The sequence below is a fragment of the Faecalibacterium sp. I3-3-33 genome (assembly GCF_023347295.1).
Taxonomy (GTDB): Bacteria; Bacillota; Clostridia; order Oscillospirales; family Ruminococcaceae; genus Faecalibacterium.
Genome location: NZ_CP094469.1, coordinates 2,919,399 through 2,977,069, shown reverse-complemented (window position 1 = coordinate 2,977,069; position 57,671 = coordinate 2,919,399). Strand labels below are relative to the sequence as shown.

Here is a 57,671-nt window from a genome sequence, read left to right as displayed (position 1 = left end):
TCGTCGGTGTTGGTCACCGCCACAAAGGCGTCGCAGCTGGCCACATCGGCGGTGCGCAGGGTGTCAAAGCTCAGGGAGTCGCCGCAGATGACCGGGATATCCAGCGTATCCGCAAGGGTACGGCACAGCGCCTCCTGCGGCTCGATGATGGTCACCTTATGGTGGTGGGACAGCAGGCTTTGGGCAAGATACATGCCCACCCGGCCGCCGCCGGCAATACAAACTTTCATATCGTTACCTCATTCTACGGTCTGTAAAGCGAAAACAGGCTGTTTTACTTGGAAAGTGCCCGGAACACCGCCTGCTCGGTCAGCACGGTGGGGCAGATGGTCTCCAGCTCGTAGGCCTTGTGGTACAAAATTTGCAGATGCGGGTCGGACACCCGGCAGATGACCTTATCCCGGCGGAAGATGTTCTTTGCCAGCTGTGCCGCCATCAGGTTCACCGAGTCCTCCTCGGTCACCGCCGCCACGGCGTCGCAGTTCTCTACGCCGCCCCGGCGCAGGGTGTCCGGGTCGGTGGGGTCGCCCACAAGGGCAGTGCCGTGAAAGGTATAATCGTCAAAGGCATCCAGACGCTTGAGCTGCTCGGGGTCTTTTTCCACCACCGAGATATCATGGCCGATGCGTTCCAGATCGCGGATCAGCGCCGCACCCACCTGATCGCAGCCGATCACCAGTATGTTCATGAAGGTTCACCTCGTTGTTCTCAGAGCTTCTGCGCCGGGCGCAGAAAGCGGACAGACTTCTTATTTTTATAGTATAGCACATTTCCCGGGGCAGATAAATACAGCGCCCGGGGGAAAATTTCTATAATCTGTATGCACGGCGGCTCATAGTATGGTATACTGGAACTGCTTTTGAAAAAACTACGCACCCAGCGGGTGCTGCAGGAGGGATTTATTACGTTTTTCGAGATCATCAAAGCAATCCTGATGGGTATCGTGGAGGGCATTACCGAGTGGCTGCCCATCTCCTCCACCGGTCACATGATCCTTGTGGAGCAGGTCGTCAAGTTCAATGCCAGCGAAGAATTCATGTCCATGTTCCGGGTGGTCATCCAGCTGGGTGCCATTCTGGCCGTGGTGGTGCTGTTCTGGAATAAGCTGTGGCCCTTCGGGCTGCGGCAGGGCAAGGTCATCTCCAAGCCCAGCGTGTGGAACCTGTGGTTCAAGGTGGTAGCCGCCACCCTGCCGGTGCTGGTCATCAGCCCGCTGGACGATTGGATGGAGGAGCACTTCTATAACTACATCACCGTAGCCGCCATGCTGATTTTGTACGGTGTGCTCTTCCTTGTGGTGGAAAACCGCCGCACCACGCCCCGGGTCACAAAGCTGGAACAGATCAGCTACCGGGACGCTTTGCTCATCGGCGTGTGGCAGTGCCTTGCCATCATCCCCGGCACCTCCCGCTCCGGTGCTACCATCGTGGGCGGCCTGCTGCTGGGGCTCTCCCGCGCCTGTGTGGCAGAGTTCACCTTCTATCTGGCTATCCCGGTCATGGCGGGTGCATCCCTGCTCAAGGTGATCAAGTTCGCCATCTCCGGCGTATCCATCACCGGCACCGAGATCGCCGTGCTGCTGGTGGGCTGTGTTGTGGCCTTTGTCGTCAGCCTTGCAGCCATCCGCTTCCTGATGGATTACGTCAAGCGCCACGACTTCAAGTTCTTTGGCATCTACCGCATCGTGCTGGGTGCGATCGTGCTGGCTGTGGCAGCTATCACCGCACTGGCATAAGAGAAAATCTTATAATGATAACAGGGGCTGTTGCTTGCGCAACAGCCCCTGTTTTGATAGGAAAGCTCACTCTTCCGCTTTTTTCACCTTTACGCGCCACTTATGGGACATATACTCCGAGCGCAGCTTGTTGGTGACAAAGGTCTGGCTGCTGTACAGGCCATGGTGGCCGGAGAGCATATAGCAGATGCCGCAGCCCAGCGCGATGAGCTCCAGCCCAGCGCCGCTGAACAGCTCAAATCCCAGCAGGATGGAGGGGATCAGGGCGTTGGTGGCACCGCAGAAGATGGACACCAGCCCCACTGCCGCCGCAAATTCGGCGGGCAGACCCAGCAGCGGGCCGACCACGCAGCCGAAGGTAGCGCCCACAAAAAAGCTGGGCACCACCTCGCCGCCCTTGAACCCGCAGGCAAGGGTCAGCGCGGTAAGGAAGATCTTGCACAGAAAATCCCACGGCAGCGCCTGTCCCTGCTCCACGGCAGCGGTGATGACGCTCATGCCCGCGCCGTTATAGCGCCCCACGCCGAAGAGATAGGAAAAGCCGATGACCAGCACGCCGCCCGCAAAGACCCGCACCCACGGGTTCGGGAGAAGCTTTGGCACGGTGTGCTCCATGAAGTGGAGGGTGTAGCAGAACAGGCGGGAAACGGCAGCGCAGGCCACACCCAGCAGGATGACCAGCAGGGCAGTCCGGACATTCAGCTCCGGCGCAGTGAGCGCAAAGTGGGTGGGCGCGATGCCAAAGGCCAGCGAGCAGCCGTAGGCGATCAGGGCAGAGGTAAAGGCGGGGACAAAGGCAGCGGTAAAGGTCAGACCCACATCCTCCACCATCATGGCAAAGCAGGCCGCCGCCAGCGGGGTGCCGAACAGGGCAGAGAAGAACGCAGCCATGCCGCTGATGGTGGCGGTGCGGCGGTCGTGGTCCTTGAGCCGCAGCAGGGTGCCGAGGTTCCAGCCGATGCTGCCGCCCATCTGCAACGCAGCGCCCTCGCGGCCGGCAGAGCCGCCGCACAGGTGGGTGAGCACCGTACCCAGAAAGATAGCGGGCACCAGCAGAATGCTGACCGGCTCGCCGCTCTGCACGGCGCGGAGAACGTTGTTGGTGCCCACACCCTCGCACTTTGTTACCTTATAAAGGGCATTGATGAGCAGACCTGCCACAGGCAAAAGGAACAGCAGCCAAGGTTGCGCGGCGCGCAGCTCGGTGGCGTGCTCGACAGCAAGGTGGAACAAGGTGCCCAGAAATCCACAGAGCAGACCCATGGGAACTGCCAGAAGGAACCATTGCAGCGCCACCCGCAGGGCGGCTTCAGCTTCGTGCCGGAATGTATCAAAATCGTTCATAGACATAACTCCTGTATATTGACATCCGTTCCGTTTTTTGGAACCGATATAAAATAACACCGCAGGGCAGGGCTGTCAACCCCAAAATGGGCAGAGCAAAACGGCGCTGCTCCATTTTCTGTTTACACCGCTCGCCCGGGTGTGCTATACTGAAGGCAGTACCGCACAATTCCCGCCTGACGGCTCAAGCACCGTTCCGGCGGCTGCGGCGCGGCATCTGCGTTGCCAAAATGCTCGATAATACACAAAGTATTATCTGCGCTTTTGGCTTAGCATCTGCCGCACCTCGCTCGCCGTATCGGCACTTGGAATCATGTGGTATTGCCTGAACAAAAGAGAGACCGCGCGGCAGACGCCGCCGGAAGGATATGGGAGGAAAAACACCATGGAAGCATCCAAAGTTTACTATACGGATTTCCGCTGTCCGGTGGGCACCAGCCTGCTGGAAAAGCTGCGCCGGGTGTGCATTGCCGCCGGCATCAAGGACATCGACATGGACGGCCGGTTCGTGGCCATCAAGATGCACTTCGGCGAGCTGGGCAATCTGGCCTTTCTGCGTCCCAACTACGCCAAGGTGGTGGCAGACCTGTGCAAGGAGCAGGGCGGTATGCCGTTTTTGACCGACTGCAACACCCTGTACCCGGGCAGCCGCAAGAATGCGCTGGAGCATTTGAACTGCGCCCAGCTGAACGGCTTCTGGCCTATGACCACCGGCTGTCAGGTACTTATCGCCGACGGTCTGCGCGGCACGGATGAGGTGGAAGTGCCGGTGCCGAACGGCGAATACTGCAAGACCGCCAAGATTGGCCGTGCCATCATGGATGCGGACGTGTTCATCAGCCTGAACCACTTCAAGGGCCACGAGTCCACCGGCTTCGGCGGTGCGCTCAAGAATATCGGCATGGGCTGCGGCTCCCGCGCGGGCAAGATGGAGCAGCACGCTGCCGGCAAGCCCGCCGTGCAGGAGGGTTTGTGCCGCGGCTGCCACCGCTGCGCCAAGGAGTGCGGCTCGGACGCCATTACTTACAGCGCCGAAAACAAGGCCATCATCAATTACGACAAGTGCAAGGGCTGTGGCCGCTGCATTGGTGCGTGCAGCTTTGACGCCATCTATTCCCCCAACGACTGCGCCAACGAGCTGCTGGACCGCAAGATGGCAGAGTACGCCGCCGCAGTCTGCCACGACCGTCCCTGCTTCCATATTTCTCTGGTGCAGGACATCAGCCCCAACTGCGACTGCCACGGCGAGAACGACGCGCCCATCCTGCCGGATATCGGCATCTTTGCGTCCTTTGACCCTGTGGCGCTGGACCAGGCCTGCGTGGACGCCTGCCTGAACGCCGCCCCGCTGCCCAACAGCCAGCTGGGCGCAAACCTTGCAAAGCCGGGCTGGAACTGCTACCACGACAACTTCAAGGACTCCAACCCCAACATCGAGTGGAAAGCCACCCTTGAACAGGCCGAGAAGGTGGGCATGGGCACCCGCCAGTATGTGCTGAAAAAGGTATAACGACAAAATGGGGCGCTGACCACACGGTCAGCGCCCCATTGCGCTTTAAAGTTTAAGGTTGGGTTTAAGCTTCGCCGTTCGTCTCCGGCACAATGCCGTCCAGCACGGTCTGCAGCGCCTGCCAGTTTTTCAGGGTGCAGCCGGGCAGGGTGTCAGCGTCCAGCCCTGCGTCCGCAATGCGTTCGGTCATGCTGTCCTTGTCGCTGAGCAGGTCCAGCGCCGCGTCCTTGATCATCGGCCAAGCCTCGGCAAAGCCTTCCTGCTCGTTATCGGTCAGGTTGTCGTACCAGCTGTAAAAGGCCTCCTGAATGGTCTCCGGGGAGCGGCTGGACATCCGTGCGTCCTCGGCCCAGTGCAGCAGCGATGCCGCCGCGATGACCGATTTCAAGGAGCAGCCGGATACCCCGGGCCCCCAGCCCAGACAGGGCGCAAAGGCGTTGGATGTGCCGGTGATGGAGAACACCGAGTTCTCGTCGAAGTTGCCGGGGTTCAGCTCTCCGGTGTTGGCTTCTGTGGTGGAAGAGGGCAGCTCACTGCTGCCGGAAGCGGATGCGCTGTCCGAGGCGGGCGCAGCGCTGGATGCGGGGCTGCTGTCGGCAGAGCCGTTGCAGGCTGCCAGCAGGCAGCCCAGCAAAGCGGCGCACAGCAGCAGCGCAAGGGGACGGATATATTTCGATCTCATAAGAAAAACCTCCGTAAATGGTGCTCCGGCAAGCCGCCGGAGCGAAGCGGGATCTACACTCTAAGTATACGTTCTGCGCACGGCGTTGTCAATCGTTCTGCGCAGGACGAATTTCAAGCAGTCCTGTGCAGGATATACAAAAATGCGGCTTAAATTTCGGGCAGTTCAACGCATTGACATTTTCTGCGCTGGCTCGTATAATCAAAGCAGACAAGTGAATTTATCAGTGCGTGTAACTGTTCGATCAGGCATGAGCATCAGAGGGAAGGCGGCAACGGCATCCCTTTGGTTCTTGTGCCCTTTTTCTTTTTCACAAAAGCTGCGGCATGGAAGCGGAGGAGTGCGGCGATGCAGGCTGTAAAGGTATTCAATAACAATGCGGTGTCGGTGGTCATGCCGGACGGCAGGGAAGCCATTCTCGTGGGCAACGGGCTTGGGTTTGGCCGCCGCCCGGGGGACGTGATCGACAAAAGCCGCGTTTCCAAGGTATACTATGTGCAGAACGAGCTGCAGACCAAGTTCCTCAAGATGCTGGATAACGTCACCCCGCAGGTGATGCAGGCCGCCGAGCGCATCTCGCTGGCGGCAGAGGAGCAGGGCATCCTGCTCAGCAGCAAAAGCACCATCTCGCTGGTGGACCATATCAGCTTTGCGCTGGAGCGTGTGGAAAAGGGCACTTTTCTGCCCAACCTCGTGCTCTCGGAGACCCGGATGCTGTACCCGAAGGAGTACGCAGTGGGGCAAAGGGCGCTGGAGCTTGTTCGGCAGTTCTGCGGCGTACAGCTGCCGGAGGACGAAGCGGGCTACATTGCCCTGCATCTGGTAGCCGGTGCGGCGGACGGCGCGCTGGCCTACGATACCGTAAAGTTCGTCAAGGCGGTCAAGGAAATCATCTGCGATACCTATCACTGCACCTTTGAGGAAGAGAGCCTTGAGACCACCCGCCTGACCGTACACCTCAAGTTTCTGGCGGCGCGCATCCTGCGGCACACCCCGTGGCAGGACGCCGGGCTGGAATCCATGTATACGGTGCTTTTGCAGCGCGACAGCCGCAACGAGGTGTGCTTACAGCGCATCAATGCCTATCTGCGGCAGGAATTTGATTACGAGCTGGATCATCAGGAGCAGGTCTATCTGCTCATCCACCTGACCAAGATCGTTGGTTAAAATGTTTCAACAGGGCGTCCGGAAGCCCTGCGGAATAGAAATCATCCCCCAAAAAACAGTCAAGTCAAAAAGTGAGGAGTATTACACGATGAAAGAAAAAGTCATGAATGGCTTGGAAAAGTTCTCCAAAGCCATGCTCTCACCGCTGTCGTATATCTCGGCAGCAGGCCTGATCCTTGTGCTGGGCGCATTGCTTACCAGCACAAGCCTTAGTGCGATGATCCCCGTTCTGCAGTGGACCCCCATCAAGCTGCTGGGTCAGCTGATCTACAACTGCATCATGGTCATCATCAACAACCTCAGCCTGATGTTCTGCGTGGGCATCGCAGCGGCGCTGGCCAAAAAGAACAAGCAGCAGGCTGCCATCATCGGCCTGATGAGCTATTTTATGTACCTGACCGCCGGCAACGTCACCCTGACCCAGCTGGGTATGCTGGCCGAGGCTGACCCGATGGTGGGTCTGTACGGCACCGGTCAGTCCACCGTGTTCGGCATCCAGACGGTGGATATGGGTGTGTTCGGCGGCATCCTGCTGGGTCTGGTCTGCGGCTGGGTGTACAACCGCACCTGTGAAAAGCAGTTCAAGGGCATCATCACCCAGATCTACTCCGGCAACCGCTGGTCCTTTACCTGCATGGTGGTCTTTTCCATCCTGTTCGGCTTTGGCTCCTGCTTCTTCTGGCCGCCGGTGCAGAGCGTCATCAGCGCACTGACCGATCTGATCGCCACCTCCGGCAACTTCGGCCTGTTCCTGTACGGCTTCCTGGAGCGCTTCCTCATCCCCACCGGCCTGCACCACCTCATCTACACCCCCTTCCAGTTCTCTGCACTGGGCAACAGCCTGACCGTGGGCGATGCCACCTACACCGGCTCCTACATCGTCATGATGATGGAGTACAGCATGGGTCTGCCCTTCTCGGACGGCATCGTGTGGATGTACACCGGCTTCACCAAGACCTTCGGTTACTTTGGCATCGTGGCGGCCTTCATCTTCTGCGCCCGCAAGGAGAACCGCAAAAAGACCGCTGCCGTTCTGGTGCCGCTGGCATTTACCGCCTCTCTGGCTTCCATCACCGAGCCGCTGGACTTCATGTTCTGCTTCTCTGCCCCCATCCTGTGGGTGGCACACGCCTGCATCTCCGGCCTGTTCATCGTGCTGCTGCACACCTTCCATGTCACCGGCTTTACCACCAACCTCCTCGGCTCGATTCTGATGAACCTTTCCGCCGGTGCAGATAAGACCAACTATCCCACCCTGTATCTGCTGGCGCTGTGCCAGATCGCAGTGTACTTTGTGGTGTTCACCCTGCTGATCAAGGCCTTCAACATCCACACCCCCGGCCGGGAAGAGGTGAGCACCGAGACCGCTAAGAGCGATGCACCCGCCAAGAAGGCAAGCGTGAAGGACGCTGCCGAGGTCCAGTGCGTCATCGACGGTCTGGGCGGCAAGGAGAACATCCTGTCGGTGGACAACTGCTTCACCCGTCTGCGGGTAAACATCAAGGACCCCGCAAAGCTGGACGAAGCTGCCATCAACAAACTGCCGAACAGCGGCATCGTGAAAAAGGGAACCGATATCCAGATCGTTTACGGTCTGCAGGTAGCCGATATCAAGCGTGCTGTGGAAGCACAGCTGGAAAACCAGTAAACCGCTTTTCCGTGCCCCGGCGGAATGCGCCGGGCAAACCTGAAATACAAAAGGAGTGTTTATACTATGGTCATTACTATTGCTGGCGGCGGTAGCACTTTTACCGCCGGTATCGTCAAATCCATCGCCCTGCGCCGGGAAGAACTGGAAGTGGACGAGATCCGTCTGTTCGACATCAACAAGGAGCGGCAGGACAAGGTAGCCGTTGTGGTGGACTGGGTCCTGCACAAGGAACTGAATACCGACATCAAGCTGGTGGTCACCACTGATGTGCAGGAGGCTTACACGGACACCTCTTTTGTGTTTGCCCAGATGCGCGTGGGCGGCTACGCCATGCGGGAGCAGGACGAAAAGATCCCCCTGCGCCACGGCTGCGTGGGACAGGAGACCTGCGGCTGCGGCGGCATGGCCTACGGAATGCGCACCATCTTCCCCATGATCAAGCTGATCGATGACGTGGAAAAGTATGCCAAGAAGGATTACTGGATCCTGAACTACTCCAACCCCGCCGCCATCGTATCCGAGGCCTGCCGCAAGCTGCGCCCGAAGGCACGGATCATCAACATCTGCGATATGCCCATCGCCATCATTGACGTGGTGGCAGCTGCCATGGGCATCCAGAACAAGAAGGAGATCGTTTACGATTACTTTGGCCTGAACCACTTTGGCTGGTTCACCTCCATCCAGTACCACGGCGAGGATCTGATGCCCAAGCTGCGCGCCTACATCAAGGAGAACAAGATCCTTTTGCCGGAAAGCTACCTCAAGGGCATGGGCGCGCTGACCTCCTCCGCCAGCCAGAACCGCCACACCAAGGGCAGCTGGTACTATGTGTGGAAGGGCGAGTACGAGATCATGGAAAACTTCCCGGAGTACCTGCCCAACACCTACCTGAACTACTATCTGCAGGCCAAGGAGTTCGTGGAGCACTCGGACCCGAACCACACCCGCGCCAACGAGGTGGAGGAGACCCGCGAAAAGAACCTGTTCGACGGCATCGACCACTACCTCAAGACCGGCGAGGTGGACGCCAACACCTTCTATGCCGGCAGTCACGGCGACTGGATCGCAGATCTTTCCGCTGCGCTGAAGAACGACACCAAGGCACGCTTCCTCATCATCACCGAGAACCGCGGCGCGATCCCCAATATGCCCTATGACGCAATGGTGGAACTGCCCGCCTACATCGGCAAGAACGGCCCGGAGGTCATTGCCCGGGACAACATCCCGCTGTTCCAGCAGGGTCTGATGATGCAGCAGCTCAACAGCGAAAAGCTGCTGGTGGAGGGCTGCGTGGAAGGCAGCTACGAGAAGGTGTTGCAGGCCTTCACCCTGAACAAGACTGTGCCCAGCATGAACGTTGCCAAGGCCATTCTGGACGATATGATCGAAGCCAACAAGGGCTACTGGCCGGAACTGCACTGAGCAGCCGACCTTACAGCCGCCGCAGGCATTGCCGCCTGCGGCGGCTTTTTTGTGCGCATTGACCTTTGCACAGCAAGGGCTTATAATGAGAAAAAACCAGTAAAAGCGAAAGGAAGCACACCCATGCAAAACCAAGTCCCTGTATCCCAAAACCGCCCGGTCACCGGGCGCTTTGCGCCCAGCCCCAGCGGACGGCTGCATCTGGGCAATCTGGCGTGCAGCCTGCTGGCATGGCTCAGCGCAAAAAGTCAGGGCGGGCGCATCGTGCTGCGCATCGAGGATCTGGACGCCGAGCGCTGTCCCCGCGTCTACGCCGACTTACTGGAGCAGGACCTTGCGTGGTTGGGGCTTACATGGGACGAGGGCGGCAGCACCGGCGGTGCACACGCGCCCTATTACCAGAGCGAGTGCGGGGACATCTATACCCAAAGCTACCGCAAGCTGGAACAGAGGGGGCTGGTGTACCCCTGCTTCTGCTCCCGCTCCCAGCTGCACGCCGCCAGCGCACCCCACACCTCGGATGGCAACGTCATCTACCCGGGCACCTGCCGGGGGCTGACGCCGGAGGAAATTGCGGAAAAGCGCAAAAAGAAAGCCCCTGCCTACCGTCTGATGGTGCCGGACGAGGAGATCACCTTTACGGACGGCTGCATGGGCACCCACACGGAGAACCTGCTGCGGGACTGCGGCGACTTCTACCTGCGCCGGGCAGACGGGGTGTTTGCCTATCAGCTGGCGGTGGTGGTGGATGATGCCCGCATGGGCATCACCGAGGTGGTGCGCGGGGCAGACCTGCTGTCCTCCACGGCGCGGCAGCTGTACCTGTACCGTCTGCTGGGCTTGCAGCCGCCCCGCTTTGCCCACTGCCCGCTGCTGCTGGCAGCGGACGGACGGCGGCTGTCCAAGCGGGACGGCGACCAGAGCCTTGAAAACCTGCGGGCAAAATACACCGCGCCGGAGATCATCGGCAAGCTGGCGTATGCCTACGGATTGCAGCCGGAACCCGCCCCCCGCACCCCGGAAAGCCTTGTGCCGGACTTTGCGTGGACAAAAGTCCCCAAGCAGGATATCTGCCTGCCCGAGGGGCTGTTCTGACGATTTTGAATGGCCGCCGCGTGCGCTTTGGCCATGTTCAGCGGAAAAATTATTATTATAATTTGTGGCTCAGAAACGCCTGCGGGCGTTTCTGAGCCACTTTTTCACAGTTGGGGTCGTAAAGAAAAACGCCAGTTTTCCAACTGGACCAGAAAACTTTCCCAAGAGGGGCTTTCGCGTGAAAAAAGGCTTCCAAAAAGTCCGCAGACTTTTTGGAAGCCAAAATAAAAATAATTTTTCCTTGAATTATGCCCAGAGCAGCGCGGAGGGCATTTCAAATCGTCCCGCGCTGCCGAAAAAAGAATTTTATGCTCTCCGCACCTGCGGCAGCTGGCTGCGCTCGAGGGCGGTAAAGGCGCTGTCCAGAGCCAGTGCCAGCAGTGCACCCAAGGCCACGTCAATGCAGCTGTGCTGCTTGAGCAGCACGGTGGAGCAGACGATGGAAACGCACAGCACAGCAGCTGCGGGACGCATCCAGCGGCGGCGGGGCGCCTCAAAAATGCGGCTGCGGTAGTACGCCAGCAGCAGCGTTACCGAGTTGAACACATGGATGGACGGGCAGACGTTGGTGGCGGTGTCGGTGCGGTACAAAAAGCGCACCACCCGGGCAAAGATGTCGCTGCCCGGCACCCAGTAGGGGCGCAGGTCCAGTGCGGTGGGCAGCACCGCGTAGCAGGCCAGTGCAATGGTCATGCCGGAGAACAGCGGCAGACACAGCCGCCAGAAGTCCTCACGCGGGGCTTTCCACAGCAGATAGAACAGGGTGAAGGGGATCCACGCAAACCATGCAAAGTAGGGGATCACCGCATATTTGCAGAAGGGGATCAGATCGTCCAACCGACAGTGCACCAGAATGCTGCGCAGGGGGACGTTTGCCTCCAGATAGTGAAAAACAGAAAGATAAAATATAGTATACAGCGCCATGAACCCGATGGGGTGGCGCGCAAGCCAGCTGCGTTTCATAGAATAGCCTCCTTTTGCAGAAGAGCAGAACTCGATAGCATTGAGAAATTATACGCCCGAACGATGAAGATTGCAAGAACGAAAGGTGAAAACTTTGTCAAGCGCTGAAAAAATAATTTGTGAAACCTGTAAAAAATACCATCGCTCTTCTGTTGATAATACGAATCAAAGCGGCGTTTTCCTGCAAAAAAAGAAAAATCCACCCCTTCACCGGTCTTTACAGACCGGAAAAGGGGTGGATACCAAAAATTCAGATCACACTCTGCTCCAGCCAGCTGCCCCGGCGGAAGCGCAGATAGAAGCACAGCGAGCGGAACACCCAGTCCAGATACATCCCCATCCAGATGCTCAGCAGCCCGCCGCCGAAGCACAGCACGACCAGATAGCAGAAGCCTACCCGGAACGCCCACATGGACACGATGCTCACGGTCATGGTAAACCGGGCGTCACCGGCGGCGCGCAGGATGTTGGGCAGGGTAAAGCTGGACGGCCACACGAACAGGGAAACGATGTTGAACCACACCATGATGTCCAGCGCCATGGCCTGTGCCTCCGGCGAGAGGTTGAACAGGGACACCGCGAACCGGTTGGCGAAGAAGAAGGCCGACAGGTTCATCACCCACGCGCCGCAGTAGGCGGTCAGCATCAGGCGGCGGGAGTAGTACACCGCCTGTTCCTTTTCGCCCGCGCCCAGACACTGGCCCACCACGGTCAGGGCAGCCATGCCCACGGCGTTGGCGGGGATGTTCAGGAAAGTGGTGGTGGTATTGGCAACGGCATTGGCGGCAATGGCTGCCGTGCCAAGGGTGGAGGTCAGGCTGGAGACCGACAGCTTGCCGATCTGGAACATGCCGTTCTCGATGCCGGCGGGGATGCCCACCCGCAGGATGCGCCGGATCAGCCCGCCGTTCGGAGCCATCGCCCGCAGGCTGTCCACCCGCAAGGCGCAGCCCGGCTTTTGCAGCAGATACAGCACCACCGCGCAGGCAATGGCGCGGGACACAAGGCTGGCCAGCGCCGCACCCATGACCCCCATGCCGAAGCCGTAGATCAGCACCGCATTGCCGCCGATGTTCACCACGTTCATCACCAAGCTGGACAGCATACTGATCTTGCTGTTGCCCTGCGCCCGGAACAGCGCCGCACCAGCGTTGTACAGGCCGATGAAGGGATAGCTCAGCGCCGAAAGCAGAAAGTAGGTCTCGGCGTAGCGCATCACGTCCGCATCAATGGAGCCGAAGATGCCCCGCAGAATGGCGTGCCGCCCGCCGATGACCACCGCCGCCACCAGCACACTGAAACTGGACAGCACGAATAAAATCTGCGCCGCCGCAGCCTTGGCGTTTTTTGGCTCCTGATGGCCGATGTACTGGCTGGTGACCACCGCGCCGCCGGTAGCCAGTGCGCTCATGATCTGGATCATCAGGGTGTTGAAGCTGTCCACAAGGCTTACGCCGGACACGGCGGCTTCGCCCACCGAGGATACCATCAGGGTATCCGCCAGACCAATGGTCACGCTGAGCGCCTGCTCTGCGATCAGCGGCAGCAGCAGCGCCACCAGCGCCTGCCGTGGAAACAGGGGAGTGGATGTGAATTTGGACGATTTCATGCTGTCCTCCGTTGCAAATGACAAAAAAGCTCGAATGCTTCTATCATACAGCGGAAGCTGTCGAAATGCAAGAGGTTGTATACAAGAAAGGGCCAAAAAGCAACAGTCTGCCGCGCTGCGTGCCCTTTACCCATGGGCACAGTTGTGTTAAAATAAGGTTGCAGCCCGCCCCGCTGTGCAGGAGAGGGGCGCTGCTTTGGTATATGATAAGAAGGTAAAGACCCATAAGGGGGTAAAGTATGCAGCAAACTGCGCATAAGGTCGTGGTCATCGGGCATCGCAACCCGGACACCGACTCCATTTGCTCTGCCATTGCCTATGCAGAGCTGAAAAACAAGACCAGCGATCTGGTCTGCGAAGCCCGGCGTGCGGGCAAAATGAATCAGGAAACTGAATTTGTGCTGAAAAAGTTCGGGGTCACGCCGCCCCGGATGTGCACCGACGTCAACCCTAAGATCCGGGACGTGGATTACCGCCAGATCCCCGGCATCTCCGGCTCCACCAGCCTGCGCAAGGCGTGGGAGATCATGCGCGACCAGAAGATCGACACCCTCCCCGTGACCAGCGAGGATGACGAATTGCAGGGCGTCATCACGGTGAAGGATATCGCCACCGCCAACATGGACCTGTTCGACACCGGCATCCTTGCCAAGAGCCGCACCAGCTACCGCAATATTCTGGAAACGCTGGGCGCTACCATGGTAGTGGGCAGCGAGGACGCAGTGTGCACCACCGGTCACATCCGCATTGGCACCGCCACCCCGGAAATGCTGGAAAGCAACATGGAAAAGGGCGATATCGTCATCCTGACCAACCGCTACGAGAGCCAGCTCTGCGCCATCGAGAAGGAAGCTTCTCTTATCATCATCTGCAACGGCGCAAAGGTGGGCCGCACCATCCAGCATATCGCCGCCGAGACCGGCGTAGCCATCATGAGTGCCCCCTGCGATACCTATGCGGCGGCAAAGCTCATCAGCCAGTGTGCGCCCATTTCCTATTACATGACCCGGGACGATATCATGAAATTCACCCTCGTCACCCCGGTGGCAGACGTCACCCGCGTGATGGCAAAGGTGCGCCACCGGTATTTCCCCATTCTGGACGCAGACGGCAAGTATTGCGGTATGATCAGCCGCCGCAACATCATCAACCTGCGCAAGCGCCGCATCATTCTGGTGGACCACAACGAGGCCACACAGGCGGTGGAGGGCTTTGATCAGGCCGAGATCCTGGAGATCATCGACCACCACCGCATCGGCAGTCTGGAGACCAGCGGCCCGGTGTACTTCCGTAACCAGCCGGTGGGCTGCACCGCCACCATCGTCACCCAGATGTACGATGAAAACGGCGTGACCATCCCGCAAAAGACCGCCGGTCTGCTGCTGGCTGCCATCCTGTCGGATACGCTGGTGTTCCGCAGCCCCACCTGCACCCCCATCGACGTGAACGCCGCCAACCGTCTGGCAAAGATCGCCGGGGTGGACATCAACGAGTTTGCCAACGAAATGTTCGAAGCCGGCGAAAAGCTGGACGGCAAGACCGCCGAGGAAGTGTTCTTGCAGGACTTCAAGGTGTTCATGTGCGGCGATATCCGCTTTGGCGTGGCGCAGGGCAGCTACATGACCCGCAAGAACCTGACCGCCGCCGAGGCGCTGCTGAAGCCGTATCTGGAAGAGGCACGCAACAAGCAGAACGTGGAGGACATCTACATGCTGCTGACCGATGTGCCCAAGGAAGAGAGCGTGGTCATCTGCGATGGACGCTACGCCGCCGGGGTGCTGACGGATGGCTTCGAGATCCAGCCCGGCACTGATGGCAGCTGGACGCTGCCGGGCGTGGTGAGCCGCAAAAAGCAGTTCATCCCCGCCCTGATGACCGCTTATCAGGAACTGTAAAGGGAATGATGCACCGTGCCTGCGGCACGGCATGATGTTCCCTGCGGGAAATGATGTTGCCCTGCGGGCAAATGATGTGTGCCTTGCGGCACAATTGCCGCCGCAGGCGGCTGCATCATTTCCGGCGCAGCCGGAACATCATTGCGAAGCACATCATACTGCGCGCAGCACAGTACATCATTCCCCCGAAGGGGGACACCGCTGTGTTTGATTTTCTTTCCAAAAAGGACCGCACCCCGCCCGCACTGCCGGAGGGCACGGAGCGGCGGCGCTACATCATCACCGGGCAGGTGCAGGGGGTGGGCTTCCGCTACCGGGCGCGGTACGCCGCGCAGACCCTTGACCTGACCGGCTGGGTGCAGAACGAGGACGACGGCAGCGTGACGCTGGAAGTGCAGGGCGACCCGGACAAGTTTATGTCTCTGTTCGCCATGATCCAGAAAAGCGATTATATCCAGATCACCGGCATCCGCAGCAAAAATATCCCGCCCGACCCGTGGGAGCGCGGCTTCTCGGTGAAGGGATATTAAAGGAACGGAATAGAAACAGAGCGCCTGACACTGCGGTGTCAGGCGCTCTGTTTTATCATATTATATTTTTACCCCAGCACCTTCAGGGGGGAGTTTTCCACCCACAGGGTATTGTCCAGCAGGCGGGTGACGGCAAGCCGTCCGTTTGCCGTTACCCGGGCGGGGTCGAGGGCGTAGAAGTCGCTCTCGGTCAGGTTTTCCGGGTCGGCGGTGGGGGAGATGCCCGCCACGCAGACCCAGTGCCCGTAGGTGCTGCTGGTGGCAATGTGGGGGTAGTTCACCTCGCTCCAGCCGGAGTCGGTCAGGTGGTATTCATAAGTAGAGGTGCGGTTCGTGTGCCTTTTGACCCCGCTCACCGTGGTATTTTTCAGGTGCACGATCACCGGACGCCCGGCGGAAAGCTCGCTGTACAGTTTTTTCAGGCATTCGGCGCGGGTGCCGGAGTACCCGGTGTAGCCCGCTGCGGACCACACCGCCCCGTTCGACCACATCCCGCTGCCGGAGCACACCTTGCCGTCCAGAATGGTGCGGGCGTAGCGCAGCGCGTACAGGCTGCACTTGCCGGAGGTCTGGTTGCCGATGGAAAGGATGTGGCTGGTGTCGAAGCTGAGCAGCCGGATGCCGTTTTTCTCTTTCAGCGCAGCGGCGTGGGCACGGGGCAAAAAGGCGCACAGCAGCAAAACCAGCGCCAGAACTGCCGCCGCCAGCCGCTGTGCCGCGCGGGCGGGACAGTGTTGCATGGGTGTTTCCTCCGTTATCACTTCAATTCGGACATGATTTTACCACTAAAACGTGGTAAAAATGTGTAAAAAGGCAAAATAATGGGGCTCCCTCCCAGAGGGAGCTGGCGCGGCGCAAGCCGCATCTGAGGGAGTTAATGCCCGCCAACACAACATATGTCCAAATTTAAGTGCCCTCCGCACCCGGCAAAACTGCGCCGCCGGGGCAGGGAAAAGAAGATTCCGTGGATTGTCGACGGTCTTTATTCCGGAATATATCAGAACTGCAACAAATCCCGCTTGTTTTCATCCTTTTTGACGAAAACGCTTCAGGAAGTTTAGCTATATTCCCGATTGACAAAACCATCGCTTGTCGGATATAATCAGGGCAGAAAGGCAACGATGGTTGCGCAAGACCTTTCGGAGAAAAGAAACATAACCACAAACAAGCTGATTGGAGGGATACCCTTATGAAGAACCTGAAAAAATTCGTAGCCCTGCTGCTGGCAGGTGTGATGGCTATGGTGATGCTCACCGCCTGTGGCGGCGGCACTCTCACGGACAAACAAAAGGAAGAAGCGATCCAGAAGCAGCTCGGTCGAAAGACTCAGGCTACGGCTCTGCGTGATAATGACGGCAAGGTCAAGAATGACAGCCAGCTCTATAAAGAAACTGCAGAACTGCTGGATGCACGAATCAAGGCAGATACCAGTGCATTTGGTACTCTCGCTGTTGATTTTGACGTCAAGGGCATCGATCCTGCAAAGCAGTATGTGACTGTTACCCTGTCGGCAGACTATAAGACTGCTGGTCTCGTGGCAGGCTTTGTCAATTTGATCACTGAGAAGCTTGGCAAGATCGAAGCCAGCAACAATAGCGTGAAGTTCGACACCGAGTGGGCAAAGGCAGCTGTCGTTGTCAGAACCAATGAAAAGGGCAGTTACGCTGCAATCGCAATTCAGGTCAAGAACCTCGCTTACCCCAAGACCTGATAATTTCAACATCATTCCCCGGAGAGCACCCGCCCTCCGGGGCTTTTTTGCGCTCTGCCCAAAAATCCCGGCAAAAAACAGGCACACCTGCCATTGACGAACGCCGCCGTGCTGCTGTAAAATGAAAGCAGAATGCCCCGTGCATCCGCACGGGAACGCCCTGCATTTTAAAAAGGAGCATTGCATGAAAAAGATCAAGCGTCTTGCGGCTGTTCTTCTGGCCGGTATCATGGCACTGGCGCTGCTCACCGCCTGCGGCGGCAGCGACCCCGGCAACCCCGAGTTTGACGCCAAGGTGGAAGGCGCCTATCTGGACGCGCTGAATAAGGCGTTCGGGACGGCCTTTCAAAACGATGACGCCATCCGGGCATTGGCTGTTTCCCACGTCGCCGAGAACAGCGGCGCGGACAGCCTGACCGGTGAAATGCTCTGGAAAACAGAGGGTGACGGAAAAACCATGGTGCGGCAGGTGATGCTTTGCTGGGAACTGAAAAAAGACACCGGAAAAGGTTATGTGCCGCTTTTCTATGAGGCTGCAAAAACCGAAGCCATCAAAGCCAACAATACCAATGTTCAAGTTCTGCTCCGCACCGTGAACAAGGAGATCGCCAACGCAGACAAAAACGGCATAACGCTGGAGCTTACCGCGCTGGGTGTCGGCGCACGGACCATCGGCGGCAAGACCTATGTTGCCATCGGCTTTGAACTGACCAATACCACTGCACAGTAACTGCACCCCGCCCCGAGGAGCACCCCCGCTCCCCGGGGCTTTTTGTATCCAACGAACTGACATATCTGCTCAAAAGCAACTGGAAAATCTAGGTAGTCTGTACATTGACGGAGAAAAAAAGATGCTGTAAAATGAACATAGGTCATACGGGCTTTTGAGGCGCGGAAAAGGCCTGCAATTCATTTTATTTATGGAGGAATCTAGCATGAAAAAGATGAAACGTCTTGTGGCCGTTCTTCTGGCCGGTATCATGGCACTGGCAATGCTCACTGCTTGCGGCGGCACCCCCGGCACCCCCGGCAGCTCGGAGTTTGAGGGTAAGGTCGAGCAGGCCTATATGGCAGAGCTGAATAAGACTTTTGCTACGAATTTTAATAACGATGCCGCCATCAAGAAGCTGGCTGTCGATTACATCCAAGAGGTAAGCGGCGCAGAGACTCTGAATTCTAACACACTTTGGAAACACGAAAATCCGACTGCAAATACCCAGAATCAGGTTATGGTCTGCTTTGACCCGGTGCAGTCCACCGGCAATGAGTATGTGAAGTTCTACTACGAAGTGGACAAGGCAGAGAATATTACGCCGGATGCAACGAACATTGCTACCCTGAAGCTCACTTGGGACACTATTCAGAGCATAGCAGCCAATAATGGTAAGACCATCGAGCTTACCGCGCTGGGTGTTGGCGCAAAGACCATCGGCGGCAAGACCTATGTTGCCATCGGCATTGGAATGAAAGTTGCACAGTAATTGAATCACCCCGCCCCGGAGAGCACCCGCTCTCCGGGGCTTTTTTTCGCCCGCCCTCTCAGGCGCTCCCGCGCCAGCTCCCCCAAAGGGGGAGCCAAGGTCTGAGGCTTGTTGCTGAAGTTTTAGGTGCAATGAGAAAGCTTTCGGCAGTGCTCTTGGCTCTCCCTTTGGGAGAGCTGGCATCGCGTAGCGATGACTGAGAGGGCGCACGCCGTTCGCCCCATTGCTAAACATTAGATGCAATGAAAAACCTTCCGGGCGCGCCAGAGGCTCTCTCCCCGAGGGAGCTGGCAAAGCCGTCAGGCTTTGACTGAGGGAGTTTGCTTTTTTTCGCCTTTTTGTGACAAACCCCGCCCGCTGTGGTACAATAAAAGGGTATCGAACCAAGACAGAAAGGACGTTTCCATGCAGCTGTTTGAACTGGTCAGCCCACGGCTGTTCCGCCCGCTGGCGGGGCCCAACCGGGCGTTTTATGCAGAGCTTTTGCTGCTGCTCTGGGAGGAGTGCCGCCATACGGCAGATTACAGCATTTCCCGCGCCGAGGCCGTCTCCCGCGCCGAGGATTATTTTGCCGCGCTGGCAAAGCCGCTGGCGCTGGACGCCGATGGCGCGGGCGACGAGGACGAGCAGCCCACCCGCGACCCCCACACGCTGGCGGTGGGCTTTTTGCTGCGTCTGCGCCGCACCGGCTGGCTGGAGGAGCAGCCCGGCAGCTACGAAAGTGAGCCCACCCTTGCCTTTATGCCGGAGGTCACCCCGCTGCTGGATGCGCTGGAAGAGATATTGAACCCCCGGGTGGTCACCTATACCGGCAAGCTGTACAAGGCGTGGCAGCTGCTGGGCAGCATCGGACAGGAAAAAAGCCCCTACGAGAACGTGCTGCGGGAGGTGGCGGCAGACCTTGAAACTTTGAACAAGTCCCTGCGCGCCCTCAACGCTTCCATCGGGCATTATATCGACCGCCTGACCCATAACCGCACCCCGCAGGAGGTGCTGGAACTGTTCGACCAGTACGAGGAAAAGGTGGTGGCGGCGGCGTACCACCGCTTTAAAACCAGCGATAACCTGTTCAATTACCGCGCCTATCTGGAAGAAGAGCTGGACGACTGCGAGCAGAACCAGCTGCCCCGGCTGGCGCTGGATTACGCCCGGGTGGAGCGCTGCGCCCCCGGTGAAGCTGCACCCCGGGTGCGTGCCCTCATCCAGCAGCAGCGGGACGCGCTGGAAGAGATGAGCACCCTGATGAAGGAGATCGACGCCAGCCACATCCGCTACCGCAAGCGGGCGGTGCAGCGGGCACAGTTTTTGCTGCTGAGCGACCGCTCGGCGCAGGGCAGCGTCACCGCCCTGCTGCGCCGCTATGCGGAGGACATTCGCAGCCCGGAGCAGCTGTTCGAGCCGGACGACGGCCCGGTGGCAGCACGGCTGCGCCTGTACCCGGCGGCAGTGTTCGGCACAAAGCCGCTGTATCCTCCCGCCGCGCCCCGCACCGAAGCGCCCCTTGCCCCGGTGCGCACCGAGCCCCTTGACCCCGAACGGCTGCGGCAGGAGCAGCAGCTGCTGCTGGATTACGCCCGCCTTGCCGTCACCGAGGAAAACGTGGCGCTGCTGGCGCGGCAGGCACTGGCTGCCCGCGGGCAGGTGAACGCCTCCACCCTTGTGGAGGAATACCCGAACGATTTTACAGGCATCATCGGCCTGCACACCTATTCCCAGTCGCCGCACCGGGAGTATGATATCACCCTGACCGGAAACTGGGTGGAGCGCGGCGGCTTCCGGTTTCAGGATTTTGTCCTGACCCGCCGCAAGGAGGTAAACACGGATGGCAACCATTGATCTGCTGGAAGAGACCGCAAACTATCTGCTCAACCACTGCTTTGTGCTGGGCTGCGTAGAGGAACAGCGGGCGAAATATCTGTATATTCAGGACCACCTCAACGAGGTGCGGGCGGTGTTCAAGCCCTTGGGCTACGCGGTGCTTTTGTACCCCGCGCCCATGCAGGCGGCGGCACTGGTCAACGAGCACGAGGGCAGTCAGGCGCGGCTGCTCAAGTACGAAAGCATTTTGCTGCTGGTGCTGCGGCTTTTGTACCTGCAAAAGCGGGAAAGCCTTGCCGCCAGCGCGGACGAGGTGCTGGTCACGGTGGAAGAAGTACAGGCCGAATTGCAAAAGATGAACCTGCCCCGCAAGCTGGACCAGCAAACGCTGGAAAAGCTCATGCGCACCCTGCGCCGGTACAATCTGGCGCGTCCGGTGGGACGGCTGTCCGGGCTGGACAGCCGCATCGAGGTGTTCCCCACGGTACTGCTGGCGCTGCCGGATGCCGACCTTGCGGATGCCGCCGCCGAGAGCGCCCGCACCCGCACCGAGCTTGGTCTGTACGAGCGCCCGGAGGGCGCAGACATGGAAACAGGGGAGGGTGAAGCATGATCGAACTCAAGCGTCTGAAGCTTATCAACTGGCACAACTTTGAAAATACCACCTTCGACTGCGCCCGCCTGACCTATATGATCGGCGTGAACGCCGTGGGCAAGACCACCATTCTGGACGCCATCCGCTACTGCCTGACCACCAACCGCAACTTCAATGCGCTGGGCAATAAGAAAAGCGGCCGCACCCTGCAAGGCTCTGTCCACGCCAAGCAGCGCGGCGAAAACGCCTACCGCCGCCCGGGGCATACCGTGGCGTATATCGGGGCGGAGTTCTGGGACAGCGTAAAGCACACCAGCTTTGTCATCGCGGTGCGGGTGGAGTCCGAAGGTCCCATGCAGGAGCTGCACCCCGGCGACCAGACGTGGTATATCTCGGAGGACGGCATCACGCTGGAACAGCTGCCCTTTATCGACCCGCGCACCGGTGCGCCCAGCGCCAAGGAGGACTTCAAGCCCGCCGAAGGGCGGCTTTCCTACACCCGCAGCCCAAGCGAAGCGCGGGATAGGATCTGCCGCGCTCTGGGTATCGGACGCGCAGCCAGCCCGCTGGGCAAAAAGTTCAACGAGGTGTTCCAGATGGGCACCAGCATGGACGAGATCCCGAATTTCCGGGAGTTTCTGTACCAGTATATCCTGCCCCAGCCGGAGCTGGACTTGGAAGCCTTGCAAGGCGACCGCTTGGAGCTGGAAAACCTCCACGCCGTGCTGGCGGAAGCCCAGACCCGCGCCGATGCGCTGGACGAGATCGTCCGTTTCGGCCGCGAAGCCACCGAAAAACAGACCGAAGCCCTTGTGAACCGGGGCGCCGCCCTGCTGGCGCGGGCTGCTGCCGATGCCGGAGAAAAGGCCGTCTGGCAGGAGCGGGTAGACGCCGGACGCCGCCAGCAGGAAACGCTGCGCACCCGCTACGCCGAGGCCAAGACCGCCGAAGCGGAAGCCCGCCGCGCCTACCTGACCGCCCACAGCGCCGCCGGTGCCAGCGGCGAGGGCCGCGCACTGGATGCCCTCAGCGAGGAACTGGCGCACCGGCAGACCGCATTGGATGCCGCCGCCCGCCGCGCCGATACCGCCGAAAAAGCCGCCGAAAAGACCGGCAACCTGCTGGCGGTGCTGCGCCGCAGCGGCTTTGCCGCCGGACAGAAGATGGCAGACCTGACCCCGGACACTCTGCCCGCCCTGACCGACTGGCTGACCGCACAGGAAAAGCCGCTGGAAGAAGCCTATTTTGCCGCCCGGCAGCACACCGCCGCCTTGCAGCGGCAGCAGACCGAGAAACGCGCCGAGCTGGATGCCGTATCCGGCGGCAAGTGGGTGTACCCCCACGGGGACGCCGCCACCCGGGTGCGGGACGCCGTGAATGCCGAGCTGAAAAGCCGGGGCATGGAGCCGGACGCCCGCATCTTCTGCGAGCTGCTGAACGTGGAGGACGAGAGCTGGCAGGACTGCGTGGAAGCCTGTCTGGGCGACCGCCGGTTCGATATCCTTGTGCCGCCCGCCCACTACGTCGCCGCCAAAAGCGCCTTTGTGGCGCTGAAGGATAAGGTGGGGCCCATCAGTCTGCTGGACACCCCGGGGCTGCGCAAGGCCAACCGCCGCGCCGACACCGCCCCCGCCGACAGTCTGGCGGCACAGGTCACCAGCGAAAACCCGCTTGCCGCGCAGTACGCCGACACCATCCTGCGCCGCATCGTCTGCTGCGACACCCCCGACACGCTGGAAAACTACCCCGACAGCGCCACCCGGGACCTTCTGCGCCACCATCCCTTCCGGTTGGAGCGTCTGCGCACCCCGCAGCGCTATATCGGTCTGGAAGCCCGCCGCGCCCGCGCCGGGGCACTGGCAGGGGAGATGAACGCCCTTGCGGAGGAGGTGCGCGCCGCCGCACAGGCAGAGCAGAACCTGAAAGCCGCATACAGCCAGTACCAGACCCTTTTGCGCGGTACTGCGCTGGAAGAGCTTGCCGCTTTGTGGGACGCCCGCGCCGCCCTGACCGCCGCCCGCGCGGCGGTGGACAAGCAGGCCGCAAAGCTGGCCGAGTGCCGCGAGAATCCGCTTTTGCAGCAGCTGTATAAAGAGGAAGAGGTGCGCGAGGCCGCATGGGAAGCCGCCCGCACCGCCGTGGAGCAGACCGGCGGCGATCTGCGCGTGTGCGAAAAACAGATCTCCTCCTGCGAGGCGGAGCAGCAGAAGGCGGTGGACACCGCCGAAAAGAGCGCACAGGCCGCAGAAAGCTTTTTTGCCGCCCACCCGCTGGTGGAGCCCCTCTCCCGCAGCCGTCAGCAGGCACTGACCGGGCCGGACAAGTCCCCCCGCGCCGCCGCGCAGGCTGCCGAAAAGGCACAGGCCAAGCTGGACGATGCCCTGACCGTCTACCTGAACAGCACGCTGGAACCGGCGCAGAAAGCCTACAACCAGCGCTATGTCTGCGATTATCCCTTGGGGCTTGCCGGGCTGGAACAGTACCGCGCCCAGCACGAAAGCCTTGTGCGCATCGACTTGGAGCGCTACGCCGCCCGTCTGGAGCAGGCGCAGCGGGACTGCAAGGACCGCTTCCGCAAGGATATCCTGTTCCGCATGAAGGACGATATCTTCAACGCCCGGCGGCAGTTCCGGGAGCTGAACAAGGTCATGGAGCAGCTGACCTACGGCGAGGAAGTCTACCGCTTTGAGCTGGAACCCAGCCGCGACCCGCAGCTTGCGGCGTTCTATCAGGTCATCGTGGATAAAGGCAACCAGCAGATGACCGAGGGTGATTCTCTGGATAACCTTGCCGCCACCGCCGACCCCGCCTACGAGCGTCAGGTGGACGAACTGATGGAAAAGATCATGGCAGACGTGGACGAGAACACCCGCGCCCGTCAGGAGGGACGCACCGCCGCCGGTGCCACCCTTTCGGACTATGTGGACTACCGCACCTATCTGGACTACGATATCAAGGTGACCAATCAGGTCACCGGGCAGCAGGCGTATCTGTCCCGCGTCAGCCGCGATTCCTCCGGCGGCGAGAATCAGGCGCCCTTCTATGTGGCCATCTGCGCAAGCCTTCTGCAAATTTACCAGAAGAGCGAAAACAGCATCCGTCTGGTGCTGCTGGACGAGGCCTTCAGCAAGATGACCAGCGACCGCATCCGCCCCATGATGGAGCTGTTCCGCCGCCTGCAATTGCAGGTGCTGCTTATCTCCACCGTGGAAAAGAGCACCGCCATCCAGCCCTACTGCGATATCACCTACTCCATCGTCCGCCACGGCGACGCCAACGCCATCGCGCCCTTTGTCCGCCTTGCGGGGGAGTGATGCAAAACTGGGCTTGACATAAAAAATAAACTTTGCTATACTGTTTTTCGCTCATCGGAGGGCTGTTTCAACGTAATTGAAAGGCCGGATAAGATGTCATCGTTCGTGCTTCCCGGAGGCTGTGGGCACCGTAGTGCCGCAGCAGAAGAGGGAACGCACCGGAACGGTGGTTCTTATCCGGCCTTTTTGCATATACGGATCTCAGAAAAGGAGGATCTATGCCAAAGAAAACCATCCAATTGTCCGACCATTTTACCTATTCCCGCCTGCTGCGGTTCGTGCTGCCCTGCATCGGCACCATGCTGTTCACCTCCATCTACGGCATCGTGGACGGCCTGTGCGTTTCCAACTTTGTGGGCAAAACGGCTTTTGCGGCGGTCAACCTCATCATGCCGCTGCCGCAGCTGCTGGGCACTGTCGGCTTTATGCTGGGCACCGGCGGCAGCGCCATCGTTGGCATCACGCTGGGCGAGGGCGACCAGAAAAAAGCCGACCGCTATTTTACCATGTTTCTGCTGGCAGCGCTCATCTCGGTCAGTGTGCTGGCCGTGCTGGGCATCCTGTTCCTGCGGCCGGTCGCCGTGCTGCTGGGCGCAAAGGGCGAGCTGCTGGATTACGCCGTGCGCTACGGGCGCATCCTGATGCTGGCGCTGCCGCCCTTTGCGCTGCAAAATATGTTCCAAAGCTTTTTCGTCACCGCCGAAAAGCCGCTTCTGGGCTTCTGGTTCACCGTTGGTGCAGGCTGCACCAATATGGTGCTGGACGTGGTGATGGTGGGCACGCTGCACTGGGGCGTGGAGGGCGCTGCCGTTGCCACCCTCATCAGCCAATTGGTGGGCGGCGTGCTGCCGGTGTTCTACTTTATCGACCACCACAATACCAGCCGCCTGCACCTGTGCAGAACACAGTTTTACGGCCGCGTGCTGTGGGATGCCTGCATCAACGGCTCTTCTGAGTTGATGACAAGCCTTTCCATGTCGCTGGTCAATATCTTGTATAATTTCCAGCTGCTGCGGCTTGCCGGCGAAAACGGCGTGGCGGCTTACGGCGTTATCATGTACGCGGCCTTCCTGTTTGTGGCGGTGTTCGTGGGCTATGCGGTGGGCAGCGCACCCATCGTCAGCTTCCATTACGGCGCGCGCAACCACGCCGAGGTGCATAACCTCTATCAGAAGAGCCTGCGCCTCATCGCCGTGGTAGCTGTGACCATGACGGCGGCATCTATGGTCATCATCCCCTATGTGGCGCGCATCTTTGTGGGCTACGATGCCCAGCTGCTGGCGCTGACAAACCGCGCCTTCCGGCTGTATGCGCTGAGCTTCCTCATCATGGGCTTCAACGTGTATGCGTCCTCCTTCTTCACCGCGCTGGGGGACGGCGTGACGAGCGCTCTCATCTCTTTTCTGCGCACCCTGCTGTTCCAGCTTGCCGCGCTGCTCCTGCTGCCCGCCCTGTGGGGCATTGATGGCGTGTGGCTGGCTGTCACCGCCGCCGAATTGGCCGCGCTGGCGGTGAGCGTGTATATGTTCGTGACAAAAGACCAGAAATTCCATTACCGTCATGGTTGACGTGTCATAACAAGAAAGCCGCCGGGGCCCCGGCGGCTTTCTTGGTTATTCAAAGGTGTATTCCACCAGCTGGCAGTTTTTGATGCCCGCAGCGGCGTACTCCTCGTTGGTCATATCGTAAAAATAGGAGTGCACCACCCGGGCGATGCCGTTGTGCGCTACCAGCAGATAGGTCTTGCCGGTGTCGGCTTTCAGCTCGTCCAGCAGGTTGTAGATGCGCTGCGCCAGCTGCATCATGCTTTCGCCGCCCACATAGCGGTCGGCAAAGTGGGTCTTGGAGATGCGGAACTCCGCACCGTCCCGGGGCGTGCCCTCGTATTTGCCGAAGCACTGCTCCCGCAGGCGGGGCTCGCAGCGGGCGGGCAGACCGGTTGCGGCGGCAATGGCTTTTGCGGTGTCGGCGGCGCGGGAGAGGGGAGAGTACAAAATTTCGTCAATACGCAGGCCGCTGTCCCGGACAAGCTTGCCCAGCTGCTGCGCCTGCTGTTGCCCGCGGGCGGTCAGCGGGCTGTCGGTCATGCCGCAGATCTTATTTTCCACGTTCCATACCGTCTCGCCGTGACGGGTGAAATAGATATTGTGCATAAAATTACTCCTTACAGCTTGTGCAGGGTGCCGTCCGGCAGTAGACAGACGGTATCTCCTTCGTTGATGCCAAGACATGTCAGTTCCTTGTCCGGGTAGGACAGAATGCGGGCAGCCCCGGCGGCATCGGTCAGGGTCAAATCGCACAGCACCGGCTGCCCGGCGGGCAGCTCCTCGCAGCCGTACAGCTGCTCGTCAATGCGCAGCACGCGGTATTCCGGCATGGTACAGCCCCTCCTTTATGTTTTTCCTTATTATATAGCACCCGGGGGCTTTGGTGCAAGGGAGAGGGGGACGATTTGGAATGGCCGCCGCGTGCGCTTTGGCCATGTTCAGCGGAAAAATTATTTTTAATTCGCAATTCTGGAAAATCTGCGGATTTTCCAGAATTGCCTTTTCACGGGAGGGGCTACAAAGGCGAACGGCAGCTGCCGCGCTTGTTTCCTACGGAAACATCCGCGCTGTGAGGCTGCCCCTTCCGGGCAAGCAACTTTGCGTTTTAGCCGGAAACTATACCGCCATGCCAAAGGCTCTCCCTTTGGGAGAGCTGTCAAATCCGTAGGATTTGACTGAGAGGGCGAGGACGCTGCCGGGGGAGTTCTTCCCCCGCTTGACAGCAGCGCGGAGAAATTGTTACAATACGATTACGACTGCAAACAACGCGGAGGGGTTCATGAATATTACGGAACTGCGATATCTGGTAGCCATCATGAAATGGGGGTCGGTGTCGGCGGCGGCAAAGCAGCTGTACGCGGCGCAGCCCAATGTGAGCAAGGCACTGAAGAATCTGGAAGAGGAATACGGGGTGCGCATTTTCGAGCGCTCCTCCACGGGCATGATCCCCACCGAGCAGGGCAAGCGGTTCATCGCGCAGGCGCAGCGGGTGCTGCAGCAGGTGGACGAGCTGGAGCAGGAGGCGCACCAGCAGCAGCGCAGCTGCGCCGAGCTGCGGGTGGTGCTGACCCATGCCACCTACGCCTCCTACGCGGCGGTGGATTTTTTGCAGCAGGCAGCCCGCAGCGAGCAGCTGCGGGTGCATATCCGGGAGAGCGGCGCAATCGAAGCGTTGGACTTTGTGCTGCGGCAGGGCTACCACATAGCGCTGCTGCGCTATGCCGCCGAGGACGAGGACTACTATTTGCGCTACTGCCAGCGCCACGGTTTGCGGCAGGAGCCTATCATGGAGTTTTCCTACCTGCTGCTCACCAGTCAGGACAGCCCGCTGGCACGGCGGCAGGTGCAGAACCTGGACGAGCTGAACGATTACATCGAGGTGCTGCACGGCGACGCCCATCTGCCCGGGGAGGAGAGCACCGTCTCCCGCTGGCAGGTAAACCCCAACCGCCGCATCCATGTGTACGAGCGGTGCAGCCAGTTCTCTATTTTGCAAAACCTGCCCACGGCCTATATGTGGTCGTCCCCCATGCCGCAGCGCGCGCTGGAGCAGTACCATCTGGCACTGCATAACTGCCCGGCGCAGAAGCAGCAGATGCGGGACGTGCTGGTGTACCCGGAACGGGAGCCTTTGCAGCCGGAGGAGCAGCTGTTTGTGCAACTGCTGCACAAGCAGGCGGATGCCACCATCAAGGACAGCGGGTGGGGGCGCCTGACGGCGCAATGATATCTGCCTGCGGCAGATGAGGTGCTGGCGCAATGCTGTTCCGGCTGCGCCGGAAATGATGTGCCGCTGCGCGGCAATAGTGGAAGATTTATTTTCGGGCTAGCGGAGCGTCTGCGGACGCTCCGCTAGCCCTTTTTCACGGAAGGGGTGCCTCGCCTGAGGGGGGCGGATTTCCCTTCTTTTCGTCCCAAATTCCACGTTTCAGAGAGAAAATCGCAAACGATTAAGCAAAGTGCACAAAAAGGCGGCGCAAAGTTTGGCGGGGACGGCTTTGACCGTTCCCGGGAGAAAGTTTTTGAGAAACAGAACGATGAATTAAAACGTGTTATCGCCAAAAAATAAAAGTTTGCGCAAACAAATAAAATAAGCGGCCATATACTTTTTGATATAGGAACTATACCTAAAAAATATTAACACAATTATGAAAAAGGTGTTAACATGAAGCCAGAGATCGGTCATAGCCGCAGTATGGCATATGCTGCCGGCGGCTGAAATTCAAAAGGAGGTTTCTGGTATGATTAGTTTCTTACTGTGTCTGGCGCTCCTTATCATCGGCTACTTTGTCTATGGTAAGATCGTGGACAACACGTTCGGACCGGACGACCGCGAAACTCCTGCTGTGCGCATCAACGATGGCGTTGACTACGTTGTGATGCCCCAGTGGAAGCTGTTCCTCGTCCAGCTGCTGAACATTGCAGGTCTGGGCCCCATCTTCGGTGCACTGCAGGGTGCTCTGTGGGGTCCCGTGGTGTTCCTGTGGATCACCTTCGGCACCATCTTTGCCGGCGGCGTACATGACTACTTCTCCGGCATGATGAGCGAGCGCAACGACGGCGCTTCCATCGCTGAGGTCACCGGCCGCTATCTGGGCCCTGTGATGCAGAACATCATGCGTGTGTTCTCTGTGGTGCTGCTGATCATGGTCGGTACCGTGTTCGCAGTGGGTCCCGCAGGCCTGATCGTTACCCTGTGCAAGAACGGCGGTATGTCCGGTGTGGTGACCACCACTCTGTTCTGGCTGATCATCATTCTGGTGTACTACTTCATCGCAACCTTTATCTCCATTGATGCCATCATCGGTAAGATCTACCCCCTGTTCGGCATCTGCCTGATCATCATGGCTGTGGGCGTTATCTTTGGTATCTTCACCAACCCCGCCTACACCATCCCCGAGATCTGGGCAAACTTCAGCAATATGCACCCCTCTAACACCCCCATCTGGAGCTTCATGTTCATCACCGTTGCCTGTGGTGCTATCTCCGGTTTCCACTCCACCCAGTCGCCTCTGATGGCTCGCTGCATGAAGAGTGAGAAGCAGGGTCACTTCGTATTCTACGGTGCAATGGTCAGCGAGGGCATCATCGCTCTGATCTGGGCTGCTGCTGGCTGCGCACTGTACACCATCACCGACGGCAAGATGGTCGGTCTGGCCGAGGCTCTGGCTGCCGGTCAGTCTGCCGCTATCTACGACGTCTGCCTCAAGACCATGGGTAAGGTTGGCGTGGCACTGGCTATGATCGGTGTCGTTATCTGCCCCATCACCTCTGGTGATACCGCCTTCCGTTCCGCTCGTCTGACCCTGTCCGACTGGCTCAAGATCGATCAGGACAGCTACGCAAACCGCCTGAAGCTCTGCATCCCCGTGCTGGGCGTTGGTGCTTTCCTTGGCATCGGCAACGCACTGGGCTTCATCAACTACACCGTCATCTGGCGTTACTTCAGCTGGACCAACCAGACGCTGGCTATGATCGTCCTGTGGGCTGCTTCCATGTACCTGTTCAAGGAGAAGAAGAACTTCTGGATCACCGCCGTGCCTGCAACCTTTATGAGCGCTGTGTCCTGCACCTACTTCGTGCTGGCTCCCGAGTGCCTGGGCAAGATGATCAACACCTATGCGGACGGCAAGCTGGTGGCTTACAACACCGCCGTTGCTTACCCCATCGGCATCGTCTTTGCCATCGCAATGCTGGCTCTGTTCCTCCATGCTACCAAGAAGCACTCTGCTTCCAAGGCATAAGGAACTGACGGCTCTATATTTCCGTAAGTAACCTGCGCCCGCCGCTGCCTGACCGTACAGCGGCGGGCGCTGTTTTTTGAAAAAATCAGGGCTTGCAATTGCCCCCGTCCCGTGGGAAAATAGGGGCGTAGAATTTAAAGCAAAGAAGGGAACTACCCATGATTTTCAAACCCGCACAGCTGGGCATGGCAAAGCTTGACCCGCAGGAGTTGGAGGCAGACAAAAAAGCCTGCCGGAAGATCGGCCCCTGCGGCGTAGGCAAAAAGGCGCTGTACCTGAACAGCTTTTACATCGACCGCCGCTATTATCTGCCTTACAGCAGCATCACCCGGGTGTTCAAGCGGGTGGCTATGAGTTCCGGCGGTTTTTCCGGCAAGGGCGTGTTTGCCTCCATGGCCTATCTTGTGGTGGAGTACGACGGCGGCAAGCAGAAGCAGTGCAACTTCAAGGACGAGCGGGACGTGGACGCTTTGCTGGAAGTGCTTGCCAAGGAGCAGCCGCAGCTGCATCTGCTGAGCGCTGCCGGTGAGCAGGCGCTGGAGAAAAAGGCCGCCGAAAAGGCCGCCCGCAAGCTGCCGGAGCTTTCCGAGGACGCGCAGCACAGCCTTACCCTGCTGCGCCGGGCAAAGGAGTATCTGGATGCAAAGCCGGAGCTTTCCGCTGAGCTGAGCGCTGCCGAGCGCCGCAAGCGTGCGCAGCTGCAAAGCAAACCGGTGTACCGCTATGTGGCGCTGGCGATCTTTGTGCTGGGCGTTGCGGCGGCGGTCTACGGCCTGTATTCTGTGTTCAGCCACACCGGCAGCTACGGCGTGTACTTTGCGCTGTTCGGCTTTGCCGCCATCTTCCTGTTTTCCAGCTACAATATGCTGCCCACCGCCCACAATAACAACAACGCCATCATGAAGCGTGCAGAAAAGGCCGAGGCCGCCATGGCAGAGTATGTCAAGCACTACCCCCACGGGGCGTTCCCGGTGGCAAGCTGGTACGCCCACCCCATCGTGCTCAAGCAGATGATGGACGCCGTGGAGGAGGGCCGCGCCGTCACCGTGCCCGAGGCACTGGATGCGGTCAAGGCACGCCTGAAGAGCCTGAACGCGGACGTGCAGGTGGAGCAGGAGGAATACGACGAGGTGGTGGTCATCAAGGCCCTGTTCCTCAACCACGATTATCAGTAAAAGCAGAAAAGTAAAAAGCCGGGCAGCCTGCGGGCCGTCCGGCTTTCTGCTTTTACAGGGCAGGTGCTGCTGTTCAGAACAGGCGGCAAAGCCCTATGACACAAGGGGACTTTTGAAGAGTCGGACATCATTGCCACTTTTTTATATTGAATAGTATCTAAAAGTAACGTAGTTTCGTTGTGTTTGCAACTCTTCAAAACTTTGGCTACTTTTGAAGAGTCGGGGCAAAAAGCGCATCGTTCTGCGTGTTTTGGCGCAGAAAAAGTAACTGTTCAAAACTCTATGGGTCATAGGGGACTTTTGAACAGTAGCAGCTGTGCCTCAGATCAGCGTCTCCATCAACAGTGGGTCATGGTGATGGGCGTACTTCTGCTTGGCGATCTCGATGAAGGACTGCACCTCCAGCCGGGGTGCGTGGCGCATGGCGGCGATCTCCACCGTCACCGGGGGAAAATCCAGCAGCGGCACCTTGACGATGCCCGGGATCACCGCCGTGGACAGGCAGGGCACGATGGACATGGCAGTGCCCATCTGGATCATGATGAGCGCGCCCTCAAAGCTGGGGGTGATCTTGCTGCAATCCACCCCCACCTGCGCCAGCTGCTCCAGCGACGGCCCCTGACAGGCAGACAGAAAGCTGTCGAACGCGCCGGAGGACACCACGCTCTGCCCTTTCAGGTCTGCCAGATGCAGCGCCCGCCGGTCGGCAAGGGGAGAGTTGGGGTTCATCAGCACATGGTACCCCAGCGAGAACAGGGGCGTAAAGGAGATGTCCCGGTCGCGGGAGTGCTCGGTGGTGTAGAAGAAGCCGATGTCCAGCTGCCCGGAGCGCAGCTGCTCCAGCGGGCGGCGGTTGTCCTGCGGCACAACGTCCACGCAGGCGTTGGGGAACTGGTGCTGGAACTCGGTCAGAATGCTGGAAAAAGTGCCGTAGTCGAATAGCTGCCGCAGCCCCACCGTCAGGCGGGAGCGGTCGGCGTCCTGAATATCCTGCGCTTTCTTCAGCGCCTGTCTGCCAAAGCTGGTCATCTGCACCATGTCCAGATAAAAGGACTGTCCGGCAGCGGTCAGCTTGGTGCGGCGGGTGGTGCGCTCGAACAGGTGCAGCCCGGTCTCCTTTTCCAATGCGTTGATCTGGTAGGTGATGGCGGGCTGGGTGGTGAACAGCCGCTCGGCAGCGGCGCTGAAATTCAGCTCCTCTGCTACGGCAATAAAGCACTCCAACTGGTAAATCGTCATAGAACGGCGCCCCTCCTTGTGTAAAAAGCTGGTCATCTTTATTATACAGGATTCCGCACAGGCCGTAAAGAGAAAGTGATTTATAAAGAGATTTGATAAATCCGGGCACAAATTTGTATTTCACACCGGGACAAAACTTTGCTATAATCGTATCAATGTTCAAAATGCACGAAGGAACAGGAAAAACGCAAAAAAGAAGAGAAAAGAAAAAGAAAGGCGAACCTTATGGCTAAGATCTCTCGTCGCAACTTTATGCGCGGTGCCGCTGTGGGCACCATGGGCGCAGCTGCTGCCGGTCTGCTGACCGCCTGCGGCAACTCCGCTTCCAGCACCACCGGTGCTCCCGCTTCCTCCGCAGCTTCCTCTGCTGCCTCCTCCGCTGTGACCAAGCCCTCCTCCCCGGTAGACGGCAAGTACGTCACCAAGGCAATGGGTCACGAAAGCTGGGTGCACGTTGCCACCACCTTCTTTGATGGCAAGATCACTGCCTGTGAGGTGCTGTCTCACGAGGAGACCATCGGCATCGGCAACTATGCCTGCTCCCGCATCCCTGCCGCCATCGTCGAGCACCAGAGCGTCAACGTGCCCAACCTGCGCGGCTCCTCCATCACCTCCATGGCTGTCAAGGCAGCCGTGAAGGAGGCCATCGAGCTGGCCGGTTATAACGTGGACGACTTCTCCAAGGAGGTCACCATCGCTGCCTCCAACGAGGTCATCGAGGAAGAGGCCGATGTCGTCATCATGGGTGCCGGTACCTCCGGCCTGACCTGCGCCTGCCGCCTGCTGGAGGCCGGCTACAGCGTCATTCTGGTGGAGAAGCGCGATATCCCCGGCGGCTCCATGTCCATGACCTACGGCGGCGTTGCCACCGCGGGCTCCAAGCTGCAGTACAACTACGATGTGGACGGCAGCTTCCGCAACTCTGCCATGGGCACGCTGGAGGGCATGATGAACTTCTGGCAGAGCATGGAGAAGTACCACCGCACCGAGTTCTTCAACGGTGAAATGCCCTACATGACCAAGCAGTACACCGTCGCCGGCGATCTGGTGGACTGGATGGCAGGCATCGGCATCGGCTTCAACACCATGGGCAACTACGAAAGCGCTACCCAGTACGGCGCTTCCACCCCGTATCTGGCACCCGGCTGCTACGAGGGCGGCGCAGGCTACGCCATGATGTTCATGGCACAGCGCGTGGAAAAGTACGAGAAGGGCAAGATCATCTACTCCACCAGCGTCACCGACCTGATCAAGGACGAGAGCGGCCGTGTTGTGGGCTTCCACGCTAAGGGCGAGAACGGCGCAAGCTACACCCTGCGCGGCAAGGCTGTCTGCCTTGCTTCCGGCGGTTTTGCCAAGAACCCCGAAATGCTGAAGAAGTACAGCCCCGATTACGCCGACTTCTTCTTCAATTGCGCCTCCAGCATGACCGGCGAGGGCATCCAGATGGGTATCGACGCCGGCGGCTATGTGGAGTGCGCAAACCGCGCTCTGCCCGCCTTCCTGTCCAGCTACAAGAGCAAGTTCGAGCTGGCCTTCATCCACCAGACTGCCCCCGGCATCATGGTCAACATCAAGGGCGACAACATCGGCAACATCGTCTCCGATAACCACTACACCATGGCCAAGGCAAAGCTGAACAAGGACAACGGCGACACCTTCTACTATGTGTTCGACGAGTCCTCTGCCGTCAAGCTGCGCGACAGCGAGGCCTACGGCTTCAACGGTTACGTTGCCATGTTCGAGAAGGGCGAGGCTGTGCACTACGACAGCGTGGAGAAGGCTTCCGAGGAGTTGAACCTGCCCAATCTGGCAGACGCCATCGAGGCAAACAACGCTGCCGCTCTGGCCGGCGAGCCGGACGAGTTCGGCCGCCGCAACTGCCCCTACATCGAGACCCGCGACGGTCTGTGGGCCATCCGCGTGGACCCCACCTTCTACCTGACCACCGCAGGTCTGGCCATCGACACCGATTGCCACGTCCTGACCGAGGACAAGAAGGCTATCCCCGGCCTGTACGCTGCCGGCGACGTCTGCGGCTCCATCGAGGAGAAGGACGCCAAGCAGTACGGCATGGGCTTCGACGCCGCTCTGACCTACGGCTACATCATGGGCGAGACCCTGAAGAAGGAGATCTGAGCTGCGCTCTGACCCCCTGACAAAAGCATAAACAAAGGGCTGCTGCACAAACCGTGCAGCAGCCCTTTTTATATCATATTTCCTCTTACGCCGCCGCAGGCTTGCGGAAGATAGCCATTGCACGCTTGTAGCAGCTGGCAAAATAGGCGATCTCTGCCAGCGCGGTCAGGATCCAGCTGCACGGATACAGCAGGTACAGTGCCGGGATGGTGTGGAAGTGGGCAAAGATGGTGTACACCCAGATCACCCGGAATACGCAGGAGCCCAGCACCACGATGACGGTAGGCACCACCGTCTTGCCCAGCCCGCGGGAGGCAGCGATGGTGCAGTCCATAAAGGCCGAGACGCAGTAGGCAAAGGCCATCACGGCTACGCGCTTCATGCCGGCATCGATAACGGCGGCTTCGGTGGTGAACAGCGCAAGGAAGGCCGGCCCGCAGAAGAACAGCGCCGCACCCAGCACAAACCCCACGCCGAAGGAGTAGCCCAGACTGATGAAGTAGCTCTTCTTCACCCGGTCAGGCCGTCCCGCGCCGTAGTTCTGGCTCATAAAGCTGGCGCAGGCCATGTAGAAGGCCGCCATGCAGTCGTAAATCAGCCCGTCCGCATTGGCGGCGGCACTGTTGCCCTTGACCATCAGGGAGTCAAAGGAGTTGACGCCCGCCTGAATGAACAGGTTGGCAATGGCAAAAATAGCGTTCTGCAATCCGGCAGGTACGCCCAGTGCAAGAATGCTCTTAGCCTGCACCGGGTCCAGCTGTAATTTATGTACGTCCAGCGCGTAGCAGTCCTGCACCCGGGTCAGCGCCCGCAGGATCAGAAAAGCGGAAACACACTGGCTGATGGCGCTGGCCAGCGCCACGCCCACCACGCTCAAATCGCACACGATGACAAAGAACAGGTTCAGCAGAATGTTCAGTGCACCGGCAATAGAAAGGTAGAGCAGCGGCTTTTTGGTGTCGCCGATGGAGCTGAACACCGCGTTGCCAAAGTTGTACAGCGCCAGCGCCGGCATACCCAGAAAATACACCCGCAGATACAAAATAGCGCCGGGCAGCAGATCCTCTTTGGTGTTCAGCAGCCGCAGCATGGCGGGGGAGCCCAGCAGGCCGATGAGCAGCAACGCCACACCGGCAACGGCGCTGATGATGGCCGCCGAGTGGACGGTCTTTTCCACGTCCTTGGGGTGGCGCGCACCGTAAAACCGCGCCACCAGCACGTTGATGCCGTTGCTCAGACCGATGAGAAAGCCGGTGAACAGGGTCACCAGCGTGCTGGTGGAGCCCACAGCGCCCAGCGCCGTAGACCCGGCAAAGCGCCCCACCACCGCCACGTCCGACATGTTGAACAGCACCTGCAGCAGGTTGGAAAGCGCCAACGGCAGACTGACCAGAAAGATCTGCTTGGCCAGAGGGCCTTCCGTTAGCGTATTCGTTTGAGAAGCCATATTCTTTTTTCCCTTTATCCTATACATCCTAACCGTACCCGCGCACACCGGGGCACAGCCTCTATTATAAGGCACTGCGCCGCTTTTGCAAGATGGATTCGATAAAATAAATAAAAAGGACTGCTGCACAAAACCTGTGCAGCAGTCCTTGGTGCGACCGGGAGGATTCGAACCTCTGGCCTTCCGGGTCGGAGCCGAACGCTCTATCCAGCTGAGCTACGATCGCAAATGCCGTATCCCTTTGGTGGGTACAACACAGTATAACACATCAAGATGCAAAATGCAAACGAAAATCGTCAACCCTTCCGGTTTCGCAGCCAGATGCGGTGCAGGCCGTCGGTGATCAGGGTCTCGCGGTAGTGGATGGGGGTGCGGCAGGCCTCCCGGATGGAGCGGGGAAGGTCGCCGGTTGCGTAAAAGGCGGTCTGTGCGCCAAGCTCGGCGCAGAAGCGGTCGGCCAGACCGTCCAGCATACTGGCAGTGCCCAGCACAAAGCCGTTTTGCAAACAGGCCGAGGTGCTCTTGCCCAGCACCGAGTCCGAGGCGCGGGCGGCAGGGTCGATCTGGGGCAGCTGGGCAGTCTTTTGCACCAGCGCATTCATGGAAAGCTGCGGCCCGGGCAGGATCACGCCGCCCACAAGCTCCTGCTTGGCGTTCACCGCCATCAGGGAGATGGCGGTGTCTGCCGAGATGACCACCAGCGGCCCGGGGCACTCCGCCAGCGCTGCCACCGCGCCGCACAGCAGCTCTGCACCCAGCTGCGCGGGATTGTCCAGTCGCAGCTTGATGCCGCTTTTCAGCCCCGGCCCCACGGACAGGATGCGCGCCTTGCATAAAAGCTGTAAGGCTGCCAGCACTCGCCCGCTGAGCACGGGCACCACGCTGCCCAGAATGCCGCCCTCGATCTGCGCCGGGGATGCTCCGTACAGCTGCAACAGATTCACCAGCCGGATGGCGTATTCCTCCACCGTGGCAGCAGGGTCGGAGTGCAGTCGCCCACAGAAGATAAGGGTATCTTGTTCGTAGCCGCCCACGGTGATGTGGGTGTTGCCGATATTGACGGTGAGGATCATGATCAGGGCTCCTTTCGCAGCGCTCTATAATGTATATAATATATAATAGCGCACCCGCCGCCGATACGCAAGGCTTTTGCTGGGGGAATGGGGTACGCGCCCTGCGCCCTCTCAGTCACCTGCGGTGACAGCTCTCCCAAAGGGAGAGCCAAGAGCACTGCCGGAAACTTCCTCATTATACCTAATACTTTAGTGCTGAACTTTACGGCTTGGCTCTCCCTTTGAGGAAAGACTTCCCCCGCTCCGGGGGAAGATGTCACCGCAGGTGACAAAAGGGGGAGTCTGGCGCGGGAGCGCCTGAGAGGGCGATCTTCCCCTGCGCAAAGAAATTGGAAAAAAGATGTCAAAAAGTGTTGACAAGATTGCCGGGGTGTGGTATTATACTTGAGCGCCAAGCGCTGAGACAAAAGAATGACTTCTGAAAGCTCAGCAGGAAGCCTTTGAAAAGAACCAATAGACGCTGAAAAGTTCCGGCTGATACCGAGAAACCCAAAGCGTTCCAAGTTCACAAAACTTCAAAAGCTTCTCAAAAAAGTGCTTGACAAAAAACCGCTTCTGTGGTAAAATAATCAAGTCGTCAGCCGCAAGGCTGCGGCGCACAGGACCTTGAAAATTGAACAATATCGAAAGAACTTGTAACGGAACCTATTTTCATGTTGGAAGAACATGTAAAACAATTCCAAACAAAAGTAATTCACACAGGACGCAAGCGATTGCGTGCTGAGCGAAACAAGATTTAACACTTTTAAGTGATAAATATCATTTATAAAGAGTTTGATCCTGGCTCAGGACGAACGCTGGCGGCGCGCCTAACACATGCAAGTCGAACGAGCGAGAGAGAGCTTGCTTTCTTGAGCGAGTGGCGAACGGGTGAGTAACGCGTGAGGAACCTGCCTCAAAGAGGGGGACAACAGTTGGAAACGACTGCTAATACCGCATAAGCCCACGGGTCGGCATCGACCAGAGGGAAAAGGAGCAATCCGCTTTGAGATGGCCTCGCGTCCGATTAGCTAGTTGGTGAGGTAATGGCCCACCAAGGCGACGATCGGTAGCCGGACTGAGAGGTTGAACGGCCACATTGGGACTGAGACACGGCCCAGACTCCTACGGGAGGCAGCAGTGGGGAATATTGCACAATGGGGGAAACCCTGATGCAGCGACGCCGCGTGGAGGAAGAAGGTCTTCGGATTGTAAACTCCTGTTGTTGAGGAAGATAATGACGGTACTCAACAAGGAAGTGACGGCTAACTACGTGCCAGCAGCCGCGGTAAAACGTAGGTCACAAGCGTTGTCCGGAATTACTGGGTGTAAAGGGAGCGCAGGCGGGAAGACAAGTTGGAAGTGAAATCCATGGGCTCAACCCATGAACTGCTTTCAAAACTGTTTTTCTTGAGTAGTGCAGAGGTAGGCGGAATTCCCGGTGTAGCGGTGGAATGCGTAGATATCGGGAGGAACACCAGTGGCGAAGGCGGCCTACTGGGCACCAACTGACGCTGAGGCTCGAAAGTGTGGGTAGCAAACAGGATTAGATACCCTGGTAGTCCACACTGTAAACGATGATTACTAGGTGTTGGAGGATTGACCCCTTCAGTGCCGCAGTTAACACAATAAGTAATCCACCTGGGGAGTACGACCGCAAGGTTGAAACTCAAAGGAATTGACGGGGGCCCGCACAAGCAGTGGAGTATGTGGTTTAATTCGACGCAACGCGAAGAACCTTACCAAGTCTTGACATCCTGCGACGGTTCTGGAAACAGAACTTTCCTTCGGGACGCAGAGACAGGTGGTGCATGGTTGTCGTCAGCTCGTGTCGTGAGATGTTGGGTTAAGTCCCGCAACGAGCGCAACCCTTATGGTCAGTTACTACGCAAGAGGACTCTGGCCAGACTGCCGTTGACAAAACGGAGGAAGGTGGGGATGACGTCAAATCATCATGCCCTTTATGACTTGGGCTACACACGTACTACAATGGCGTTAAACAAAGAGAAGCAAGACCGCGAGGTGGAGCAAAACTCAGAAACAACGTCCCAGTTCGGACTGCAGGCTGCAACTCGCCTGCACGAAGTCGGAATTGCTAGTAATCGCAGATCAGCATGCTGCGGTGAATACGTTCCCGGGCCTTGTACACACCGCCCGTCACACCATGAGAGCCGGGGGGACCCGAAGTCGGTAGTCTAACCGCAAGGAGGACGCCGCCGAAGGTAAAACTGGTGATTGGGGTGAAGTCGTAACAAGGTAGCCGTAGGAGAACCTGCGGCTGGATCACCTCCTTTCTAAGGAGTCAGGCAATGACAGAGCATCTAAGATGGTCAGTCATTGGAACAGGTGATACGTGAGAGTTTAAGTAGATATTGTTCGATTTTGAGGGCCCTGAAAAGGACACTCAAAGACGTACCTTGAAAACTGAATAATAACTGCGAAACAAAGATTATAGTAAGTTCTTTTTTAAGAAATATTACAATTTCAAAAGGAAGGGTAACAATAATCTTCGTTGGCAAGAGAGAATCAAGAGGATACCAAATGTTCCAAAAGAACGTTTGAAAGGTCAAGCGAACAAGGGCGCAGGGCGAATGCCTTGGCACTGGGAGCCGATGAAAGACGTGATAAGCTGCGATAAGCTTCGGGGAGCTGCAAATAAGCATTGATCCGGAGATTTCTGAATGAGGAAACTCACCTGGGTTCATACTCAGGTACGTTATACTGAACTTAAAAATAGGTATATCGAGGGAACCGCCTGAACTGAAACATCTAAGTAGGGCGAGGAAGAGACATCAAACGAGATTCCGTAAGTAGTGGCGAGCGAACGCGGAAGAGGGCAAACCGGAAGTAGAAATACTTCCGGGGTACGGACCGCATTTAGGACTTGAGTTGTTAACCGAACGGCATGGGAAGGCCGGTCAGAGAGTGTGAGAACCACGTAGGTGAAAACGACAAGAGCTGAGCGAGTTCCAGAGTACGGCCAGACACGTGAAACCTGGTCGGAATATGGGGGGACCACCCTCCAACCCTAAATACTATCCAGTGACCGATAGCGTATAGTACTGTGAAGGAAAGGTGAAAAGCACCCCGGGAGGGGAGTGAAAAAGAACCTGAAACCCTGTGCCTACAAGCACCTAGAGCACGTCAATGTGTGATAGGGTACTTTTTGTAGAACGGTCCGGCGAGCGATTGTATGCAGCAAGGTTAAGGACTTAAGGTCTGGAGCCGAAGCGAAAGCGAGTTTGAAAAGGGCGTTAAGTTGCATACAATGGGCCCGAAACCGGGTGACCTACCCATGGTCAGGTTGAAGTGGAAGTAAAATTCCATGGAGGACCGAACCGACCTCCGTTGAAAAGGCGGCGGATGAACTGTGGGTAGCGGAGAAATTCCAATCGAACCCGGAGATAGCTGGTTCTCCCCGAAATAGTTTTAGGACTAGCCTCAAGTTAGATACCTGGAGGTAAAGCACTGAATAGCCTAGCGGCCGAGAGGTTAGCGAAGCTTATCAAACTCAGAATGCCAGAGTATTGATGCTTGGGAGTCAGACAGTGTCAGATAAATGTCATTGTCAAAAGGGAAACAGCCCAGATCTACAGCTAAGGTCCCAAAGTCAGGTTAAGTGGAAAACGATGTGAAGATACGTAGACAACCAGGATGTTGGCTCAGAAGCAGCCACACATTCAAAGAGTGCGTAATAGCTCACTGGTCGAGCGTCTTTGCGCGGAGAATTTAACGGGGCTAAACCTGACACCGAAGCTTAGGCAATACAGCAATGTATTGGGTAGGGGAGCGTTGTATACGCGGTGAAACAGTAGCGCAAGCGGCTGTGGAGTGTATAGAAGTGAGAATGCCGGAATGAGTAGCGCGAATGCAGTGAGAATCTGCATGGCCGAAAGCCTCAGGTTTCTGGAGGAAGGTTCGTCCGCTCCAGGTTAGTCGGGAGCTAAGGTGAGGCCTAACGGCGTAGCCGATGCACAGACGGTAGAGATTCCGTCACCACCAAAAGAGTTAAACACAGGGACACATTTGAAGTCTCGGAGCCGGGTGTTGGTTCCGGTAGCGATCGAGGGAAATTAGTACCGAAGTCCGGGATGGAAGATGGCGAGAAAAGCTGTGTGTATTTCTGCGGTGCCCGTACCGCAAACCGACACAGGTAGGTAGGAAGAAGATTCTAAGGCCAACGGGAGAAGGGTTGTTAAGGAACTCGGCAAATTGACCCCGTAACTTCGGGAGAAGGGGTGCTCCAGAGATGGAGCCGCAGAGAATCGGCCCAAGCAACTGTTTACCAAAAACACAGGTTTGTGCTAAATCGAAAGATGACGTATACGAGCTGACGCCTGCCCGGTGCTGGAAGGTTAAGAGGAGATGTGCAAGCATTGAATCGAAGCCCCAGTGAACGGCGGCCGTAACTATAACGGTCCTAAGGTAGCGAAATTCCTTGTCAGGTAAGTTCTGACCCGCATGAAAGGCGTAATGATTTGGGCACTGTCTCGACAGCCCGCCCGGCGAAATTGTAGTACCGGTGAAGATGCCGGTTACCCGCGACAAGACGGAAAGACCCCATGGAGCTTTACTGTAGCCTAATATTGGGTTTCGATGTTGCATGCACAGGATAGATGGGACACTGGGAAGCAAGTGCTTTGGCATTTGTGGAGTGGCCGTTGGGATACCATCCTTGCGATATTGGAATTCTAACCTGCGCCTTTGAATCAAGGCGGGGGACATTGTTAGGTGGGCAGTTTGACTGGGGCGGTCGCCTCCTAAAGAGTAACGGAGGCGTTCAAAGGTTCGCTCAGCTTGAACGGAAATCAAGCAAAAGAGTGCAAACGCAGAAGCGAGCCTAACTGCGAGACTGACGGGTCGAGCAGTAACGAAAGTTGGAGTTAGTGATCCGGTGGTATGTGAGTGGAAATGCCATCGCTCAACGGATAAAAGTTACCCTGGGGATAACAGGCTGATCTCCCCCAAGAGTCCACATCGACGGGGAGGTTTGGCACCTCGATGTCGGCTCATCGCATCCTGGGGCTGTATTCGGTCCCAAGGGTTTGGCTGTTCGCCAATTAAAGCGGTACGCGAGCTGGGTTCAGAACGTCGTGAGACAGTTCGGTCCCTATCTGTCGTGGGCGCAGGATATTTGATGGGAGCTGTTCCTAGTACGAGAGGACCGGAGCGGACGTACCTCTGGCGCACCAGTTGTTCTGCCAAGGGCATAGCTGGGCAACTATGTACGGATCGGATAAACGCTGAAAGCATCTAAGCGTGAAGCCGACCCAAAGATAAGATATCCCATTGTTTTAAACAAGTAAGACCCCTTGAAGACTACAAGGTTGATAGGCACGATGTGTAAGTGGAGTGATCCATTCAGCAAGCGTGTACTAATAGGTCGAGGGCTTGACCACAATTCGCTTGAGACTTTTAAGTCAACGAAAAAATGTTAGCAGTGATTATTCAGTTTTGAAGGCACGTCCTTCTAAAAATACTGGACAGTAAAGCAGAAATGTGATATACTGATTCAGTCAGATCGGTCGGTGTCGATGACGGTAAGGTTCCACCTGTTCCCATTCCGAACACAGAAGTTAAGCTTACTTGTGCCGAAGATAGTTAGCTGGAAACGGCTTGTGAAAATAGGTAGTCGCCGACTTTTGATTATCAGAATGAAGAAACCGCATTCTGATAATATGCACCTCTAGCTCAGTTGGTAGAGCAACTGACTCTTAATCAGTGGGCCCAGGGTTCGAGTCCCTGGAGGTGCACCAGATATTGAACGTCAAATCGTAAGATTTGGCGTTCTTTTTTGTTATGTAACCCCGAAAATTCGGGGTCTGCACGGTCAATGCACGGTTTTTGCACGGTCGGCTTTTTCGTGGGAATCCTCTGCATAAGCTGGAATTGCTTTGAAATGCGTGGTAAATTTTGCATCAGGTCAGCAGTGCAAGACGGAGCTGTGCCTTTACTTCAGGGTCGGCGTTCTTCAGAAGTTCCAGCAGAGCAGTCATAGAGATGGTCGGTTCGCCTGCGGCGGGTACAGCCTGTGGGCTGGGGCTTTCCTGTTTCGCATAGAACCCTTCCTCAAACTTTTTCCCAAGTTCTACACGAGAGGACTGCTGGATATGGGCGTAGGTGTTCACCAGCATATCCGCCGTAGCATGACCTGTTGTACCCTGCACAGCCTTCACATCGCCGCCGGAGATCATCAGCTGATAGGTGGCACTGGAATGCCGCAGACCGTGGAACACGATACGGGGGAACTCTGGGTGTGCGTCCTGCCATTTCAGAAACTTCTTGCGGATGAGCACCGGCTCTACCGCCAGACCGTTGGGCAGGCGGAACAGCATTCCGCTGTCATGGTAACGTGCTGGGTCTTTCCTCTCGTTTGCTGCTAACTGATTCAGCCACTTCTTCAATTCCTCTTTCAGTACGGAGGTCATGAAGATGGTTCGGCAGGAGGACGCCGTTTTGGTGCTTTTCAGGATAAGGGAAGTGGTGCTGCGCTCCAGCTTGTCCGGGAATACCTTGATGATGCAGCCATCGTCCACCTGATTCAGGGCTTCTTTTCGCACCCGCTGCATGGATTTGTTGATGTGGAATGTTCCGACGCCATCTGCTGCACCAAAATCGAGATCCTCCGGGGTCAGACCTACGACCTCGCCCTCTCGCAGTGCGCCCACCAATGTGAGGTGGACTGCCAGATGCAGGATAGGGTCCTCCATGCTGTCCAGAGCCGCCCGCATTTCCTCTACCGTCCAGATGGTGCGCTCCTGTGTGGACTTCTTGGGGCTGTCCACGGGAACAGGGCTTTTAACAAGAATGCCCCATTCTACAGCGTACTGGAAGGCAGTACCCAGCAGCCGATGCACTTCGTGGATGGTGGTGCCGGAAAGGAACCGCTGCTTCTGTTTTTCGGTCAGCTCCTGCTTTTTGCCCTCGATATACGAGCCGCAGGGCGTTTTGCTCAGGGTCGTGTAGAGGTTCTCCATGTGGTAGGGCTTGAGTTTCTGCATCTCCATGCTGCCGATATAGGGGATAATCAGGTTCTGGATGGTGGAAAGGTTGGATTCGTAGGTCTTGGGTGCCCACTTGTGTTTGCTGCACTGCTTGGGCAGCCAATCCATGAGGAACTCTGCCACCGTCACCGAGGACGGAATCAGGAAAGTACCAGCCGCCAGTTCATGCTCGATTTGCTTTTTTCGGTTTGTTGCCTCCTCTTTTGTGGGAAAACTCTCCCATTTGTCGCAGCTCTTGCCGTGCTCATCTTCATAAGTGTATCGGACGCTATAAGAGTTGCCGCGTTTCGTAATATATGCCATACTGTTGCCTCCTTATCAAGCTGCCCGGTAGAGCCACGCATCGAAACTGTCTTTCGGTACACGGATGCTTCCGCCTACCCGCAGGACACGGAATTCGGTGGTGCTGTTGCACAGGTTGTAAGCAGAGCGCAGGCTGATGGCCAGCATTCGTGCAATCTCTTCCACCGTGTACACCAGCTTCGTGGTTTTCGGGCTGTCAGTCGGAGACTTGACGGCATTGGTTTGAGTGACCACTTCCATTGTAGTGGGATTCGAGTCCTTTTGCAAGAACTTTTTCGTATAATCGGAAGATTGCACAGGGACGGTCATAGAATTACGGTCAAAATCCATAAGCATTTCTCCTTGTATTGTCATATTATCTAAAAATTCAGCTTAAAGTTCTACATCCTGCCCACGTCTGCGGTTTCGCTGCGGCACATTTATGGTACGTTCCTGCTTTGGTGCAAGAATCTTTTCCAGAAAGCCGTGTACCAGTTCCGGCGCACGGTGGAGAGCATCCAGATAGGGTTTCACGTCGTACCACAGGTCGTGGTACTTGTTGCTCCAACGAACGGCCTCCTTCTTGGCGGTGGAAAGTTCTTCTTTCAAGCGGCGGTTCTCCACGTCCATCATATAGCCGTGGTCGGCTTGCTTTTTCAGCTTGGAAAATTCTTCTTCGGTCAGCGAGTAGTTACCGAGAAAGGTGCGCTTGCCGATATAATCCAGATCGCGCGCATGAATGAGGGCTTCTTTCGTGAGCGTGGCCTTTTTCTGCACAGCGGCAAGTTCCTTCTCCTTTTTGGAGAGGGTCTGACTGGTTTTGGCAAGCGACTGCGCCTTTTGGTCGGCTTGGGCGGTCAGGCTGTCCAGCCGTTCCTGCTCCCGCTGGACTTTGAACTGGGTGACGGTCAGGTGTTCTTCGGTGCTGCCGCGCTCACCGCGCTCTACATCCGTGTACCCGGCATTGCGCATATAGTTGAAGAAATCGTCTTGCAGGACACTGTACGACTTCTTCAGGACTGGCTTGCCGCTCTTTTGCAGGACAGGCTTTCCAGCATCGTCCAGCAGGGGCTTGGAAGCCCACTTCTTGCTTCGGCTGACCTGCATGACGGTCTCCTTGACGGTGCCGACCAGTGCCTTGTCCTTGCAGCGTTTCGACCAGAGGATTTGCTTTTCCACCACAGGCACATAGACCACATGGAGGTGGTAGTGGTAGATCTCCCGGCCTAGTGCCTCGGTCATGGCACGGTTGATTTCATCGGCGTGCATGACAGCCGAGAGAATATACTGCTCACCGCCCACGATTTGAACGGCTGCTTTGTAGGCATCCTCATAGAACTGCTTGGCGAACTCGTAGCCACCGTGATTGTCAAAATAGGCCGAGTTGACATCAAAGACAAGCTCGCAATAATGGGTGGCATCCGGCTTCAGGCCGCGCGTGGAAATGGTTCCAGCGGCTTCCAGTTGGGCAAATAGGTCGGTGTAGCTGGCGGTTGGCTTTTTGAAGTGGACGTTCCATGAGGTGCACTGGGGGATAATGTCGGGGTTTCGATAGCTGTCCTTTTCGCGCTCGTTGTGCTGCTGGGTGTTGCCAACGGCTTTGTCTGAAACGGCGAGATTTCGGACACTGGTGCGGTCAACGCCATCGTTTCTTGCCAAAGGGCATCCCTCCTTTCAAGGTTCATCGAGAGGTGACGGGGAACGAAGATGCACTTCTTCGGAAGTGTAATAACCCACTATAACACTTTCATCCCTATGGGCTGCAAAGTGTAGTGGGCTCTTCGAGGACTCTCCGAGGGGGAACGTCTCCTGCGGGAGAGCTAATCGAGTTCACGTTTGCGAAGCAATGAAAGCCCCAGTGGGGCTTTTAAGTGACCGAACGGTCTTGCGCCAGCAAGATGGAGGGGCCTCGCCCCGACAAGTTCGCACAATGCGAACCTGATTGCTCCGTACGCATCTGAAAAAATTGCGTACGGACTTCAAATAACCTGTACGGTTCGTACGACGTACGGAAATCCAAAATATAAACGATAGCACGTTTTAATCTGCTTCAATTTGCCGTACAGGTGCGTACAAGTACAGACCGTACAGGTTGTACGAACTTCTTCCGTAAAAAATGCACTTTTTACGGACAGGGGTGGACAAGCGGCTCAATGCCTACAAAACCCCGCACCCTGCGGCCACCGGGCGGGGCGGTGTTATGTGTTGCACCAGAGTACCCCAAAGTGGGAACTCTGGTGTTTTTTGCCTTGTGCCTGAATATACGGAAAATTTTGCAGGAAAGGCGAAAAAGCGGCAGAACTGCAACGGAAAAAGAAAAATGCCCTCACTGGTTGCAGGGCTGCAACAGCAAGGGCAGAGAGGAAACCTTATATTGAACAAAACGGCAGAGCGTATTATAATGAGGAAAAAGCTCAAAAAGGAGGGCCGACCACATGGCACAGGAATATCTGCCCGCACCATCCAACGTCCGTCTTGCGGACTTGATGAAAGAGCACAACATAAGCCAACCGGAGCTTGCCAAGGAAATCGGCTGCTCCAAGAGTACCATCAGCCGCTTTATCAGCGGTGCAAAGGGAACCCTGACCCATGAGCAGGTGCTGAAGATTGCAAGGCTGTTCAACGTGTCCACGGATTTTCTGCTGGGAGAAACCAACATCCCCGACCGCAAGAACTACGACATTGCTGAACTTGGCTTGTCCGTAGAAGCCGCAAAGAACCTCTACACAGGGCGCGTCAATGCAGAGGTAGTCAACCTGCTGCTGGAAAACGCCCGCTTTGCAGAGCTTACTTACCGCATATCGCAGTATTTTGATGACACCTTTGCGTCCGGCATCGCAGCACAGAATGCCATGCTCACGACATTGAGCACCCTGCTGCGCACAAAGGTCAAGACCCCGGAAGCAGCCAAAGCCGCAAAGGACATCAGCCTTCGGAGAAAGCCAGTGTATCAAGGCGACCTTGATGACATTGAAATGTACTTCATGGCGGCGGTCAAGGAAATCAAAAAGGGTATCGGGAGCCATTACGCCGAACAGGAAGCCATGAGCAAGAAAGTGGCCGAGAAGATGTTCAATGAACTGACCAAGGGGCAGGATGTGCAGCACCCAACGATCACGGCAGAGCAGTTGACAGATGCAATGTTGGACAGCGTTTCGGGTATGGAAGGAGCTACGCCGGAAGCACTGGAACAGCTGCGAAGCGGTCTGCTGGGAATCTTGCAGTCTGCCGCAGAGCAGGAAAACGCCCATGAAGCAGACGAATGAACGGCTTTGTGCGCTGGCACAGAAAGGCGATGCCGCAGCACTGGACAGCCTGATCGACAACAACAAGTCCTTTATTGGCAAGGTGGCAAATGACCTTTTCCGCAGCATGAATCTGGCACAGTCCGGCCTGAACCTTGACACGGACGATTTGAAACAGGCGGGCAATCTGGGCTTGTGGAAGACCGTGCCGAAGTTCGATGCAGCGCGTGGAATGAAGTTCCTGACCTACGCGGCTCCGGCCATCCGCAACGCCATGATGGATATGGTTCGGGATGCCTTTGCCGCTTTTGAGCAGCGGATGGTGACAGAGGACAAGGATGGTATCTGTTACCAGCGCGTTTCGCTGGATGATGTTCTGCCGGGAGAGGAACAACTGCAGCGCATCGAAGCCATAGCCGACCCCTACGCCATGCAGCCGCAGAGCATTATGGAGGATCAGGAATCGCGCCGGGAACTGTACGATGGCCTGAAACGGTTGACCCAACGGGAGCAGACCTATCTGCTGTACCGCTATGGCTTTACTGATGGCAAGGAACATCCTTTGATTGGTACGGCGATATATTTCCACCTGACAAAAGGCCGCGCCCAAAAGACCGAGGAACAGGCTATGGATAACCTGTGGCTGGAATTGCCGTGGTGGTTTATCTGAGTGAAAAGAAAAATCGTGATTGTGCTACAAGTTTTCTGGAAATTTATGTGCAGCTATACGATTTTGAGGAATTTTGTAGACGGATGAAACAAAATAGGATTAAATCTAAGTATCTAAGGAACGTTGATTTCACGAAGCTGCTGATTACCGACTGTAGGATTTGAGGAGGATGCCGTTTTATGAAAATTACACGAGATAAAATGTTTTTTTCAAAAGATCTTATTCATACACTGGCATATGTCGGAATGTTCGTGGCGGCAATTATATCGGTTGGAGCGTGTAAGTCTGGTATTTGGGTGGCTGCGATATTAGCATGGATTGTAGCAGGTATAATTATCGGATTGGCGATTATTTCCGACTATAAAAAGGCAGAACTTTTGAAAAATGGAACAAGAATCATCGGAAAGGTTACAGCAACAAAACGAGTACATATAAAATTTCATATGAGTACCTACCACCTTGCCGATGAAGATGTAATCTATCCATATGTGGTACATTATCAGTATAAAGTTAAAGGTGAAACCTATAATGGAAAGTCGCAGTGGTTTTGGTTCAATCCATGTATTCCGAAAGGGGCACCAATAAAAATTCTAGTAGACCCAAAGAATCCGGCCCGAAGTACAGTTCTCAAACCAGAAAGCTAAAGATGGCTTTCAATCGAGGTAAAACAAAAAGTTTATCCTTATAGCGTGTTTATTTAAAAGAAGATTGCGATTGTGCTACAAATTTTCAGGAAGTTTATGTGCATCTATACGATTTTGAAAAATTTTGTGGACAAACGAAATAAATCAGGCTTAAATTTCGTTATCTAAACAAAAAAGCAAGGCGGGAAGGTTTGATGATTTGTAAAAAATGAGGGCATAAAAATAAAGTAGGCGTTTGATATTTCCAGCAATGTGGGCAGTAGTGAAAGAAGGTATAGAAAATGAAGAAAACTTTATATACATTTTTGGTTTGGAATTTTCTGTTGTTTGTAGCTGGTTTAAGTGATATTGTTTTTTATAGAAATCTTACATCGGTAGAAGGTATGACAATAAGCTGGACCCAGCCAGCGCTTGTAAGTATTACTTCATTTTTAATATTGCTTTCAATATATTATGGGATGCACCAGCTCCTTTTCGGGAAAAATTTTTATTTGAAACTGGAAATCAAGCAGGAAGACATAGATAAATTGCGAAATTCAATTTATGATTTTCTGAAAAAAGGCGAAATTGACCCCGAAAAATTGCAGCAACACTTGAAGTGTTTGATAATTGCTGAAGTTGTTTTGTGGGGTGGATTCATCGTTTACTTATTTATATCAAAGGGCTACTAATTTTCAATTCTAATAATGGGGTAAAGTGGTACGAATGAAAAAGATACAGAACTTTTTCTCGACGATTTTGCAAAAGCTGTGGAAAAGTTCGATAACTATCGTTTAGCATTAAAAACTACGGAAGCTTTACGCTGAAAGCTGTAACTTTAAGCAGACCGGAAAGCTTATAATGAGGGTAGAACAGAAATATGACCAACGAAGATACCACTGATTTTGACGAGCACTTCGCTAAAATTTCGTCCTATATTGTGGACACATTGCACGGCGTTCCACTTGAGATGACCGAGGAGGAAAAAGAACAATTTCGCATACAGGTTATTTCAAATCAGTATGCAGAACGGTTGCTAAGTGAAGCCGAAAAGACAGAAACGTATAGAGGTTTATCAAAAATTGATATTCTCCATACAGTTTCTATCCCTCAACTGGCTAGAACAATCCCACTTAAAGGTTTGAATCTCAGTTTAGAAAAATACAGAATGCCGGATGGTGTAATAATAGAGGTTGAGAGTTCGTCACATTATTTGGGGTCATTTAGTGAGAAAAATGATTCTTCCACAAATTGGATAGAAAAGATCATGGAGGGTGTCGGTATTCACTAGATGGATTCTCAAGAAGCATAAACAGCCCGCTATTTGCAGAGAATTCTGGAAGAAAATTGAAGAAAGCATCCTTCCGGCAACAGCACCCCGGACGTTTGTGAACTCTCACAACGGAGATCAAGAACCAATCCCTGCTTTGCGCTTACACCGTTTTGGTGACATTTTTTCTCCGTCTTGCTACAATATTGTGGATTTTTTCTATTTGTGCTTTGCTATTATCAACATCTAAAATGGAAACCGTGATGGAGGTGATTCCAATGCAGATAATTTCCTTGAAAACAAATTGAATGCTTTGGCAAACGGTGGCCAGTTCTCCATTTCCTACGACATCACGATTCCGTAATAAAAGCATTAGATGCAGGATAGTGCGGTTGGGTGACTCAAGAGAAAGAAAAAAGAGACCTCATCTCGTCAAAAAACTAAATCATAAAAGCATCAAAGAGGGCATTCAAATGAAACAAAATCGAATTTTTGACCAGAATAGTTCTCAAAAAGCACGTTCTTGGCACTATAATATGGACACCAACCGAGCGGAAGCCCAGTTCGCTGATGGCTCTGCCATTGCCATTGACTGCCTTGCCATCGAGGACGAATACGGCAATACCCCGGCACAGCGAGCTGAACTTGATTGGCTACTATACAACAAGCCCTTGGAGTGCGTCCAGCTTGTGCTGAGTGGTGAGATTGAGCATTATCTCTCACTTGGCTGTGACCATGGCAAACTGAAAGACTAACCTCTAAATAGGCCAAACAACCCGCTACTTGCAGTCGCTGCAAATGGCGGGTTGTTTGCTTATTTTAAGTTTTTCCTTTGCTCATAGTAGTGCAAAATCAATGTAGTGCAAAATCAATGGCCCAACGGTCAAAGAAATCACAAATATCAGGCAAATCTACTGGTTTCTTATAAATGTCATTCTAAAATTCAATGAATTTTGCTATTTCTAGCACTTGTTTTTTCGACACGAAAGTCGATTTAACCCTATATTTTATGTATCTCTCGATGATTTCAAGTTTGCCATTTTGGGGGCTTGATTATTGAGAAAATTCTAAATTCCAAAAAGGTCTATCATTTTCATCAATCGCATCGTTATTGAGAATAAGCACTGCACCACCACTTAACAGAGGAGGCAGCTGTAAATAGCTTATATTATTTATTGAGAAAATGAAACGCTATTGCAACAGTTGAATACTGTATATTTTATCAAATTGATACGGATCTGATAGCAACACCTTACCGTTTGATATCACAAGAATGCTTTCGCCTTCTTTAAGATACGACAACTGAAGATTTCCTTTCAAGTAGTTTGATACGCCATAAATTATATAATTGTCATCCGTATCATATAATTGATTTTTTGCAGTCGCATAAATACAATTGTTCTTCAGGTCAACTTCTTCAATTATAAGTTCCGATTTTTTTCTTCCGAATGTATTCGATTGAAATAGAATGCAGAGAACCACTGCCACAAATGCTATGCCAACCATAATCTTCCGTTTGCATTTCATTTTATCAACCTCTGTATGAAAGGAACAGCGTATAAAGCGATTGTGTTATTCTCAATGCCCCTGTATAAGAAGTTGGATATGAAGAACCATCAATTGTGCTTCCATCTTTATGGATTCCGATAGCTACATACCCAGCTCCAGAAATATATTCTACAAGAGGACCACCACTAAAGCCACCTGTCAAATCCCAATCGCCCTTGAGATATTTTGAAGTCTGACTTCTAATATACCCAGAAGATTTACACATCCGATATCTCGCATCGGCACCATTTATTTGGCTCGGATAGCCATAAGCATACACCAACTGTGATGATGAATAATTGCTAGACTGCCAATGTAACCCAAGCCATCCCGTTTTCGTTCCTAAATTATTCTTGAGCGTAATAATCGCCCAATCCTCCGAACTTGTTCCAGCAAGATAAGAATCACTAACAATCATCGAACTTGCCGATACATTTTCGCTTCCAAAAGGTTTACTATTATCAGATCGAGCAGGTGCGACATTTACCGACTTAACGTAGGCTTTTTCCTTTATACTGTATAGATTATGTGCTGCTGTTGCAAGTGCATTAGGCCCAATCATAAATCCAGAACCATAATTTGTCCCTCCATTATTGGTCGTTATCTGTAGGCATACCGTACTACAATATGGTGTTGCCGTTGGATTATCAACAACAGTGATATCATTGCTTCCGATAATCGCATACAGATCGGATAGATCAATATCCGAAATCTTTCCATTTGGAAAATAGCCTGCAGTTGTCTCTCCATCCGTGAAGGAATTGGTTTCAACTATAATTTCCTCTATAGATTCTTCTTTTGTATCAAAATCGTATCTATGGTATCTCTCGATATGAGATTTGCTTCCATCACTTTGATTATCTGCAAAAGCAGTCAGCCCAGAGTTAAGCTCCATTGAAGAAAGAGCCACAATCCCACTTGCTTTCAAAAAAATTCTACGAGATATTTTTTCACTAGCTATTTTAATTTTCCTTCTTTACTTTTAGAGTATACACAAGATTTCTTATACATCAGTTGCTCTGCATTGGAAACACCTCCGTAAAATTTTTCATACGTTAGAGCCATCCTTATTTTAGATTTCAACTTTTACTTTCGCAAAAAAATAAATACCACTGATTTTTTATCCAATAGCCGTGCTAAGATTTATCTCTATGGGATTCAACACATGCGTCTGCTGGCACAACCAAGCCCAATTGTTCACTGTAGTAGTAAACAAGTCGTCATAGTTGTTGTCATATGCAAAATCAAATGTGTCATGAACGGTAATCAAGTAATACATTATAGAATTACCAATCATGAAGCCTGTTCCAGAGGTGCTTACCCTATGCAATGCATAGAATAAATCTGCATTATCAGACTTTTGAATTGTAAAAGACCAACTTCCTCCACTAAAATCTTTCAAGCCACTATTAAGTACTTTGTTTTTATAATTATTAAAAACTGTTGTCGTGTTTAACTTGTCAAGCAATGGCGTCGAAGAATCCGTCACACTCTCAGAATAGTCAATATTATATACAGAGAATTCAACCATAAGAGCCGCACATTCATATCCCTTATCCCGTGCAATTTGCGCAGCTGCCAACCATGCAAGCTGTGTATTATTTAACAAATTTCCAGATGCACGTGTTTGATCTTCATCTTTCATCTTATCGATAAACTTATTTAATTCATCTATCGACATTCCCGAAAAATCAACATGATACTTATCATTCATGCTTTGAATAACAGGATTGCTAGCTTTACGGCTGCTTATGTTAGCAGCATAAGACACAGTATTTATCGAAAACAAAAAACACACTGAAAGAATTAATGATACGAACCTCTTCATAACGAACCTCCTTAAATTCTGTACTCTACTATATAAATTGTGTGCTTCTCATCATCCCAGACAACGAGACTAAAATTCACATCTTCAGAATGTAAAAGCAATGTATTCATTTCGGCTTCCGAGCGTAGTTCCTTATGCTGACTATTATCATAAAGAAAAAAATTTCCACTTGCAATTTCAGGAATCACAAAATCTAATCCAAAATATGACGACACATTTTTTAATATAGAAGATATGGTTGGAGAATCATTAATTTTCTCCCATGAATCGAGTTGATGAATAATTTTGGCTGCATCCACATCGTAGTATACCGCTAACATTATCCCATCATTTTGCAATCCGCCATAAGCCTCATATATCAACGATTCAGAGTATGTTGCTTTTCCAATTTTGAATTGTTTCAAATAATCTCGTTTTTCATATTTGCTTTTTCTTCCAAGCATAAAGCCCAAAAGCAAGCACAGTGCGACTATAGCTAGGTATCGGATAACTCGCGTTGGTCTCGCCTTTATAATTACCTCACACCTTTCTAACTTGCTGAAATATATAACAAACTCCACTTATCTACTGGTACTTCCGGTAATGGTTTCGCTCCGTCCATCGGAATAGCTAAAGGTCGCAGAATACTCAAGCCTATAAGATTTTCCGGGCTTAGTGTTAAAGCTACTGCTCACCATGCAGGTTGAGGTCGTGCTGCTGTTTGAGCAGCTACTTACTTTTTGCCATGTTCCAATTGTCCCCTTTTCATAGAGAACGCCTGAAACGCTGATTTTCTTTACTCCAGTTCGAGTCTGGGCATCAACCTGATAGTATGTTTGGTAAATAGATCCGTTGACCGTACTATCGCCTACATACCGTTCAGACTTTTCAGCGGCCATTGCGGTGCAGGCAAAGCTCAAGAGAATCACCGCTGAAACAACAATGGACAACAAACGCTTTTTCGACATAGACATACACCTCCGTTTTTTTGCTCCCATCAAGAGCCTTTGTATAATCAACGCAATTCGCATTCGCTTCGTTTCAATTTTCAGGAGAAAATTTTTCAAATTTTCCATCTTTGTAAGTTCAGACAAAAAGAAAGCCAGACATTTGTGAACTCTCACAAGTGTCCAGCTTTCTTAACGGATACCTTCCGCAATTTTCATAATCTCATCGTATGGAATGTTTCCCATAACGGTATGTGTAATCCCCCGATGTTCCCAACTTAGAGTATAAACATTCTTTCCATGTTCATCCGTACTGGTTCCAAGTACACCATCTGCTTCTCCGACCTTTACGGTTTCGTACACTGTATGCTCATTATCAAACAGGGACTGCTGCCCTGGCTGGATAATTGAGCAACGGACTGTGTAGCTTTCCTCTGTTTCTTTTGACGAGTAAACATGTAAAAAGTTTTCTGCTCGCTCAAATTTCTGCACATCGTCCATTTCAAAGCCGTTCGGCACATAATGGTCGCTGTATCCATCCGGGAGCCACTCCAGCGGTTCGCCATCCACCTGATAAGTCAGCTGCATCTCAATGGGCAGAAATTTTTGAATCATCGTATAGACTGCCCTGCGGAAATCAGCGCTGACCGCAAGAGCACCAACCGTCAGCATTACGAGTGTCAATGCCGCAATTAGTACTCGTTTCAACACTGGGTGGTGCTTTTTCTTCTTTAAGGCCTCTGTCATTCGTTCGTCCCATTGGGACGTATCTGGGTGGATTTCCTCAAACTGCTTTGGCGTTGGAAGCGAATCCAGTTCTCTTTGCGCATCTGCACGAAGTGCCATCATCAAAGCCGCATCAAATGAAATGTCTGTCCGCTCACTCATGGCTGTTCATCTCCTTCCATAATAGTTTTCGTCCTCGAAAGAGCCGTGTTCGTACCACTTCATCCGTTAATCCCAGCGATTTTGCAATCTCACGGTTTGTATATCCCATTGCCAAAAGGCGTAGCGGATCACGGTACATCGGTTTCATTTGGCCAATCAGTTCTGTTAGACGTTCAATGTTATCGGTGCTAACTGCTGCATCATCCGGCACCGGAGCGGCATCTGGTTCGTTTGGGACATCTTCCAGCAATTCTTCTCGTTGTTTGCGAAGCATATCATATGCACGGCTTCTACTACAACTAACGAGATAAGCAGCGAGTTCGTGACAGTTTTCTCGATGAATTTTAGAAAAATTTTTTGCAACGTACAAAAATACCTCTTGTAGCACATCCTCTGCCAGATACGAATCATCCATGATTTTGTAAGCGGTATGGTGAACCAGCCGTTTGTATGTATTGTACACCTCGGTAAAATCTTCTTCAAAGTTTCGATCATCAAGCACACTTAGATATAACGCAAGCAACGCAGTCACCTCTATTCACATTGATTGTGTGTAGTGTACCACGAACCAATAAAAATGTCGAATACAACCAACTTTTGAAAAGGAGCGTGATGCCATTGACCCAACCGAAAACCGATCTCGCCTATCTCCGCAGCGAGAAAGCCAAAGCAGAACAGCAGCTGCGCTACTACCAGCACCGGGAGAAAATTCTGGAACACCAGATACCGGAGCTGACCCGCAAGGCCCGTGTGCATCGGCTGTGTACCCGTGCCGGAATGCTGGAAAGTTTTCTGATTGCGCCGGAAGAACTCACCAACGATCAGGTGATGGAGCTGCTGAAAATTGCGTTCCGTCAGCCGGAAGTTGCGCTGGCTCTTGCAAAGATGATTCACGACCTGCACGAAAGCCGCAGCGTTCCGCACCCTTTAGAATAAAGGGCGCAATTATACACCGTTCCGGTGAAATTGCGGTCTTGCAGACGGCTCGATGAAATCGAAGCTGGCGTTTGTGCGCCAGCCCGATTCCATCCCAAGGAAAACTGCATTTTCCTTGCGCTGCTTTGCAGCTATCCTTTTGCGGCTCCCGCCTGAGATCGAAGCGCATGGCACTCCGTTCTAAGGCGGCGAGCAAAACCGAATACAATTCCAGACCGTTCACCAAGAGCAATCTTGCTGGGCGGTCTTTTTGTTTGGGGGTGATGCCTATTCCGTGTCCGCATTTCAAAATTACCATCGTCAAGCGCAGCCAAGGGCAGTCCGCTGTTGCCGGGGCCGCTTACCAAAGCGGCGAACGGCTGTTCAGCGAGTACGACCAGAGAACAAAATTCTACAACAAGAAGAAAGAGCTTGTCCACGCTGAGATCATGCTGCCATCCTATGCGCCGCCCGGATATGCAGACCGGGCGACCCTCTGGAACGCCGTAGAAGCTGTGGAGAACCAGTGGAACTCCCAGCTTGCCCGGCGCATCGTGCTGGCGTTCCCGGTGGAGGTGCCGAAGGAGCAGTATTTGTCCATGATAAAAGAGTTTTGTCAGGAGCAGTTTGTTTCCAAAGGGATGATTGCCGACTTTGCCATCCACGACAAGGGAGATGGAAACCCACACGCTCACATTCTGCTGACGCTCCGGGCAATAGATGAACACGGCAAGTGGCTCCCGAAAGCCAGAAAGGTGTACGACCTTGACGAGAACGGTGAGCGCATCCGGCTCGCTTCCGGCAACTGGAAGTGCCACAAGGAAAACACGGTGGACTGGAACGACCAGAAGTATGCCGAGGTCTGGCGGCATGGCTGGGAGACCATTACCAACCGCTATTTGGAAGCGGCTGGCCGCCCGGAACGTGTTGACCTGCGCTCCTTTGAGCGACAGGGCATCCAGCAGATACCGACCGTGCATCTCGGTCCCGCCGCACACCAGATGGAAAAGCGTGGAGTGGAAACTTTTCTCGGCAACCTGAACCGGGATATTCGCGCCGCCAATAGCCTGATGCAGTCCATCCGCAGTGCGATTCGTGGGCTGCAAC

The 57,671-nt window shown here is 55.0% G+C and carries 48 protein-coding genes, 2 tRNA genes and 3 rRNA genes (2 of these 53 cut by a window edge); 31 read left to right on the top strand and 22 right to left on the bottom strand.

The annotated features are described in order from the left end of the window. Together MTP39_RS13900 and MTP39_RS13895 are read right to left on the bottom strand one after the other, a co-directional pair. A protein-coding gene (locus tag MTP39_RS13900; protein ID WP_249240968.1) for a potassium channel family protein crosses the window boundary here: on the bottom strand, nt 1-230 show its 5' portion. 439 nt of this gene lie to the left of the window's left edge; the window shows 230 of its 669 coding nt (coding positions 1-230); the start codon lies at nt 228-230; its stop codon lies off the left edge, out of view. A 44-nt stretch (nt 231-274) separates the two neighbouring features. Further along, nucleotides 275-688, bottom strand: a complete 414-nt coding sequence (locus MTP39_RS13895) for a potassium channel family protein (RefSeq protein ID WP_005924324.1) — start codon at nt 686-688, stop codon at nt 275-277. 195 nt (nt 689-883) lie between these two features. Here MTP39_RS13895 and MTP39_RS13890 point away from each other — a divergent pair, with 195 nt between their 5' ends. Then, the gene (locus MTP39_RS13890; protein ID WP_256468839.1) at nt 884-1,735 is read left to right on the top strand and encodes an undecaprenyl-diphosphate phosphatase; all 852 of its coding nucleotides are present in this window, start codon (nt 884-886) and stop codon (nt 1,733-1,735) included. 66 nt (nt 1,736-1,801) lie between these two features. Here MTP39_RS13890 and MTP39_RS13885 read toward each other — a convergent pair whose 3' ends face one another. After that, a complete protein-coding gene (locus MTP39_RS13885) occupies nt 1,802-3,079 on the bottom strand; it encodes a chloride channel protein (RefSeq protein ID WP_249240967.1) in 1,278 nt (425 codons plus the stop codon). A gap of 385 nt (nt 3,080-3,464) precedes the next feature. Between MTP39_RS13885 and MTP39_RS13880 the strand changes: the two genes are divergently transcribed. After that, complete coding sequence (locus tag MTP39_RS13880) at nt 3,465-4,589, top strand: DUF362 domain-containing protein (protein WP_249240966.1); 1,125 nt, start codon at nt 3,465-3,467, stop codon at nt 4,587-4,589. Nucleotides 4,590-4,653: 64 nt separating this feature from the next. On the opposite strand, the gene MTP39_RS13875 is transcribed toward MTP39_RS13880, so the two are convergent. Further along, nucleotides 4,654-5,271 carry a hypothetical protein gene (locus MTP39_RS13875; protein ID WP_249240965.1) on the bottom strand — a complete coding sequence of 206 codons (618 nt, stop codon included), beginning with the start codon at nt 5,269-5,271 and terminating at the stop codon, nt 4,654-4,656. Nucleotides 5,272-5,619: 348 nt separating this feature from the next. Here MTP39_RS13875 and MTP39_RS13870 point away from each other — a divergent pair, with 348 nt between their 5' ends. The 4 genes from MTP39_RS13870 (at nt 5,620) to gluQRS (ending at nt 10,606) form a co-directional block, all read left to right on the top strand. After that, entirely contained in the window at nt 5,620-6,438 is an 819-nt protein-coding gene (locus MTP39_RS13870; RefSeq protein WP_097778927.1) for a PRD domain-containing protein, read from the top strand. Between the two features lie 88 nt (nt 6,439-6,526). Then, nucleotides 6,527-8,086, top strand: coding sequence for a PTS transporter subunit EIIC (locus MTP39_RS13865; protein WP_249240964.1), 1,560 nt, complete (start codon nt 6,527-6,529; stop codon nt 8,084-8,086). A 66-nt stretch (nt 8,087-8,152) separates the two neighbouring features. Beyond that, nucleotides 8,153-9,511: a 6-phospho-alpha-glucosidase gene (locus MTP39_RS13860; RefSeq protein WP_249240963.1), complete on the top strand. Its 1,359-nt coding sequence runs from the start codon at nt 8,153-8,155 to the stop codon at nt 9,509-9,511. Nucleotides 9,512-9,634: 123 nt separating this feature from the next. Continuing rightward, entirely contained in the window at nt 9,635-10,606 is a 972-nt protein-coding gene (gene gluQRS / locus MTP39_RS13855) for a tRNA glutamyl-Q(34) synthetase GluQRS (RefSeq protein ID WP_249240962.1), read from the top strand. A gap of 306 nt (nt 10,607-10,912) precedes the next feature. On the opposite strand, the gene MTP39_RS13850 is transcribed toward gluQRS, so the two are convergent. Further along, the gene (locus tag MTP39_RS13850) at nt 10,913-11,569 is read right to left on the bottom strand and encodes a phosphatase PAP2 family protein (RefSeq protein WP_249240961.1); all 657 of its coding nucleotides are present in this window, start codon (nt 11,567-11,569) and stop codon (nt 10,913-10,915) included. Nucleotides 11,570-11,819: 250 nt separating this feature from the next. Beyond that, nucleotides 11,820-13,178 carry an MATE family efflux transporter gene (locus tag MTP39_RS13845; RefSeq protein ID WP_249240960.1) on the bottom strand — a complete coding sequence of 453 codons (1,359 nt, stop codon included), beginning with the start codon at nt 13,176-13,178 and terminating at the stop codon, nt 11,820-11,822. A gap of 239 nt (nt 13,179-13,417) precedes the next feature. Between MTP39_RS13845 and MTP39_RS13840 the strand changes: the two genes are divergently transcribed. Next, a complete protein-coding gene (locus MTP39_RS13840) occupies nt 13,418-15,073 on the top strand; it encodes a putative manganese-dependent inorganic diphosphatase (RefSeq protein ID WP_249240959.1) in 1,656 nt (551 codons plus the stop codon). Between the two features lie 203 nt (nt 15,074-15,276). Continuing rightward, nucleotides 15,277-15,603, top strand: coding sequence for an acylphosphatase (locus MTP39_RS13835; protein ID WP_249240958.1), 327 nt, complete (start codon nt 15,277-15,279; stop codon nt 15,601-15,603). A gap of 68 nt (nt 15,604-15,671) precedes the next feature. Here MTP39_RS13835 and MTP39_RS13830 read toward each other — a convergent pair whose 3' ends face one another. Beyond that, nucleotides 15,672-16,343, bottom strand: coding sequence for a hypothetical protein (locus MTP39_RS13830; RefSeq protein ID WP_249240957.1), 672 nt, complete (start codon nt 16,341-16,343; stop codon nt 15,672-15,674). Between the two features lie 449 nt (nt 16,344-16,792). Here MTP39_RS13830 and MTP39_RS13825 point away from each other — a divergent pair, with 449 nt between their 5' ends. From MTP39_RS13825 to MTP39_RS13795, 7 genes are all read left to right on the top strand, one after another. After that, complete coding sequence (locus tag MTP39_RS13825) at nt 16,793-17,314, top strand: hypothetical protein (RefSeq protein ID WP_249240956.1); 522 nt, start codon at nt 16,793-16,795, stop codon at nt 17,312-17,314. A 184-nt stretch (nt 17,315-17,498) separates the two neighbouring features. Further along, nucleotides 17,499-18,044: a hypothetical protein gene (locus MTP39_RS13820; protein ID WP_249240955.1), complete on the top strand. Its 546-nt coding sequence runs from the start codon at nt 17,499-17,501 to the stop codon at nt 18,042-18,044. A gap of 205 nt (nt 18,045-18,249) precedes the next feature. Further along, nucleotides 18,250-18,795 carry a hypothetical protein gene (locus MTP39_RS13815; RefSeq protein WP_249240954.1) on the top strand — a complete coding sequence of 182 codons (546 nt, stop codon included), beginning with the start codon at nt 18,250-18,252 and terminating at the stop codon, nt 18,793-18,795. Nucleotides 18,796-19,200: 405 nt separating this feature from the next. Beyond that, nucleotides 19,201-20,631: a Wadjet anti-phage system protein JetA family protein gene (locus MTP39_RS13810; RefSeq protein ID WP_249240953.1), complete on the top strand. Its 1,431-nt coding sequence runs from the start codon at nt 19,201-19,203 to the stop codon at nt 20,629-20,631. Continuing rightward, nucleotides 20,618-21,226: a DUF4194 domain-containing protein gene (locus MTP39_RS13805; RefSeq protein WP_249240952.1), complete on the top strand. Its 609-nt coding sequence runs from the start codon at nt 20,618-20,620 to the stop codon at nt 21,224-21,226. Before MTP39_RS13810 ends, MTP39_RS13805 begins: the two co-directional genes overlap by 14 nt. Then, nucleotides 21,223-24,522, top strand: a complete 3,300-nt coding sequence (locus tag MTP39_RS13800; protein WP_249240951.1) for an ATP-binding protein — start codon at nt 21,223-21,225, stop codon at nt 24,520-24,522. Before MTP39_RS13805 ends, MTP39_RS13800 begins: the two co-directional genes overlap by 4 nt. Nucleotides 24,523-24,740: 218 nt before the next feature. Then, complete coding sequence (locus MTP39_RS13795) at nt 24,741-26,090, top strand: MATE family efflux transporter (RefSeq protein ID WP_249240950.1); 1,350 nt, start codon at nt 24,741-24,743, stop codon at nt 26,088-26,090. A gap of 45 nt (nt 26,091-26,135) precedes the next feature. On the opposite strand, the gene MTP39_RS13790 is transcribed toward MTP39_RS13795, so the two are convergent. Both MTP39_RS13790 and MTP39_RS13785 read right to left on the bottom strand, forming a co-directional pair. Then, a complete protein-coding gene (locus tag MTP39_RS13790; RefSeq protein ID WP_249240949.1) occupies nt 26,136-26,675 on the bottom strand; it encodes a histidine phosphatase family protein in 540 nt (179 codons plus the stop codon). Nucleotides 26,676-26,686: 11 nt separating this feature from the next. After that, on the bottom strand, nt 26,687-26,899 hold the full coding sequence (locus MTP39_RS13785; protein WP_249240948.1) for a hypothetical protein: 213 nt from the start codon (nt 26,897-26,899) through the stop codon (nt 26,687-26,689). Between the two features lie 449 nt (nt 26,900-27,348). Here MTP39_RS13785 and MTP39_RS13780 point away from each other — a divergent pair, with 449 nt between their 5' ends. The 3 genes from MTP39_RS13780 (at nt 27,349) to MTP39_RS13770 (ending at nt 31,488) form a co-directional block, all read left to right on the top strand. Next, nucleotides 27,349-28,296 (top strand): LysR family transcriptional regulator, encoded by a 948-nt coding sequence (locus MTP39_RS13780; RefSeq protein WP_249240947.1) that lies wholly within the window; start codon nt 27,349-27,351, stop codon nt 28,294-28,296. Nucleotides 28,297-28,810: 514 nt separating this feature from the next. Then, the gene (locus MTP39_RS13775; protein ID WP_249240946.1) at nt 28,811-30,313 is read left to right on the top strand and encodes a carbon starvation CstA family protein; all 1,503 of its coding nucleotides are present in this window, start codon (nt 28,811-28,813) and stop codon (nt 30,311-30,313) included. A gap of 158 nt (nt 30,314-30,471) precedes the next feature. Then, nucleotides 30,472-31,488: an ATPase P gene (locus MTP39_RS13770; protein WP_249240945.1), complete on the top strand. Its 1,017-nt coding sequence runs from the start codon at nt 30,472-30,474 to the stop codon at nt 31,486-31,488. Between the two features lie 321 nt (nt 31,489-31,809). Here the strand turns inward: MTP39_RS13770 and MTP39_RS13765 are convergent, their stop codons facing one another. After that, the gene (locus tag MTP39_RS13765) at nt 31,810-32,727 is read right to left on the bottom strand and encodes a LysR family transcriptional regulator (protein WP_249240944.1); all 918 of its coding nucleotides are present in this window, start codon (nt 32,725-32,727) and stop codon (nt 31,810-31,812) included. A 225-nt stretch (nt 32,728-32,952) separates the two neighbouring features. Between MTP39_RS13765 and MTP39_RS13760 the strand changes: the two genes are divergently transcribed. Next, on the top strand, nt 32,953-34,866 hold the full coding sequence (locus MTP39_RS13760) for an FAD-dependent oxidoreductase (RefSeq protein ID WP_249240943.1): 1,914 nt from the start codon (nt 32,953-32,955) through the stop codon (nt 34,864-34,866). An 85-nt stretch (nt 34,867-34,951) separates the two neighbouring features. Here MTP39_RS13760 and MTP39_RS13755 read toward each other — a convergent pair whose 3' ends face one another. From MTP39_RS13755 to MTP39_RS13745, 3 genes are all read right to left on the bottom strand, one after another. Next, nucleotides 34,952-36,313 carry an MATE family efflux transporter gene (locus tag MTP39_RS13755; RefSeq protein ID WP_249240942.1) on the bottom strand — a complete coding sequence of 454 codons (1,362 nt, stop codon included), beginning with the start codon at nt 36,311-36,313 and terminating at the stop codon, nt 34,952-34,954. Between the two features lie 149 nt (nt 36,314-36,462). Beyond that, nucleotides 36,463-36,539, bottom strand: a tRNA-Arg gene (locus tag MTP39_RS13750). A 70-nt stretch (nt 36,540-36,609) separates the two neighbouring features. Next, entirely contained in the window at nt 36,610-37,386 is a 777-nt protein-coding gene (locus tag MTP39_RS13745) for a type III pantothenate kinase (RefSeq protein ID WP_249240941.1), read from the bottom strand. Between the two features lie 762 nt (nt 37,387-38,148). Between MTP39_RS13745 and MTP39_RS13740 the strand changes: the two genes are divergently transcribed. The 4 genes from MTP39_RS13740 (at nt 38,149) to MTP39_RS13725 (ending at nt 43,121) form a co-directional block, all read left to right on the top strand. Beyond that, a 16S ribosomal RNA gene (locus MTP39_RS13740) occupies nt 38,149-39,659 on the top strand. 270 nt (nt 39,660-39,929) lie between these two features. Continuing rightward, a 23S ribosomal RNA gene (locus MTP39_RS13735) occupies nt 39,930-42,764 on the top strand. Nucleotides 42,765-42,889: 125 nt separating this feature from the next. Continuing rightward, nucleotides 42,890-43,006 (top strand): 5S ribosomal RNA (gene rrf, locus MTP39_RS13730). Together the 16S, 23S and 5S rRNA genes with 1 tRNA gene alongside form the textbook arrangement of a ribosomal RNA operon. A 39-nt stretch (nt 43,007-43,045) precedes the next feature. Next, a tRNA-Lys gene (locus MTP39_RS13725) sits at nt 43,046-43,121 on the top strand. A gap of 162 nt (nt 43,122-43,283) precedes the next feature. Here the strand turns inward: MTP39_RS13725 and MTP39_RS13720 are convergent. The 3 genes from MTP39_RS13720 to MTP39_RS13710 are packed head-to-tail and all read right to left on the bottom strand — an operon-like array spanning nt 43,284 to nt 46,310. Next, nucleotides 43,284-44,672 carry a site-specific integrase gene (locus MTP39_RS13720; RefSeq protein WP_249240940.1) on the bottom strand — a complete coding sequence of 463 codons (1,389 nt, stop codon included), beginning with the start codon at nt 44,670-44,672 and terminating at the stop codon, nt 43,284-43,286. 15 nt (nt 44,673-44,687) lie between these two features. Then, nucleotides 44,688-45,002: a helix-turn-helix domain-containing protein gene (locus tag MTP39_RS13715; RefSeq protein ID WP_249240939.1), complete on the bottom strand. Its 315-nt coding sequence runs from the start codon at nt 45,000-45,002 to the stop codon at nt 44,688-44,690. Nucleotides 45,003-45,044: 42 nt separating this feature from the next. Continuing rightward, nucleotides 45,045-46,310, bottom strand: a complete 1,266-nt coding sequence (locus MTP39_RS13710) for a plasmid recombination protein (protein WP_249240938.1) — start codon at nt 46,308-46,310, stop codon at nt 45,045-45,047. A gap of 776 nt (nt 46,311-47,086) precedes the next feature. Between MTP39_RS13710 and MTP39_RS13705 the strand changes: the two genes are divergently transcribed. The 6 genes from MTP39_RS13705 (at nt 47,087) to MTP39_RS13680 (ending at nt 51,214) form a co-directional block, all read left to right on the top strand. Continuing rightward, complete coding sequence (locus tag MTP39_RS13705; protein WP_249240937.1) at nt 47,087-47,917, top strand: helix-turn-helix domain-containing protein; 831 nt, start codon at nt 47,087-47,089, stop codon at nt 47,915-47,917. Then, nucleotides 47,901-48,566, top strand: a complete 666-nt coding sequence (locus MTP39_RS13700; protein ID WP_120119672.1) for a sigma-70 family RNA polymerase sigma factor — start codon at nt 47,901-47,903, stop codon at nt 48,564-48,566. Before MTP39_RS13705 ends, MTP39_RS13700 begins: the two co-directional genes overlap by 17 nt. 179 nt (nt 48,567-48,745) lie before the next feature. Beyond that, nucleotides 48,746-49,210 (top strand): DUF3592 domain-containing protein, encoded by a 465-nt coding sequence (locus tag MTP39_RS13695; RefSeq protein ID WP_005929423.1) that lies wholly within the window; start codon nt 48,746-48,748, stop codon nt 49,208-49,210. A gap of 281 nt (nt 49,211-49,491) precedes the next feature. Next, a complete protein-coding gene (locus MTP39_RS13690) occupies nt 49,492-49,881 on the top strand; it encodes a hypothetical protein (protein ID WP_005923150.1) in 390 nt (129 codons plus the stop codon). Between the two features lie 188 nt (nt 49,882-50,069). Continuing rightward, nucleotides 50,070-50,480, top strand: coding sequence for a hypothetical protein (locus MTP39_RS13685; protein ID WP_227623447.1), 411 nt, complete (start codon nt 50,070-50,072; stop codon nt 50,478-50,480). A 452-nt stretch (nt 50,481-50,932) separates the two neighbouring features. Beyond that, nucleotides 50,933-51,214 carry a DUF6061 family protein gene (locus MTP39_RS13680; RefSeq protein WP_015536560.1) on the top strand — a complete coding sequence of 94 codons (282 nt, stop codon included), beginning with the start codon at nt 50,933-50,935 and terminating at the stop codon, nt 51,212-51,214. A 776-nt stretch (nt 51,215-51,990) separates the two neighbouring features. Here the strand turns inward: MTP39_RS13680 and MTP39_RS13675 are convergent. The 6 genes from MTP39_RS13675 to MTP39_RS13650 all read right to left on the bottom strand — a co-directional run bounded on the left by MTP39_RS13675 (nt 51,991) and on the right by MTP39_RS13650 (nt 56,181). Continuing rightward, on the bottom strand, nt 51,991-52,917 hold the full coding sequence (locus MTP39_RS13675; RefSeq protein ID WP_005924705.1) for a trypsin-like serine peptidase: 927 nt from the start codon (nt 52,915-52,917) through the stop codon (nt 51,991-51,993). Nucleotides 52,918-53,127: 210 nt separating this feature from the next. Continuing rightward, nucleotides 53,128-53,835 carry a hypothetical protein gene (locus tag MTP39_RS13670; protein ID WP_015536562.1) on the bottom strand — a complete coding sequence of 236 codons (708 nt, stop codon included), beginning with the start codon at nt 53,833-53,835 and terminating at the stop codon, nt 53,128-53,130. Nucleotides 53,836-53,846: 11 nt separating this feature from the next. Continuing rightward, nucleotides 53,847-54,239 (bottom strand): hypothetical protein, encoded by a 393-nt coding sequence (locus MTP39_RS13665; RefSeq protein WP_223383318.1) that lies wholly within the window; start codon nt 54,237-54,239, stop codon nt 53,847-53,849. 156 nt (nt 54,240-54,395) lie between these two features. Further along, complete coding sequence (locus MTP39_RS13660) at nt 54,396-54,782, bottom strand: hypothetical protein (RefSeq protein ID WP_223383317.1); 387 nt, start codon at nt 54,780-54,782, stop codon at nt 54,396-54,398. Between the two features lie 171 nt (nt 54,783-54,953). Further along, on the bottom strand, nt 54,954-55,649 hold the full coding sequence (locus MTP39_RS13655; protein WP_249240936.1) for a DUF4367 domain-containing protein: 696 nt from the start codon (nt 55,647-55,649) through the stop codon (nt 54,954-54,956). Continuing rightward, nucleotides 55,642-56,181, bottom strand: coding sequence for an RNA polymerase sigma factor (locus tag MTP39_RS13650; protein WP_223389524.1), 540 nt, complete (start codon nt 56,179-56,181; stop codon nt 55,642-55,644). Before MTP39_RS13650 ends, MTP39_RS13655 begins: the two co-directional genes overlap by 8 nt. Nucleotides 56,182-56,267: 86 nt before the next feature. On the opposite strand from MTP39_RS13650, the gene MTP39_RS13645 reads away from it, so the two are divergent. Then, nucleotides 56,268-56,585 carry a DUF3847 domain-containing protein gene (locus MTP39_RS13645; protein ID WP_316541617.1) on the top strand — a complete coding sequence of 106 codons (318 nt, stop codon included), beginning with the start codon at nt 56,268-56,270 and terminating at the stop codon, nt 56,583-56,585. A gap of 269 nt (nt 56,586-56,854) precedes the next feature. After that, nucleotides 56,855-57,671 carry the 5' portion of a MobQ family relaxase gene (gene mobQ, locus MTP39_RS13640; protein WP_044954172.1) on the top strand. It continues 761 nt past the right edge of the window, so 817 of the gene's 1,578 nt are visible here — the first part of the coding sequence; the start codon lies at nt 56,855-56,857; the stop codon falls past the right edge of the window.

Excerpts from the sequence above, each read along its gene's own strand:
- MTP39_RS13895 (WP_005924324.1), bottom strand. The coding sequence starts at position 688 with ATGAACATACTGGTGATCGGCTGCGATCAGGTGGGTGCGGCGCTGATC.
- MTP39_RS13885 (WP_249240967.1), bottom strand. The coding sequence starts at position 3,079 with ATGAACGATTTTGATACATTCCGGCACGAAGCTGAAGCCGCCCTGCGG.
- MTP39_RS13880 (WP_249240966.1), top strand. The coding sequence starts at position 3,465 with ATGGAAGCATCCAAAGTTTACTATACGGATTTCCGCTGTCCGGTGGGC.
- MTP39_RS13875 (WP_249240965.1), bottom strand. The coding sequence starts at position 5,271 with ATGAGATCGAAATATATCCGTCCCCTTGCGCTGCTGCTGTGCGCCGCT.
- MTP39_RS13870 (WP_097778927.1), top strand. The coding sequence starts at position 5,620 with ATGCAGGCTGTAAAGGTATTCAATAACAATGCGGTGTCGGTGGTCATG.
- MTP39_RS13865 (WP_249240964.1), top strand. The coding sequence starts at position 6,527 with ATGAAAGAAAAAGTCATGAATGGCTTGGAAAAGTTCTCCAAAGCCATG.
- MTP39_RS13860 (WP_249240963.1), top strand. The coding sequence starts at position 8,153 with ATGGTCATTACTATTGCTGGCGGCGGTAGCACTTTTACCGCCGGTATC.
- gluQRS (WP_249240962.1), top strand. The coding sequence starts at position 9,635 with ATGCAAAACCAAGTCCCTGTATCCCAAAACCGCCCGGTCACCGGGCGC.
- MTP39_RS13850 (WP_249240961.1), bottom strand. The coding sequence starts at position 11,569 with ATGAAACGCAGCTGGCTTGCGCGCCACCCCATCGGGTTCATGGCGCTG.
- MTP39_RS13845 (WP_249240960.1), bottom strand. The coding sequence starts at position 13,178 with ATGAAATCGTCCAAATTCACATCCACTCCCCTGTTTCCACGGCAGGCG.
- MTP39_RS13840 (WP_249240959.1), top strand. The coding sequence starts at position 13,418 with ATGCAGCAAACTGCGCATAAGGTCGTGGTCATCGGGCATCGCAACCCG.
- MTP39_RS13830 (WP_249240957.1), bottom strand. The coding sequence starts at position 16,343 with ATGCAACACTGTCCCGCCCGCGCGGCACAGCGGCTGGCGGCGGCAGTT.
- MTP39_RS13825 (WP_249240956.1), top strand. The coding sequence starts at position 16,793 with ATGAAGAACCTGAAAAAATTCGTAGCCCTGCTGCTGGCAGGTGTGATG.
- MTP39_RS13820 (WP_249240955.1), top strand. The coding sequence starts at position 17,499 with ATGAAAAAGATCAAGCGTCTTGCGGCTGTTCTTCTGGCCGGTATCATG.
- MTP39_RS13815 (WP_249240954.1), top strand. The coding sequence starts at position 18,250 with ATGAAAAAGATGAAACGTCTTGTGGCCGTTCTTCTGGCCGGTATCATG.
- MTP39_RS13810 (WP_249240953.1), top strand. The coding sequence starts at position 19,201 with ATGCAGCTGTTTGAACTGGTCAGCCCACGGCTGTTCCGCCCGCTGGCG.
- MTP39_RS13805 (WP_249240952.1), top strand. The coding sequence starts at position 20,618 with ATGGCAACCATTGATCTGCTGGAAGAGACCGCAAACTATCTGCTCAAC.
- MTP39_RS13800 (WP_249240951.1), top strand. The coding sequence starts at position 21,223 with ATGATCGAACTCAAGCGTCTGAAGCTTATCAACTGGCACAACTTTGAA.
- MTP39_RS13795 (WP_249240950.1), top strand. The coding sequence starts at position 24,741 with ATGCCAAAGAAAACCATCCAATTGTCCGACCATTTTACCTATTCCCGC.
- MTP39_RS13790 (WP_249240949.1), bottom strand. The coding sequence starts at position 26,675 with ATGCACAATATCTATTTCACCCGTCACGGCGAGACGGTATGGAACGTG.
- MTP39_RS13785 (WP_249240948.1), bottom strand. The coding sequence starts at position 26,899 with ATGCCGGAATACCGCGTGCTGCGCATTGACGAGCAGCTGTACGGCTGC.
- MTP39_RS13780 (WP_249240947.1), top strand. The coding sequence starts at position 27,349 with ATGAATATTACGGAACTGCGATATCTGGTAGCCATCATGAAATGGGGG.
- MTP39_RS13775 (WP_249240946.1), top strand. The coding sequence starts at position 28,811 with ATGATTAGTTTCTTACTGTGTCTGGCGCTCCTTATCATCGGCTACTTT.
- MTP39_RS13770 (WP_249240945.1), top strand. The coding sequence starts at position 30,472 with ATGATTTTCAAACCCGCACAGCTGGGCATGGCAAAGCTTGACCCGCAG.
- MTP39_RS13765 (WP_249240944.1), bottom strand. The coding sequence starts at position 32,727 with ATGACGATTTACCAGTTGGAGTGCTTTATTGCCGTAGCAGAGGAGCTG.
- MTP39_RS13760 (WP_249240943.1), top strand. The coding sequence starts at position 32,953 with ATGGCTAAGATCTCTCGTCGCAACTTTATGCGCGGTGCCGCTGTGGGC.
- MTP39_RS13755 (WP_249240942.1), bottom strand. The coding sequence starts at position 36,313 with ATGGCTTCTCAAACGAATACGCTAACGGAAGGCCCTCTGGCCAAGCAG.
- MTP39_RS13745 (WP_249240941.1), bottom strand. The coding sequence starts at position 37,386 with ATGATCCTCACCGTCAATATCGGCAACACCCACATCACCGTGGGCGGC.
- MTP39_RS13720 (WP_249240940.1), bottom strand. The coding sequence starts at position 44,672 with ATGGCATATATTACGAAACGCGGCAACTCTTATAGCGTCCGATACACT.
- MTP39_RS13715 (WP_249240939.1), bottom strand. The coding sequence starts at position 45,002 with ATGGATTTTGACCGTAATTCTATGACCGTCCCTGTGCAATCTTCCGAT.
- MTP39_RS13705 (WP_249240937.1), top strand. The coding sequence starts at position 47,087 with ATGGCACAGGAATATCTGCCCGCACCATCCAACGTCCGTCTTGCGGAC.
- MTP39_RS13700 (WP_120119672.1), top strand. The coding sequence starts at position 47,901 with ATGAAGCAGACGAATGAACGGCTTTGTGCGCTGGCACAGAAAGGCGAT.
- MTP39_RS13695 (WP_005929423.1), top strand. The coding sequence starts at position 48,746 with ATGAAAATTACACGAGATAAAATGTTTTTTTCAAAAGATCTTATTCAT.
- MTP39_RS13690 (WP_005923150.1), top strand. The coding sequence starts at position 49,492 with ATGAAGAAAACTTTATATACATTTTTGGTTTGGAATTTTCTGTTGTTT.
- MTP39_RS13685 (WP_227623447.1), top strand. The coding sequence starts at position 50,070 with ATGACCAACGAAGATACCACTGATTTTGACGAGCACTTCGCTAAAATT.
- MTP39_RS13680 (WP_015536560.1), top strand. The coding sequence starts at position 50,933 with ATGAAACAAAATCGAATTTTTGACCAGAATAGTTCTCAAAAAGCACGT.
- MTP39_RS13670 (WP_015536562.1), bottom strand. The coding sequence starts at position 53,835 with ATGAAGAGGTTCGTATCATTAATTCTTTCAGTGTGTTTTTTGTTTTCG.
- MTP39_RS13660 (WP_223383317.1), bottom strand. The coding sequence starts at position 54,782 with ATGTCGAAAAAGCGTTTGTTGTCCATTGTTGTTTCAGCGGTGATTCTC.
- MTP39_RS13655 (WP_249240936.1), bottom strand. The coding sequence starts at position 55,649 with ATGAGTGAGCGGACAGACATTTCATTTGATGCGGCTTTGATGATGGCA.